Source organism: Neoroseomonas oryzicola, assembly GCF_012163135.1.
Taxonomy (GTDB): Bacteria; Pseudomonadota; Alphaproteobacteria; order Acetobacterales; family Acetobacteraceae; genus Neoroseomonas; species Neoroseomonas oryzicola.
Genome location: NZ_JAAVUP010000001.1, coordinates 331,869 through 389,539, shown reverse-complemented (window position 1 = coordinate 389,539; position 57,671 = coordinate 331,869). Strand labels below are relative to the sequence as shown.

The 57,671-nt window shown below is 69.9% G+C and carries 47 protein-coding genes (2 of these 47 cut by a window edge); 15 read left to right on the top strand and 32 right to left on the bottom strand.

From position 1 onward, the window contains the following. On the bottom strand, positions 1–1,738 hold the 5' portion of the coding sequence (locus tag GWK15_RS01880) for a molybdopterin-containing oxidoreductase family protein (protein WP_168038511.1). 290 nt of this gene lie to the left of the window's left edge; 1,738 of the gene's 2,028 nt are visible here — the first part of the coding sequence; the start codon lies at positions 1,736–1,738; its stop codon lies beyond the left edge, outside the window. A 129-nt stretch (positions 1,739–1,867) separates the two neighbouring features. Between GWK15_RS01880 and mazG the strand changes: the two genes are divergently transcribed. Both mazG and GWK15_RS01870 read left to right on the top strand, forming a co-directional pair. Further along, the gene (gene mazG / locus GWK15_RS01875) at positions 1,868–2,680 is read left to right on the top strand and encodes a nucleoside triphosphate pyrophosphohydrolase (RefSeq protein WP_168038509.1); all 813 of its coding nucleotides are present in this window, start codon (positions 1,868–1,870) and stop codon (positions 2,678–2,680) included. A gap of 21 nt (positions 2,681–2,701) precedes the next feature. Then, positions 2,702–3,637 carry a hypothetical protein gene (locus tag GWK15_RS01870; protein WP_168038507.1) on the top strand — a complete coding sequence of 312 codons (936 nt, stop codon included), beginning with the start codon at positions 2,702–2,704 and terminating at the stop codon, positions 3,635–3,637. 66 nt (positions 3,638–3,703) lie between these two features. Here the strand turns inward: GWK15_RS01870 and GWK15_RS01865 are convergent, their stop codons facing one another. The 5 genes from GWK15_RS01865 to GWK15_RS01845 all read right to left on the bottom strand — a co-directional run bounded on the left by GWK15_RS01865 (position 3,704) and on the right by GWK15_RS01845 (position 8,555). Then, a complete protein-coding gene (locus GWK15_RS01865) occupies positions 3,704–4,654 on the bottom strand; it encodes a pirin family protein (RefSeq protein WP_168038504.1) in 951 nt (316 codons plus the stop codon). A 95-nt stretch (positions 4,655–4,749) separates the two neighbouring features. Next, entirely contained in the window at positions 4,750–5,403 is a 654-nt protein-coding gene (locus GWK15_RS01860) for a PIG-L deacetylase family protein (protein WP_168038502.1), read from the bottom strand. Next, on the bottom strand, positions 5,400–6,212 hold the full coding sequence (locus tag GWK15_RS01855; RefSeq protein ID WP_168038500.1) for a sugar phosphate nucleotidyltransferase: 813 nt from the start codon (positions 6,210–6,212) through the stop codon (positions 5,400–5,402). Before GWK15_RS01855 ends, GWK15_RS01860 begins: the two co-directional genes overlap by 4 nt. Further along, a complete protein-coding gene (locus GWK15_RS01850; RefSeq protein WP_168038498.1) occupies positions 6,209–7,501 on the bottom strand; it encodes a class I SAM-dependent methyltransferase in 1,293 nt (430 codons plus the stop codon). Before GWK15_RS01850 ends, GWK15_RS01855 begins: the two co-directional genes overlap by 4 nt. Before the next feature lie 115 nt (positions 7,502–7,616). Continuing rightward, a complete protein-coding gene (locus GWK15_RS01845; protein ID WP_168038496.1) occupies positions 7,617–8,555 on the bottom strand; it encodes a hypothetical protein in 939 nt (312 codons plus the stop codon). A gap of 158 nt (positions 8,556–8,713) precedes the next feature. Between GWK15_RS01845 and rfbC the strand changes: the two genes are divergently transcribed. Beyond that, entirely contained in the window at positions 8,714–9,244 is a 531-nt protein-coding gene (rfbC, locus tag GWK15_RS01840) for a dTDP-4-dehydrorhamnose 3,5-epimerase (protein WP_168038494.1), read from the top strand. On the opposite strand, the gene GWK15_RS01835 is transcribed toward rfbC, so the two are convergent. From GWK15_RS01835 to GWK15_RS01805, 7 genes are read right to left on the bottom strand one after another with little or no spacing between them, the layout of a single operon-like run. After that, the gene (locus tag GWK15_RS01835) at positions 9,234–10,304 is read right to left on the bottom strand and encodes a glycosyltransferase (protein ID WP_168038492.1); all 1,071 of its coding nucleotides are present in this window, start codon (positions 10,302–10,304) and stop codon (positions 9,234–9,236) included. The two genes, rfbC and GWK15_RS01835, sit on opposite strands and share 11 nt — an antisense overlap. A 59-nt stretch (positions 10,305–10,363) precedes the next feature. Then, positions 10,364–11,824, bottom strand: a complete 1,461-nt coding sequence (locus GWK15_RS01830; protein ID WP_168038490.1) for an oligosaccharide flippase family protein — start codon at positions 11,822–11,824, stop codon at positions 10,364–10,366. A gap of 34 nt (positions 11,825–11,858) precedes the next feature. Next, entirely contained in the window at positions 11,859–12,875 is a 1,017-nt protein-coding gene (locus GWK15_RS01825) for a glycosyltransferase (protein ID WP_168038488.1), read from the bottom strand. Beyond that, on the bottom strand, positions 12,872–14,134 hold the full coding sequence (locus GWK15_RS01820; RefSeq protein WP_168038486.1) for a polysaccharide pyruvyl transferase family protein: 1,263 nt from the start codon (positions 14,132–14,134) through the stop codon (positions 12,872–12,874). Before GWK15_RS01820 ends, GWK15_RS01825 begins: the two co-directional genes overlap by 4 nt. Next, positions 14,124–15,482, bottom strand: a complete 1,359-nt coding sequence (locus GWK15_RS01815) for an apiosidase-like domain-containing protein (protein WP_168038484.1) — start codon at positions 15,480–15,482, stop codon at positions 14,124–14,126. The genes GWK15_RS01820 and GWK15_RS01815 overlap by 11 nt, the downstream gene beginning before the upstream one ends. Next, positions 15,479–16,828 carry a glutamate-1-semialdehyde 2,1-aminomutase gene (locus GWK15_RS01810; protein ID WP_168038482.1) on the bottom strand — a complete coding sequence of 450 codons (1,350 nt, stop codon included), beginning with the start codon at positions 16,826–16,828 and terminating at the stop codon, positions 15,479–15,481. Before GWK15_RS01810 ends, GWK15_RS01815 begins: the two co-directional genes overlap by 4 nt. Positions 16,829–16,840: 12 nt before the next feature. Continuing rightward, the gene (locus tag GWK15_RS01805; protein WP_168038480.1) at positions 16,841–17,785 is read right to left on the bottom strand and encodes a hypothetical protein; all 945 of its coding nucleotides are present in this window, start codon (positions 17,783–17,785) and stop codon (positions 16,841–16,843) included. Between the two features lie 311 nt (positions 17,786–18,096). Here GWK15_RS01805 and GWK15_RS01800 point away from each other — a divergent pair, with 311 nt between their 5' ends. Further along, a complete protein-coding gene (locus GWK15_RS01800) occupies positions 18,097–19,152 on the top strand; it encodes an NAD-dependent epimerase/dehydratase family protein (protein WP_168038478.1) in 1,056 nt (351 codons plus the stop codon). Positions 19,153–19,161: 9 nt separating this feature from the next. Continuing rightward, positions 19,162–20,472, top strand: coding sequence for a DUF4910 domain-containing protein (locus GWK15_RS01795; RefSeq protein ID WP_168038476.1), 1,311 nt, complete (start codon positions 19,162–19,164; stop codon positions 20,470–20,472). Positions 20,473–20,475: 3 nt separating this feature from the next. On the opposite strand, the gene GWK15_RS01790 is transcribed toward GWK15_RS01795, so the two are convergent. Further along, entirely contained in the window at positions 20,476–21,201 is a 726-nt protein-coding gene (locus GWK15_RS01790; RefSeq protein WP_168038474.1) for a sugar transferase, read from the bottom strand. Between the two features lie 116 nt (positions 21,202–21,317). Beyond that, entirely contained in the window at positions 21,318–21,887 is a 570-nt protein-coding gene (locus tag GWK15_RS01785) for a polysaccharide biosynthesis/export family protein (RefSeq protein WP_338147171.1), read from the bottom strand. Positions 21,888–22,158: 271 nt separating this feature from the next. On the opposite strand from GWK15_RS01785, the gene GWK15_RS01780 reads away from it, so the two are divergent. The 4 genes from GWK15_RS01780 to GWK15_RS01765 are packed head-to-tail and all read left to right on the top strand — an operon-like array spanning position 22,159 to position 28,140. Continuing rightward, on the top strand, positions 22,159–23,409 hold the full coding sequence (locus GWK15_RS01780; protein WP_168038470.1) for a glycosyltransferase: 1,251 nt from the start codon (positions 22,159–22,161) through the stop codon (positions 23,407–23,409). Next, entirely contained in the window at positions 23,406–24,455 is a 1,050-nt protein-coding gene (locus GWK15_RS01775; RefSeq protein ID WP_168038468.1) for a glycosyltransferase family 2 protein, read from the top strand. Before GWK15_RS01780 ends, GWK15_RS01775 begins: the two co-directional genes overlap by 4 nt. Beyond that, positions 24,452–26,692 (top strand): GumC family protein, encoded by a 2,241-nt coding sequence (locus GWK15_RS01770; RefSeq protein ID WP_168038466.1) that lies wholly within the window; start codon positions 24,452–24,454, stop codon positions 26,690–26,692. Before GWK15_RS01775 ends, GWK15_RS01770 begins: the two co-directional genes overlap by 4 nt. Next, a complete protein-coding gene (locus GWK15_RS01765; RefSeq protein WP_168038464.1) occupies positions 26,689–28,140 on the top strand; it encodes a hypothetical protein in 1,452 nt (483 codons plus the stop codon). Before GWK15_RS01770 ends, GWK15_RS01765 begins: the two co-directional genes overlap by 4 nt. Here the strand turns inward: GWK15_RS01765 and GWK15_RS26495 are convergent. Next, a complete protein-coding gene (locus GWK15_RS26495) occupies positions 28,127–28,624 on the bottom strand; it encodes a helix-turn-helix domain-containing protein (protein ID WP_168038462.1) in 498 nt (165 codons plus the stop codon). The two genes, GWK15_RS01765 and GWK15_RS26495, sit on opposite strands and share 14 nt — an antisense overlap. 246 nt (positions 28,625–28,870) lie before the next feature. Next, positions 28,871–29,554 carry a response regulator gene (locus GWK15_RS01755; RefSeq protein WP_168038460.1) on the bottom strand — a complete coding sequence of 228 codons (684 nt, stop codon included), beginning with the start codon at positions 29,552–29,554 and terminating at the stop codon, positions 28,871–28,873. A 346-nt stretch (positions 29,555–29,900) separates the two neighbouring features. Here GWK15_RS01755 and GWK15_RS26490 point away from each other — a divergent pair, with 346 nt between their 5' ends. The 4 genes from GWK15_RS26490 to GWK15_RS01735 all read left to right on the top strand — a co-directional run bounded on the left by GWK15_RS26490 (position 29,901) and on the right by GWK15_RS01735 (position 38,539). Further along, entirely contained in the window at positions 29,901–31,523 is a 1,623-nt protein-coding gene (locus GWK15_RS26490) for an ATP-binding protein (protein ID WP_168038458.1), read from the top strand. 7 nt (positions 31,524–31,530) lie between these two features. Beyond that, on the top strand, positions 31,531–32,802 hold the full coding sequence (locus tag GWK15_RS01745; protein WP_168038457.1) for an outer membrane beta-barrel protein: 1,272 nt from the start codon (positions 31,531–31,533) through the stop codon (positions 32,800–32,802). A 138-nt stretch (positions 32,803–32,940) separates the two neighbouring features. Next, positions 32,941–34,110, top strand: coding sequence for an acyltransferase family protein (locus GWK15_RS01740; protein ID WP_168038456.1), 1,170 nt, complete (start codon positions 32,941–32,943; stop codon positions 34,108–34,110). Positions 34,111–34,714: 604 nt separating this feature from the next. Further along, complete coding sequence (locus GWK15_RS01735; RefSeq protein WP_168038454.1) at positions 34,715–38,539, top strand: beta strand repeat-containing protein; 3,825 nt, start codon at positions 34,715–34,717, stop codon at positions 38,537–38,539. Positions 38,540–38,588: 49 nt separating this feature from the next. On the opposite strand, the gene greB is transcribed toward GWK15_RS01735, so the two are convergent. From greB to dusB, 12 genes are all read right to left on the bottom strand, one after another. Then, positions 38,589–39,122: a transcription elongation factor GreB gene (gene greB / locus GWK15_RS01730; RefSeq protein WP_168038452.1), complete on the bottom strand. Its 534-nt coding sequence runs from the start codon at positions 39,120–39,122 to the stop codon at positions 38,589–38,591. Beyond that, a complete protein-coding gene (locus tag GWK15_RS01725) occupies positions 39,119–39,946 on the bottom strand; it encodes an inositol monophosphatase family protein (RefSeq protein WP_168038450.1) in 828 nt (275 codons plus the stop codon). Before GWK15_RS01725 ends, greB begins: the two co-directional genes overlap by 4 nt. Continuing rightward, positions 39,943–41,259: a GTPase HflX gene (hflX, locus tag GWK15_RS01720; protein WP_168040195.1), complete on the bottom strand. Its 1,317-nt coding sequence runs from the start codon at positions 41,257–41,259 to the stop codon at positions 39,943–39,945. Before hflX ends, GWK15_RS01725 begins: the two co-directional genes overlap by 4 nt. Continuing rightward, positions 41,243–41,578 (bottom strand): RNA chaperone Hfq, encoded by a 336-nt coding sequence (gene hfq, locus GWK15_RS01715; protein WP_168038448.1) that lies wholly within the window; start codon positions 41,576–41,578, stop codon positions 41,243–41,245. The genes hflX and hfq overlap by 17 nt, the downstream gene beginning before the upstream one ends. Before the next feature lie 92 nt (positions 41,579–41,670). Next, on the bottom strand, positions 41,671–42,321 hold the full coding sequence (locus GWK15_RS01710) for an HAD family hydrolase (RefSeq protein WP_168038446.1): 651 nt from the start codon (positions 42,319–42,321) through the stop codon (positions 41,671–41,673). Then, positions 42,318–42,722: an ester cyclase gene (locus tag GWK15_RS01705; RefSeq protein WP_168038444.1), complete on the bottom strand. Its 405-nt coding sequence runs from the start codon at positions 42,720–42,722 to the stop codon at positions 42,318–42,320. Before GWK15_RS01705 ends, GWK15_RS01710 begins: the two co-directional genes overlap by 4 nt. Beyond that, positions 42,719–43,591, bottom strand: a complete 873-nt coding sequence (locus GWK15_RS01700) for a D-amino-acid transaminase (protein ID WP_168038442.1) — start codon at positions 43,589–43,591, stop codon at positions 42,719–42,721. Before GWK15_RS01700 ends, GWK15_RS01705 begins: the two co-directional genes overlap by 4 nt. A 10-nt stretch (positions 43,592–43,601) precedes the next feature. Continuing rightward, positions 43,602–45,020 carry a nitrogen assimilation response regulator NtrX gene (ntrX, locus tag GWK15_RS01695; protein ID WP_168038440.1) on the bottom strand — a complete coding sequence of 473 codons (1,419 nt, stop codon included), beginning with the start codon at positions 45,018–45,020 and terminating at the stop codon, positions 43,602–43,604. Continuing rightward, complete coding sequence (locus tag GWK15_RS01690) at positions 45,010–47,328, bottom strand: sensor histidine kinase NtrY-like (RefSeq protein WP_168038438.1); 2,319 nt, start codon at positions 47,326–47,328, stop codon at positions 45,010–45,012. Before GWK15_RS01690 ends, ntrX begins: the two co-directional genes overlap by 11 nt. Positions 47,329–47,347: 19 nt before the next feature. Beyond that, positions 47,348–48,790 (bottom strand): nitrogen regulation protein NR(I), encoded by a 1,443-nt coding sequence (gene ntrC / locus GWK15_RS01685; protein WP_168038436.1) that lies wholly within the window; start codon positions 48,788–48,790, stop codon positions 47,348–47,350. Further along, positions 48,787–49,926 carry a two-component system sensor histidine kinase NtrB gene (locus tag GWK15_RS01680; RefSeq protein ID WP_168038433.1) on the bottom strand — a complete coding sequence of 380 codons (1,140 nt, stop codon included), beginning with the start codon at positions 49,924–49,926 and terminating at the stop codon, positions 48,787–48,789. The genes ntrC and GWK15_RS01680 overlap by 4 nt, the downstream gene beginning before the upstream one ends. After that, positions 49,923–51,023: a tRNA dihydrouridine synthase DusB gene (dusB, locus tag GWK15_RS01675; RefSeq protein WP_168038431.1), complete on the bottom strand. Its 1,101-nt coding sequence runs from the start codon at positions 51,021–51,023 to the stop codon at positions 49,923–49,925. The genes GWK15_RS01680 and dusB overlap by 4 nt, the downstream gene beginning before the upstream one ends. A 152-nt stretch (positions 51,024–51,175) precedes the next feature. Here dusB and GWK15_RS01670 point away from each other — a divergent pair, with 152 nt between their 5' ends. After that, positions 51,176–52,777, top strand: coding sequence for an AMP-binding protein (locus tag GWK15_RS01670; protein WP_168038429.1), 1,602 nt, complete (start codon positions 51,176–51,178; stop codon positions 52,775–52,777). 39 nt (positions 52,778–52,816) lie between these two features. Continuing rightward, positions 52,817–53,962, top strand: coding sequence for a bifunctional 2-C-methyl-D-erythritol 4-phosphate cytidylyltransferase/2-C-methyl-D-erythritol 2,4-cyclodiphosphate synthase (locus GWK15_RS01665; RefSeq protein WP_168038427.1), 1,146 nt, complete (start codon positions 52,817–52,819; stop codon positions 53,960–53,962). Between the two features lie 3 nt (positions 53,963–53,965). Here the strand turns inward: GWK15_RS01665 and GWK15_RS01660 are convergent, their stop codons facing one another. The 3 genes from GWK15_RS01660 to GWK15_RS01650 form a co-directional block, all read right to left on the bottom strand. Continuing rightward, entirely contained in the window at positions 53,966–55,642 is a 1,677-nt protein-coding gene (locus GWK15_RS01660; RefSeq protein ID WP_168038425.1) for a putative bifunctional diguanylate cyclase/phosphodiesterase, read from the bottom strand. A gap of 276 nt (positions 55,643–55,918) precedes the next feature. Beyond that, positions 55,919–57,091: an acetyl-CoA acetyltransferase gene (locus tag GWK15_RS01655; RefSeq protein ID WP_168038423.1), complete on the bottom strand. Its 1,173-nt coding sequence runs from the start codon at positions 57,089–57,091 to the stop codon at positions 55,919–55,921. A 53-nt stretch (positions 57,092–57,144) separates the two neighbouring features. Then, positions 57,145–57,671, bottom strand: the 3' portion of a protein-coding gene (locus tag GWK15_RS01650; protein WP_168038421.1) for a Hint domain-containing protein. The gene runs 112 nt beyond the window's last position; 527 of the gene's 639 nt are visible here — the last part of the coding sequence; its start codon lies off the right edge, out of view; the stop codon is at positions 57,145–57,147.

The following is a 57,671-nucleotide window of genomic DNA, read 5'->3' as shown; positions in this document are numbered from 1 at the left end:
GCTTCCGCAGGAAGGGCGAGGCGGCATAGGCGGTGTGCGCCTGGAAATAGCCCGGCGCTGTCAGCAGGCGCAGCGGCCAGCGGGCGGCGTCGGCCGCCTCGATCGGGTCTTCCTCCCAGACCGGCATGGGCGGGACACCCTGCTGCGCGAGGGCCTCGGAGTAGATCTCGAGCTTGCCGGAGGGCGTTCGGAATTCCTGGGCCGCCGGCGGGGCGACCTTCACCGGCCCCTCGAACACCCGGGCGGGATCGACCTCGGCGATAATCCCGGTCGCGCCCTTGAAGAACAGCGGCATGATCTCCTTGGGCGTCATGGAGAAGACGGCATCCGTCAGCCCCATCCGCCGGCCAAGGTCCTGCGCCAGGCGGAAGTTCGACCGTGCCTCGTGCTGCGGCGGCACGGCCGCCGGCCCCCACTGCATCCGGTAGGAACCGTAGGAGCGGTAGAAATCCTCGGTCTCGAGATAGGTCGTCGCCGGCAGGACGATGTCCGCGTAGCGCGCCGTGTCGGTCATGAAGGGGTCGTGGACGACGGTGAAGAGGTCCTCCCGCGACAGCGCCCGGCGCAGGCGGTTCACGTCCGGGTTGGTCACCGCGGGGTTGTTCGCGGCGATGAACAGGGCGCGGATCGGCGGGTCGCGCATCTCCTCGAGCGCCTCGCCCAGCGCCAGGTGGTTCACCATCCGGGCCGAGGCCGGGCCCGACGGCTTGGCCACGACGCCGAACTGGAAATCCATCGACCCGGCGGCGAGCAGCAGCGCCCCGCCCCCTTCCCGCCCATAGGCGCCGGTCAGCGCCGGCAGGGTCGCCACCGCGCGCAGCGCCTGGCCGCCCTTGGCGAGCCGCGTCATGCCCTCACCGAGGCGGATCAGGGACCGTTTCGCCGCGCCGAACATGGCGGCCAGCCGCTCGACGTCGTCGACCGACAGGCCAGTGATCCGCGCGACGCGCTCCGGCGGGAAGCCAGGCAGGACCTCGGCCGCCCAGCGATCGAAGCCGAGGGTGTTTGCCGCGACGTAGTCCCGGTCGATCTTGCCGTCCCGCAGCAGGATATGGGCGATGCCGCAGGCGAGCGCCGCATCCGTCCCGATCCGGATCGGCAGGTGCCAGTCCGCCCGGGCCGCCGTCTGGCTGCGCCGCGGGTCGATCACCACCAGCTTCACCCCGGTCGCGCGCACCTTCTCCAGCAGCGTCCAGAAATGGACGTTCACCGCCATCAGGTCGCAGCCCCAGGCGATCACCAGGTCGGAATGGACGACGCTCTGCGGGTCGGTGCCGCCCACGGGCCCCAGGGTCATGTCCCAGGCCGTCTCGCAACACGTATCGCAGACCGTCCCGGCCATCAGCCGCGTGGTGCCGAGCGCATGGAACAGCCCGGCCGGCAGCCGCCGGTTCATGTGCCCCTGATGGGCGGAATAGGCGTAGCCGAGGATCCCCAGCGGCCCGTCCTCGGCGATGATGGCCTTCCAGCGGGCGGTGATCTCGTCCAGCGCCGCGTCCCAGGTGATGGGCGCGAACTGGCCGCTGCCCTTGGGCCCGGTGCGGCGCATCGGGGTGCGGAGGCGGTCCGGGGAATGAAGCGTCTCCATGTCCCGGTTCACCTTCGCGCAGGCGAATCCGGCCGTGTAGGCCTCGTCCGGATCGCCCTGGATGCGGACCACCCGGCCGTCCTCGACCTCGGCCAGGAGGGAGCACATGTCGGGGCAGTCATGGGCGCAGACGACGCGGACCTTGGGCATGGGGCGGGATGAGTCCTTGTGGTGTGGGGTCAGTCTCCGGCGGCGCCGGCCGCTTCGCAACCCGCCACGGCCCTTGCCAAGCCGGCGCCGTCGCGGGACGAGAATGCCCTGCCCGTTTCCGGACCTGCCATGACCGACCCGAAGGCCGCCATCACCCACCTGATCGACGTCATGGCGCGGCTGCGCGACCCCGAGACCGGCTGCCCCTGGGACCAGGTGCAGGATTTTCCGACCATCGCCCCCTACACGATCGAGGAAGCCTACGAGGTCGAGGACGCGATCGCGCGGGGCACGCCTGCCACCCTGCTGGACGAGCTCGGGGACCTGCTGTTCCAGGTCGTCTACCACGCCCGCATGGCCGAGGAGCGCGGCTGGTTCGCCTTCGCCGATGTCGCAAAGGCGATCGCCGACAAGATGGTCCGCCGGCATCCCCACGTTTTCGGCGAAGAGGACGCCCGGACCGCCGAACAGCAGACCGCCGCCTGGGAGGCCCAGAAGGCCGCCGAGCGCGCGACCCGGCAGGAGCACGGGACGCTCGCCGGCCTGCCGCCCGGCCTGCCCGCCCTCACCCGCGCCGCCAAGCTGACGCGCCGCGCCGGACGGGTGGGCTTCGACTGGCCGGACGCGGCTGCGGTGCTCGACAAGCTCGAGGAGGAGGCGGCCGAGCTGCGCGCGGAGCTGAAGGTGCCGGGCCAGGCACCTGATACTGCGGCTTTGCGCGACGAGGTCGGGGACCTGCTCTTCGTGTTGGCGAACCTCGCCCGGAAGCTCGACCTCGACCCGGAGGACTGCCTGCGCGGGGCCAACCGCAAGTTCGAGCGACGCTTCGGCCATATCGAGGAAATGCTTCGCCTTGAAGGAAAAATACCTGCCGATGTGACGCTCGATCGCATGGAGGAATTGTGGCTCGATGCGAAGCGGCGAGAGCGAGATACGGGCTAAGACATGAAGATCATTGGCACCTTGGGCCTTCTGATCCTGCTGCTTTTCCCGTGCAATGAGGCATCCGCCCAACCACGGCGGACGCTGCTGGACGCCGGCGCCAGCGGGAAGGTCGAAGCCGTGCCGCAAGGGCGTGGCGAGGCGCTTCGCCTGGTCCGCGGCAATCGGACGCTGTGGGAGGCCCGCGATCAGCGCTTCGCCGCCTTCCGGAATGGCGCGGCGATCCCGCTCGGCAACGGGGGGCAGGCGATCGGCATCACGGGATGGACCGGCGGCGCCTATTGCTGCTGGACGCTGCACCTGTTCCGCCGGACGCCGCAGGGGGTGGCGCATGTCGCCTCCCTGCCGCTCGGCAAGCGGGAACCGGATGTGATCCGGCTGGCGGTGCCCGGCGGGCCGGCGGTCCAGGTGGCCGATGCCGCCTTCGACTTCTGGGAAGCGCCGGCCAGCCTGGCGACCGACCTGCATCCGACGGTGCCCTTCCGATGGACGGGCCAGGCGCTGGAACCGGATGTCGCGGCGATGCGCCGGCCGATCGCCGCCGCGCTGGGCACGGCCTGCATCGAGATGGCGGCGCCGGCGGACATGCCGCCGCCCGAGCGGCGCGTGGCGACCTACCCGGATACCGAGGCGGCGATCGCGGACCTCGGTGGACGGGAGTGGTCGAGGGGCCCTGGGGCGACGGGCCCGCATCCGGGGGTGGAGGCCGCCCGCCTGGCCACCTGCCTGATCTATTCCGGCCAGGCAGCCGAGGCGCGGCGGCTGTTGCGCACGGTCTGGCCCGAGGGCGTCCCCGGCCTCGCCGAGACCGAGCGTCAGATCACCGCCCGCCTCGCCTGCAGCCCCTTCGTCGCGGCGGTGCGGGCCGCCAATCCAAACGGCGCGCCTTACGTCGGCGGCCGCTGCACCCCGAATTCCCCCGCCCAGACGGCCCTCTACGCCCTGAACTGGCGCTGAGGATCGGTTTCCAAAGGCCTTTCGGCCTTTGGCGGGGAGGTTTGGAGGGGCGGCGCCCCTCCATGATCAAGCCGGCCGCGCTTCCGCCCGCACCGTCACCCGCCCCTCCGGCAGTGGGATGAACTCCTTCTCATCCCCCGGCACCTTGGTGAAGCGCCCGGCCTTCCAGTCCTCCTTGGCCTGCTCGAGCCGTTCGCGGGAGGAGGCGACGAAGTTCCAGAACAGGTAGCGCGGCCCGTCCATGGTCGCCCCGCCGAGCATCAGCAGCCGCGCCCCGTCCGGTCCCGCGGTCAGGGCGAGCGCGTCGCCTGGCCGGAAGACGAGCATCCGCCCTGCGTCGAAGCGCGTTCCGGCGACCTCGACGCTGCCCTGGACGACATAGGCCCCACGCTCCTCATGCTGGTCGGGCAGCGGCAGCCTTGCGCCGGGCGCGAGGATGGCGTCCGCGTAGAAGAGCGGCGAGGAGACGGCGACCGGCGAGCGGAGCCCCCACCCCTCCCCGGCAATGAGGCGCATGCGGACGCCCTGGTCGTCCACCAGCGGCAGGTCCCCTGCCCCGTGATGGACGAAGCCGGGCGTGGTGCCCTCCGCGTCCTTGGGCAGGGCCACCCAGGACTGGATGCCGAACATCCGTCGCGGGCGGTCGCGCTGGGCGGGATCGGTGCGCTCGGAATGGACGATGCCGCTGCCGGCGGTCATCCAGTTCAGTTCTCCGGGGCGGATCGGCTGCGCGCTGCCCAAGCTGTCGCGGTGGAAGATCTCGCCCTCGAACAGGTAGGTGACGGTCGACAGGCCGATATGCGGATGCGGACGCACGTCGAGGCCCTTGCCGGTGAGGAACTCGCCCGGGCCCATCTGGTCGAAGAAGATGAAGGGGCCGACCATCTGGCGCTCCTGCGCCGGCAGGGCGCGGCGCACCTCGAAGCCGCCGACGTCGTGGGCGCGGGGAATGATGACGTGCTCGAGGCCCGGCGGGGGCGCGGGGCAGGTCGGGTCGGCTTCGTCGAGGGTGCTCATCGGGGATCTCCTGCGTCGGGCAGGAGTATCGTGATCGCCGCCGCGTCACGCCATCGCCGCGTGACGATGGCCTTCATCATCGCGGTGGATCGCGCTCAGGCGAGCAGGATCTTGCGCGCGACGAAGCCTTCCGCGTAGCGCTCCGGCGCGCGGCATTCCATGCCCCGCAGGCGGGCGAGGCCCTGGAAGGTCTCCGGGTCGAACCAATCCTTGCCGTGCTGGGTCGCGAAATGCAGTTCGAGCAGTTCGAGCTTCTTCGCCAGCGTCGCCGCGGTGAGCGGGACATAGACGTTGGGCCGGCCGAGGTCCCCGTCCCATTTCGGGATCTCGTATTCCAGCACGACCTGGTCGCGGAAGGCGTTCCAGGTGAGCTCCGAGACCAGGCGATGGTCCTGGTGGGCGTCGTCGGATTTGTGCGTCAGCACCACGTCCGGCGTGAAGCGGCGCGAGAGATCCTGCATCCATTCCTTGATCGGCTCCCGCTCAACCGGGAAGTAGCCGTCGCGAAACTGCTGGAGCTCGATCCGCGCGCTGGCAGCGCCCTGGAGGAAGGAGCGCGCCGAGGTCTCGGCCTCCTCGCCCCGCTGGCCGGGGGCGCTGAAGACGCACCAGGTCGCCTCGACCTTCACCCCGCGCGCGATCCATTCGAGCAGGGCACCGCCGGCGCCGATCTCGATGTCGTCGGAATGGGCGCCGAGGCAGAGGACGTTCAGCCTCTCCCCCGGCGTCGCAAGGCTCAGCCCCTTCATTCCGCCGCGACGAGGCGCGGGCGCCGCTTGCCGGCATGGTCGCCGGGCAGCCAGGGCATCTCCCCGCGCTCGACCATGTCCTCGAGGACCTGGCGGTCGCGCAGCGTGTCCATGGATCGCCAGAAGCCCTCATGCTTCCAGGCCATGAGCTTGCCGTCCCGGATCAGGCGGTCGAAGGGCTCGAGGACGAGTTCGTCCCCTTCGCGCATGTAGTCGAAAATCTGCGGGCGGAAGATGAAGTAGCCGCCGTTGATCCAGATGTCCGACCGGTCGGAACTGCGGAAGGCCTGCACCTTCCCGTCGGGGGCGATGTCCGCGAGGTGGTAGGTCAGCGGCGGACGCACGGCGACGAAGCAGCCGACCTTGTCGCTCGCCTTGAACTGGCGGATCACCTCGGTGAGGTCGAGGTCGGTCAGGCCGTCGCTGTAGTTGGCGAGGAACATCTCCTCGTCCTTGACCTGGTCGCGCACGGCCCAGAGCCGTTCGCCGATGTTCCGCCAGATGCCGGTGTCGATCATCGTGACGCGCCAGTCCTGGCGCTTCTCGCCCAGCATCTCGACCTGGGTGCCGCCGGCGGTCACGACGCAGTCCCCGAAGGCCTCGTGGCGGTGGTTGACGAAGAAGTCCTTCACCACGTTCGCCTTGTAGCCCAGGCAGAGCACGAAATCCTTGTGGCCGTGATGGCTGTAGTACTGCATCACGTGCCACATGATCGGTTGCTGGCCGATCGGGATCATCGGCTTGGGGATATTCTCGGAGTACTCGCGGATGCGCGTGCCGAGGCCACCGCAGAAGAGAACGACTTTCATGTCGGCATCTCCTTCGGATCGATGATGGTCGCTTCGGGGATGGGAACGATGAACTTGCCGCCCCAGTCGCCGATGTGGCGCATCTGCTGGACGATCTCGTCCTTCAGGTTCCAGGGCAGGATCAGGACGTAGTCGGGCTTTGCCTCGTCGATCGCCTCGACGGGATGGATCGGGATATGCATCCCGGGGGTGAAGAGACCGTGCTTGTACGGGTTGCGGTCGACGGTGAAGTCCAGGAAGTCGGTACCGATGCCGCAGTAGTTGAGCAGCGTGTTGCCCTTGCCCGGCGCGCCGTAGCCGCAGATCTTCAGGCCTTCGTCCTTCGCGCCGATGAGGAAGGAGAGCAGGCGTCGCTTGGTGCGCTTCACCTTCTCGGCGAAGGCCTCGTAGGTGCGCATGTCGCGCACGCCGGCGGCTTCCTCGCGCGCCTGGAGGGCGGGCACGGAGGGTGCGACGAGCCTCGAGGATTCGACGCGCGCCAGGTGGACGCGCAGCGAACCGCCGTGGGTACGGAGCTCCTCCACGTCGATCACCTTGAGACGGTGCTTCTCCGCCATGCGCAGAATGGTGTGGAAGGAGAAGTAGGAGAAATGCTCGTGGTAGATCGTGTCGAACTGGTTCTCCGCGATCAGCCGCTCGAGATGCGGGAATTCGAGGGTGCAGACGCCCTCGGGTTTGAGCAGGATGCGGATGCCGCCGACGAAGTCGTTGAGGTCGGGCACCTGCGCCAGCACGTTGTTGCCGGCGATGAGGTCGGCGGCCTGCCCCTCGGCGACCATGCGCTCGGCGAGCGCGACGCCAAAGAATTCGACCAGTGTCGGGATCCCCTTCCCTTTCGCCACCGCCGCGACATTGGCCGCGGGCTCGACGCCGAGTACGGGGATGCCCATCGGCAGGAAGTGCTGCAGCAGGTAGCCGTCGTTGCTCGCGAGCTCGACCACCAGGCTGTTCGCGTCGAGGCCGAGGCGCTCCGCGATGCCATGGCAATAGGCCTTGGCGTGGGCCACCCAGCTCGTCGAATAGGAGGAGAAATAGGCGTATTCGGTGAAGATATGATCCGGCGTCACGTATTCCTTGAGCTGCACCAGCAGGCAGTGCTCGCAGACCAGGGCATGGAGCGGGAAGAAGGGCTCCATGCTGTCGCGTTCCTCCGGCCGGCGGAAGCTCTCGCAGAGCGGCGACATGCCGAGGTCGACCATGGTGCGGTGGATCGGCATGTTGCACAGCCGACAGCTGCCCTGGGTGCGGCTGCCGTCGTCGATCGTGAAGCGGCGGGCTTCGATGTTCATGCGGGGGCCTCGGTGGCTGGGCCGGCGCGACCGGCGTCATGGTCATCTGACCGGAAGCGCGCGACGGATGCGCGCCCGCTGGGCCAAAACTTCTCGGGCTTTCCGGCTCCGGAGGTCACGACGCCGCGGCTGCCTCGACGAGCGCGGGGCGGTAGCGCAGCACCTGGCCGCGCCGCGCCGTGTCGTCGTCATGCAGCAGGATCACGTCCTCAGGCACCGGGCTGAGATCGGAGGCGCGCAGGTAGTCGCGCATCGTCGTGCCGGTGCAGCGGGAATCGACATTGGGCGCGCCGCGGTTCATTGCCGCGTCGCCGAGATCGACCGTGCGGAAGTCGATGCTGTAGCGCGCGACGCCGGTGCTGTTCGGCACGGTTTCGTGCAGCTGCGCGCCGGCGAAGAGGATGATGCCCCCCGGCGGCGGCAGGTAGCACAGGCTCGGACCCTCGAGAGCCTGCTGCGGCTTCGGCTGTTCCCGCGTGTCGGACTTCACGTGCTGCGCGGCAGAAGCGCGGCTGCGCGTGTTCCAGTCGTAGTAGTTGTAGATCTCGGAGTTGTTGGCGACCGGCTTGTCGAAGTACTGCGGGTAGAAGGCCATCGCGTTGCCGGCTTCGATCGGGAAGACCGGCATCCACCAGTTCAACTGGCACATCGGCGCCGAGTACCAGGTGTCGCGATGCGGGTGGAACGCATAGGCGATGCCGGACGACAGGAAATCCGACGGATAGGCCGATCGCAGCCGTGGCACGTCGAAATACAGGCTGTCGAGGTCCACGCCATGCTCGGCCATGAGCGCCGGGATCAGGCGCTTGCAGTCCGGGTGATGGATGAAGCGCGGCTTCAGCGTCCCGAGGACCGACGCCACCTCCTCGGCCGACAGGTGCTCGTGGATCGTACGCGGGTCATGCGGCGCGAAGGCGCTGGCGAGCATGTCCTGCGCGAGGCTGACCATCGCGCTGCTCGCCCGCGTGGGCGAGAGGATGATGATGTCGCCGGCGTAGAGCGCCTCCCGCCGTTCGGCATCCGTCATCGCGGGATCGAAGTGGACGGTGGCCATGACAGTTCTCTCCCCGGCCCGCGGAATGCGGTGTCGGAGCCAGAGTGTCCCGCGACGGGTGCGCGACGCTGCGCGCCCCGTCGAAAACTTTTCGGACGTCCGACGTGATGCGGCCCGCAGTCTCCCTAGTCTCGGCCGCCGAAACCGGAGGCTTCGGCATGCGCTTCTTCCCGGCCGGCATCGCCGGCATCTTCATGATCGAGCCCGAGCCGATCCGCGACGACCGCGGCTTCTTCGCGCGCACCTTCTGCATCCGGGAATTCGCGGCGCATGGCCTGGAGACGCAGTTCGTCCAGCACAGCCTGTCCTACAACGCGGCGCGCGGGACCCTGCGCGGAATGCACTTCCAGCGGGAGCCGCATGGCGAGGTGAAGGTCGTCACCTGCGTCAAGGGCGCGATCCGCGACGTGCTGCTCGACCTGCGGGAAGGATCCCCGACGCTGGGGCGGTGGGAGGCCTTCGACCTGACGGCCGAGAACCGGCGATCGCTCTATATCCCGAAGGGCATCGCCCACGGCTTCCAGACGCTGGAGCCTGAGACCGAGGTCTTCTACCTCATCTCCGCCTTCCACGAACCGCAGGCGTCCGCGGGCGTGCGGCATGACGACCCGGCCTTCGGCATCGACTGGCCGCTGCCCGTGTCGGTGATGTCCGAGAAGGATCGCGCCTGGCCGGACTTCAACGGCTGACCTGTAGCCCGCCCTCGCTCAGGAGGAGCCGGCGCCATGCGGCCGCGAAGGCTTCGCGGGACAAGCGGGCGGCATGGTCACGGGCCAGGGCGACGCGCGATGCGCGATCCTCTGGCGGCAGCGTCGTCAGGTGACGGAGGCCATCGGCGATCGCCTCGACCGACAGCGGATCGGCGTGCAGCGCGCCCTCGCCCACCGCCTCACGTTGCGCGCCGCCATCGCCGACGAGGGAGACCAGCCCGCGCTGCGCCGCCTCCAGCGCTGGAATGCCGAAGCCTTCCAGCAGGCTGACAAGAACGAAACCGCCTGCGTTGCGGTAGAGCCACTGCAATTCGGCATCGCTCACGTAGCCGAGCTGGACAACACCCTGGGTGCGGCGCGCGCGCGCCGTGATCTCGTCCGCCGCATTGCCGCGCGGGCCGCAGAAGACATACGTCCAGCCCTGCGCGGCAAGCCCGCTGCGCTCGAAGGCCTCCATCGTGCGAAGGTAGTTCTTGCGGCGTTCCAGCGCGCCGACGGTCAGCAGGAAGGGACCGGTGACGCCCACGGGTTGCGTTCCCTCCCCCTCCGCGGTCATGGCGCGGACGAACAACGGGATGACCTCGAGATAGCGGTAGTCGGTGCCGTAGACGGCGACGAAGGCATCGCGCGATGCCTCGCTCACGAAGACCATCCCGGGCCGTCCCTGGCGGATCAGGTCGTAGGCTTCGCGGTAGGTCGCTTCCGTGTCAGGGCCGAAGAGGTCGGGGTGCGTGACCGGACCCATGTCGTGGCACAGCACGATATCCTCGCGGCGCGGAATCGATCCCATCACATAGAGCGGGTCCATGTAGAGAAAGCGCTCGTCCGTGCGTCGCCGGCCCGGCAGCAGGGCCCGGATGGCCGGATGCGCGATCTCGGCCAGCATGAGCCGCGCGAGGATCCTCCGGACGTTGCGGCTGTCGGGCAAGGCGCCTCGCAGGCGCCAGTGGATCGTCCCGGCCAGCAGATCCCCGCAGGTCTCGGTGATCTCGCGGCAGACATGGTAGGCGCCGGTGCGGTTGAGCAGCGCGAGCGACATGTCCGCGACGATGCCGCCGCCTGCGGGCGCGGCCGGGATGTGGTGGCGCGAGATCTGGTTCACGATCCGACCCTCAGCCGGGGTTGGGCCCAGCGCCAGGCCAGGAGTGCGATGCTGCGCAGCTCCGGGCAGAGCCTGTGGCCGGATGCGACGACGGCGGCGGCCCAGCCGGCACCCGCGGTGAGGATGACCGCGGTGGCGGCACCGAGCGGCAGGTCGAAGCGGAAGCCGTTCGCCGCGAGGACGGCCAGCGGACCGACGGCGCTGCCGAGCGCGACCAGGGCGCTCCGGCTCAATGCGCCGGCGATCTCCGCCAGGCGGAGGCCGAGCTCGCGCCGGATGATCATGTAGCCGACCACCGTGTTGAGCGGGATGAGTGCGAGATAGGCGCCTGCGACCGCGAGCGCGCCGAACGGCGCCATGGCGAAGATCACGGGCGTGTAGAGGCAAGCCGGGATTGCCGCCGAAAGCAGTAGGCGGCCGGTCGCGCGCGCCGAGAGGAGCAGCGGGTAGACCATCAGCTCGAGCGGCGCGAACAGCCGTGCGATCGCGAGCAGCTGCACCAGCGGCACGACCTCAAGCCAGCGCGGGCCCAGCAGCAGCAGCACCAGCGGGTGCGCAAGGCAGGCCACGAGCAGGAAGGCCGGCCATTGCAGCGCGCTGATGATGGCGATGGATTCGAGGACGGCGGCCTTCAGCTCGCGCCCGTCGCGTCGCTGCGCGGCCAGCGCCGGCAGCGCGACCTGGCTGACGACGACGAACAGCAGCTTGCCCGGGAGTTCTACGATCGTCTGTGCGCGGCTGTAGGTGCCTGCCGCGGCGGGCTGCGCCAGGGCGCCGAAGGCGATCTGCGGGAGGGAGTCCGTGTATCGCCAGATCAGCCCCCAGAGCCCCGAGCTACCCCCGAGAAGCATGACCTTCCGCCACTCGCTGATCGCGAGGCCGAGCATCCGCCGGTAGGGACTGAGCGCCCAGGCCGCCGCCACCGCGGCGAGGTTGCCGGCGAGCAATGCCCAGGCGAAGGAAACCTCCTCGAAGCCCACCAGGGCGAGTCCGACGACAACGATCGCGTTGCAGGCGCCGCTCGCGATGTTCACCAGGGCCACGCGGTCGAAGGCCAGGTCGCGCCGCATGAGGGCGACGAGCGGCCTTTCGAAGGGGCCGAGCAGCAGGGCGGCGGCGACGATCCGGAAGAAGGGATACATGTCGTCGTTGCCGATCACATGCGCCAGCGTCGGCGCCGCCAGGAAGAGCGCCACCGCGAAGACGACCGAGATCGCGGCCATGACCGTGAACGCCGATCGCACCGCCGGCACGGAGGCATCCGGCTGCTGGACCAGGTAGGCCGTCGGCACGTCCCGGATGATCTCGATCAGCGCATAGGCGGTCAGGCCCAGCACGGCCATGCCGACCTCGGCCGGGCCGAGGATGCGCCCCGTCGCCGCGAAGACGGCGAGCGAGATCATCATGGCCGCGTAGCGGTCCACCGCCGACAATGCGAGAGCGCGCCTGACCGCCATGCCTATGCCCCGATGCGTGCGGGAAGGCCTGCCGTCACGACAGGGCATCTCGGGCCAGCGCCGCGCCGCCCGGAGCGACGGCCGGACGCGGCAGGAACTGGCGCATCAACCGATCGATCCGGCCGCCGCGGCGGAACGCCCGCCCGAGCGGGGGCCGCCAGAAGACGGAAGGATCGACAGAGGCGGCGAAGGAGAGCAGGTCCATGCATTCCCGCCGGCGCCCTCCGGCCAGGGCCGAGCCCGCCCAGAGCAGCGCCGTGGCCGCGAAGTTGCGGTCGGACAGGGCGCGCAGTTCCACGGCATCCGGCCGCCGCCGCGCATCGATCGCGAGGAAGCTCCGGAAGGCCTCCAGCCGATGCTCGAGATCCTCGCGCCGCGAACCGTTGTAGAGGTTGGACATGTTGCATCCATGGATGCGGCGGATGCCCTGGACGGCGTCTGTGGACGCGACACCCCCGAGATTCGCGAGGCGCAGCATCATCTCGTGGTCGTCGTAGTAGCGCAGCGTCTCGCGGTAATGGCCCGCCCGCTTCTGGATGTCAGTGCGCACGAGGACCATGCCCATGCTGTGATTGGCCATGGGGTCGAGGCAGCGGCGCCGGAGATAGCCGGTGCCGTCCTCATGGCTCCAGCCGAGGTGCTCCTGCGTCGGGAGGCGCGGCGGCTCGGCGTCGGCGGCGTTCCACTCGACCTCGGCGCCATAGGCGAAGGCGGCGCCAGGGTGCCGGTCGAGAATCTCCGCCGCGCGCCGCAGCGACCCCGGCGCGAGCAGGTCGTCGGCACACAGGATCATCATGTAGGTCCCGCTCGCCCAATCCACGCCGGTGTTGAAGGAGGCGTGCGGCCCGAGATTGGCCGGGCGTGCGAGGACGGAAACGCGGGAGTCTCGCGCGGCGATCCGGCGCGCGACCTCGACGCTGTCGTCCGTCGATGCGTTGTCGATGACGTGGACGCGGATGTCGTCGACGTCCTGCGACAGCACGCTCTCGATGCAGGCCGGCAGGTAGCGCGCGTAGTTGAAGGACGGGATCGCGACGTCGATGCGGCTCATTGATGGGCCTCCTGGCTGAGGATGGCGTCCGCCTCGGCTGCGTGCGCGCCGGTGGCGCCCAGCAATCCGGCGATCTCGCGCCCCTGCCGGGCGAGCGCAGCGCGGTAGGCTGTCACGCGTCCGCGGAGATCCCCGGCGATCCGGTCCCGCTGCGCGCCGAGGGACGCGACGCGCGCGGCGAGCCATGCAGGGTCGAAGGTCTCGACATGGGCGGTGAAGTCGCCAAGACCCATGTCGGCCAGCAGCACGTCGTTCTTGCTGCCGTAGCTCAGCGAGACCACGGGGGTCCCGACCATCAGGGCGGCGACGACGTTGTGGAACCGTGTGGCGACGGCGAGCTCGGCGCTTGCCATCTGACGCATGACGCCCGCGATGTCGCGCACGGGTTCATACAGCAGGCGCGCGGCGAGCAGGTCGCCCGATCGCGCGGCGACCGCCGCGCGGAGGACGGCAACGGCTTCCTCATCCGCCGTTTCCCCGATCACGAGCCGTATGCTGCGGCCCGAGGCGAGGTACGCCGCGGCGAAGGTCGCCAGCCTGTCGATGTAGACCTGGAAGGTGCCGCCGTCGGTATTGGTCCAGCCGCGGTAGCGCATGACGCCCAGGGCGAGGTCCGCGCGCGGTCCTGCCGGCGCCTGAGGCACCGGCAGGGCGAAGGCGAGGTCCGGGAAGATTTCGCTGCGCAAGCCGGTCCCGCCGGCATGGCGGATGACGAAGTCGCGCGAAGGGGCGTCACGGAAGGACAGGAAGTTCGACAGCCGCGCCGCGGACATCATGAAGAACCGGCTGACACGCCCATGGATCGGGCCGGCGCCGATGCTCGCCATCGCCACGCGGCAGCCGGCCAGCCGTGCCGCCGCCACCCATTTCAGCACGATGTAGGGAACGCCGCCGGCCCTTTCCCCGAAGTCGTCGAGCATGCCGGTTCCCGGCACCAGCAGCATGTCGAAGCCGCGCATGATCCGCGCGGCGCGGACGGGCCCGGTCATCCTGTAGGGAAGGCGGAACAGGGCTTCGTTGGCCTGTCGCACCCACCCCTCCCGCAGGGGCGGCCGCAGCCAGCCGATCGCCGGCAGGCCGAACCGCTCCGACACGATGTCGGGACGGCTGCAGATCACCGCCAGATCGGCATCCGGCGCGACCTGGCGCAGGGTCAGGATCATCGCCTCGAGCGAGGCATCGTTGCCGATGTTGCCCATGCCGAACTGGCCGAACAGCGCGACGCGCGGGCGGCGCGGGAGGAGGGTGTCAGCTGCCACGGACCCGCACCTCCAGCACCCAGTCCGCGAAGCCGCTCGCGTTGGCGCCCGGCGAGGTCAGTCGCCAGCGGCGACCCCGAGCCGGTTCGACCTCCGGCGCGATGAGGACGTTTCCTACGGACGGATCGATCCAGCGCACGGCCACGTCAGCGCTGCGCAGCGCCGACAGGTCCACGGTGACGGAGTGACCGCTCGCGACGTAGCCGACGGCGCAGGAGCCGTCGCGTGCGATGGCGGCAACGGAGCGCTCATGCCCCTCCCCCCGCGACCCGATGAGAAAACGCTCCTCGGTATCGGGCTGCAACGTGGTCCAGGGCAGATCCTCCATGATCCGCCGCAATTGCGTCATGCTCTGTGCGCCACGGCTGCCGAGCGCAGCCTGCCAGCGCATCGGCCGCGGATGGATCGGCGACGTGCCGTAGTGCCAGATCGGGCTGTTTCCGAAGACGTGGCCACAGGCCCCATTGAGCAGCGCCTGGTAGGCCTGCGACCGGATGCGCTGTTCCGAGGCGTGGTGTTCGTTCTCGTAGGCGGATTCGATCATCATGAAGGGCATGCGGTCTCGCCGCTGGTCCTGGCGACGCGCCATCGGATCGACCGGCCGGTAGGTGTAGACGTTGTTGACGTTGAGCCACGCCGCCCCGCGGAAGAGGTCCGCCGGCGCTGTCTCCGGCGCGCAATGCGCGGTATGCAGGGCGCCAGGGTCGGCCGCGGCGATTTCCTCGGCAACGGCCAGCACGACGCTGCGGTCCGGCGGATTGTAGTCGCCGGCATGCACCCAGAGGATATTGTCGAAGCCGCGGTAGCGCCGCCCGACATAGGCGCCGTACCGGCGCAGCGCGGCATTGCCGGCCGCCAGCATCGGCTGGTACCAGCCGTCCTCGCCGCCATCGCCGCCGATATAGGCCGGCGCCAGCAGGACAAGGAAACCAAGTTCGCGGGCGCGCCGCAGGATGCGGTCCGCGTAGGCGAAATAGGCTTCGTTCGGCGTGGTGAAGTCGTTGGCGCGCGTGAACGGCGCATCGCCGCGGATGTTCGCGGGTGCCCGGGACGCGTAGCGGTGCTCGATGAGGTTGACCAGCAGCGTGTTGAACCCTCGCGCCTGCCGATCCCGCAGGTAGAGCTCCGCCTCCTCCGGGTTCAGCTGCGCGATCAGCGACCAGGCGGTATCCCCATGGAGCAGGAAAGGCTGCCCCGCGCTGTCCTCGAGGTACCTTCCGCCCTGCGCGATCCGGAGAGGAAAGCGGGGCGAGGCGCGCCCCTGCTGCGCATCGGCTGCAGCGCCGGACGCGGCGGCGGCGACGGCCCCGCCAATGACAACCCGCCTTCCGATCGCGCTGCCCCTCATGCGATGTGCGCCGGCTCCGCGGCGTTGTATCGCCGGTAGACGACCTGTGACGGACGCCCCACCAGGTAGCGGTCGACCCCGTCCTGCAGCGCACGCGCATAAACGCCGAGCGCGCCGTCGATCGCATCGACCGTCCGCGCGATATCCTCGTCCAGATGCGCGTAGCTGACGACCAGCGAAGGCATCAGCACGCCGCGCCGGATCGTCTCCTGCAGCAGCAGGGAGCGGAATTCCTGGGAAGGCCGCCCCTCGCCGTCCTGCGTCGCATAGGTCAGGCACGAACTGCGTCCGACGATCCGGACGTGATCCTGCAAGCCGTGCCGCTGGATCGCCTGCTCCGCCTGAGCCCGCAGTGAGGCGCCTTGGCGATGCAGGTGCTCGATCACCGGTTCGCGCCGGTAGATCTGCATGTTCGCGATGGCCGCCGCCATGGCGTGCGTCTCCGCGCCATGGGTCGTCGAGAGCAGGAAGACGCGCGGCCGTTCGGTCTGCTCGAGGCCACCCAGGCTCATGATCTCGCGCTTGCCGGCCAGGGCCGATAGCGAGAAGCCGTTGGCGAGCGCCTTGCCGAAGGTGCTGAGGTCGGGTTCGACGCCATAGAGTTGCTGCGCGCCGTTCAGGTGCCAGCGGAAGCCTGTGATCATCTCGTCGAGCACGAGCAGCGCGCCGTTCTCGGTGCAGAGTCGGCGTACCTCGTGCAGGAAGCCGCCCGCCGGATCCTCCCCGCGCGAGGGCTCGAGGATCAGGGCGGCGATCTGGCCGGGATGCTCCTCGAACAGGCGGCGCACGCTGCCGATGTCGTTGTACCGGAAGCCGAGCGTCAGCCGCTTGACCGCCTCGGGGATGCCGGCGTCGACCGGCGTCGTGCCGATGAACCAGTCGTCGGTGGAGAAGAACGGATGGTCGCTGCAGATCGCGATCAGGTCCCGCCCCGTCCAAGCGCGCGCGAGGCGCATCGCGCCGGAGGTCGCGTCGGATCCATCCTTGCAGAACTTCACCATCTCGGCGCCGTCGATCAGTTCGAGGAACTGCTCGGCGCACTCGACCTCGATCGCCGCGGGCCGGGTGAAGTTCGTGCCGTGCGTCATGCATTCGCGCGCGGCGGCCACCACCTCGGGCCAGGCGTGGCCGAGGCCGACGGCGCGGTTGCCCATGCCGAACTCGATGTACTCGTTGCCGTCCACGTCCCAGACGCGGCAGCCTGACCCGCGTGCGATGAAGCCGGGCGAGAGCACCGGATACTGGTCGTCGCCCTTGGCATAGGTGTGGCAGCCGCCGGGGATCAGGCGGTGCGCCACGCCGCGGAGGCGCTCAGAGGTCGCGAAGCCGCGCTGCTGGATCAGCATCCTGCTCCTCCTTCAGCCGGCCCAGCCGGGCATGCGATGGGCCAGGAACGGACGGCGGCGCATCGGGCGGGGATCGCCCGTGCGCGGCGGTTCCGCCACGGTCGGCAGGACCTCGGCAACCAGCGCCTCGAAGGCCTCCATTCCGGCATGGATGCGGCGACGGCCCTGCTGGCTCAGCGACAGCATCCGCCGGTCGCGTTGCAGCCAGTCCCGCTCCTCAGCGCGGCGGAGCAGATTGCGGATCGTGACGCAGGTCACATGCAGCCGGTCGGCCTCGCGACGGATAAGGTCGGTGGTCGCGAGCGGGCTGTGCAGGTGCAGGTCCAGCATCGCCAGCATGAAGCTGAGGCTGCCGACGCCGCGGTCGCCCAGGTCAAGCCCGCCGAGGAAGCGAAGCACGGCATCGATGAAGAGGAGCTGCTGCGCGCGCCGCTCCCGTCCCGCCCGCGCCAGGCTGACCGGCGTGCGCTCCAGCAGCGCCGGCGCATCGGCGTGGAAATCGTCGACCAGCCTTTCGAACAGCGCGATGGCGCGCTCGCTCGGCTCGAAGATGTACTGCCGCGCGTCGCGCGGGTCCCGCTGTCGGCGGAAGTCGCCGGTCGCATGGGCCATCTCCAGCAGCTGCGACAGGCGCGCGAGGGAGAGCTGCGTCCGCATCGCGACGAGCGCGAAGGGAAACCGCCCCGACGTGCCGCGCATCCAGGCCGATTCACGCATCAGGTAGAGAAAGAGATAGAAGCGGCGCAGGTCCGACAGCCAGAACCGCTCCATCGCGGACTGGCGCAGGAAGCTCGCGACGAAGGCGCCCTCACGGAAGCTCCGGAAGCGTGCGTCGCGCTCGTGCGGCCGGTGCGTGGCAGCGGGGATCTGGTCGGCATCCATGCTCGACAAGGCGCGGTCGATCATCGTGCCACTCCCCTGCCCGATTGCGATGTTCGTCTGGATCTGCGTCGTCATGGCGCGAACCATCTGCGCCATGCGTCACCGCAGCACTGACATCCGTCATTGCCCGCAGGTTGAACAGCGTTGCGTCTCTGCATCCATTGACTGCGACGCGATCCCGGCCTGCGCATCGCAGGCGCAAATCGTAACGCGACGCCGGGAATCCGCCCTTTGATTCAACCAAGGGCTGCGACCAATGGTGTCGAACGCCGCATTCCGACCCCTGTGCACACTGTGATCCACATACAATTTTGTCGGTGCGGTTCGTTCTCCGCGCCCGTCCGCGGGCGCCACTGTCGGGGCCTCTCGAGCCCCGGAGTACTGCCATGAAGGTCCTGCTCACCGGTCACCTCGGCTACATCGGCACGGTGATGGCGCCGATGCTGGTCGCCGCCGGCCATGACGTCACGGGGCTCGACAGCGAGCTCTATGCACGCTGCACCTTTGCCGAAGGCGGACGTATCGCGGACCTTCCCGTCATCAGGAAGGATGTTCGCGACATCGAGGCGGACGAGCTCGCCGGCTTCGACGCCATCATCCACCTGGCTGCCCTGTCGAACGATCCGCTCGGCAACCTGGACGAGGATTGCACCTACGCGATCAACCATCGCGCCAGCGTGCGGCTTGCCGAACTCGCGAAGCGGGCCGGCGTGAAGCGCTTCCTGCTGGCTTCGTCCTGCTCCAACTACGGCAAGGCGGGCGAAGGCATGCTGGACGAGACCGGCGCGCTCAATCCGGTCACCGCCTATGGCCGTTCCAAGGTCCTCGCGGAACAGGGCATCGCCGCGCTGGCCGGCGACGGCTTCTGCCCGACCTACCTGCGGCCCGCGACGGCCTATGGCCTTTCCCCGCGCATCCGCTTCGATATCGTGCTCAACAACCTGGTCGCCTGGGCGGTGACGACCGGGCGCATCATGCTGAAGTCCGACGGCTCGCCCTGGCGGCCGATCGTGCATATCGAGGACATCTCGCGCGCCTTCATCGCCGCGCTGGAAGCGCCGGAGGAGGCCGTCTTCAATGAGGCCTTCAACGTCGGCCAGACCGCGCACAACTACCGGATCCGCGAGATCGCGCAGGTCGTCGCCGATGTCGTGCCGGGATGCGAGCTCGAGATCGCCGCCGATGCCGGACCCGACCTGCGCTCCTACCGCGTCGACTTCTCCAAGATCGCCCAGCGTCTCCCGGCCTTCCGGCCGCAATGGGACGTTCGGCGCGGTGCGGAGCAGCTCTATGCGGCCTATCGCGCCTCGGACCTCGATCTCGAATCCTTCGAGGGGCCGCGCTACCAGCGCATCGGGCATATCCGCATGCTGATGGCCGAAGGCGTCCTCGCGCCCGACCTGCGCCGGCGCGCCGAAGGCCCCGCGGCGAAGGCCGCCTAGGACGGGGCGATGAGCGCGGCCGCGCGCGAGGGTCCGCATCCGGCAGAGGAGACGGGCGCGGCATTGCACGCGCTCGTCGCCGAACTCTACCCGATCTGCCGCAGCATCACCGGGGATGGCGTCCGGCGCACTCTCGCCATCCTCGACCGCTACCTGCCGCTCACACTGCACGAGGTGCCGACCGGCACACAGGTCTTCGATTGGACCGTGCCGCGGGAGTGGCGCATCCGCGAGGCGTTCATCGAGGCCGCGGACGGCACGCGCGTCGTCGACTTCGGCGTGCACAACCTGCATGTCGTGAACTACAGCACGGCCGTGGATGCTGTCCTGCCGCTGCAGGAACTGAGACGCCACATCCACACGCTACCGGCACAGCCCGACCTGATCCCCTACCGCACCTCCTACTACGAGGATCGCTGGGGCTTCTGCATGTCGCACACGGCGCTCGCGGCGCTGCCCGAAGGCACCTATCGCGCGCGCATCGACGCCGAGCATTTCGAAGGCAGCCTCACCTATGGCGAGTGCCTGTTGCGCGGCGAGACGGAGGAGGAGGTCCTCCTCTCCGCCCATGCGTGCCATCCCTCGCTCGCGAACGACAACTGCTCGGGCATGGCCGTGCTGGCGCTTCTGGCCGCGCGCATGGCCGGCCGCCGCACACGATTGTCCTACCGCTTCGTCTTCGCCCCCGGGACCATCGGCGCCATCACTTGGCTTGCCCGCAACCAGGCGCACACCCATCGCATCCGGCACGGCCTGATCGTCGCCGGCGTGGGTGACGCCGGGGCACCGACCTACAAGCGCAGCCGTCGTGGCGATGCGCCGATCGACCGCATCATGGCCCATGTGCTGCGGCACCAGACGCCGGGCGCACGGCTCCGCGACTTCTCGCCCTACGGCTATGACGAGCGGCAATACTGCTCGCCCGGCTTCGACCTGCCCGTCGGCCTGCTCCAGCGCAGCCCCTTCGGCGAGTTTCCCGAGTATCACACCTCGGCCGACGACCTGGCCTTGGTGCGGCCGGAACAACTCGCCGGCGCCCTGGCCCTCATCGAGGCCGCGATCGAGGTCATCGAGCAGGACCGTCGTCTCCGCAACACCCTTCCCTTCTGCGAGCCGCAGCTCGGTCGGCGCGGGCTCTACGGCGCGCTGGGCGGCGATGCGAATGCGGCGAAGCGGAACATGGCGATGCTCTGGCTGCTCAACCAGTCGGACGGCACCCGCAGCCTGCTCGACATCGCCGAGCGCGCCGACATGCCCTTCGCGACGATCGCTGCCACGGCGGCGGTGCTGGAACGCGAAGGCTTGCTGGTCCCCGCCTGACCGTCAGCAGGCGCCGCGGGCGCGCAGCACCGCCCAGGGCGTGCGGCAGAGGATCGCCACGTCCAGCATCAGGGATCCCGTGCGGACATACTCGGTATCGAGCCGCACGCGCTCGCGGTAGCTGACGCCGCTGCGGCCGCTCACCTGCCACAGCCCCGTCACGCCTGGCCGGACGCGGCAGTAGAGGCTGCCCGCCTCGCCGGCGTAGTGCTCCTCGAGCTCCACGCGAACGACCGGGCGCGGGCCGACCAGGCTCATCTCGCCCCGCAGCACGTTGAACAGCTGCGGCAGCTCATCCAGCGACGATCGCCGCAGGAGGTTGCCGATCGCCGTCACGCGCGGATCGCGCGCAAGCTTCCGCTGCGCCTGCCACTCCGCGCGCGCGGCGGGATCGCGCGCGAGATGCTCCTCGAGCACGCGATCCGCGTCGCGCACCATCGTGCGGAACTTCAGGCAGGGAAACGGTACGCCGTCGCGACCGATGCGTTCATGCCGCACCAGTATCTGGCGGCCGCTGCGCAGGCGTATCAGCAGTGCGACGACCGCCATGACCGGCGCGAGTGGAACGAGCATGAGGAGCGTCAGCGCGATGTCCATGGCCCGCTTCGTGGCCTCGGATCGCTGTGCCGGCGCCGCCGCCGGGAAGGTCTCGACCAGGCCGGGCGCCGCGATCGCGAGGCCCCTGCCATCCATGTCCGCCGAGGCGGCGGTGGTGTGCATGCCGTCCATGATCTGGATGCTGCTGCGGCATGCTGTCGGGCTTCAAAGTGGCCCTGCAAAAACTCTTCACTGCACCAGGGCGACCCGTGATGGATCGCCCTCGTGCAGTGGTTGTCCGCGTCGTCTCAGAAGAAGCGCTCGAACACCGTCACCACGTCGCCGGGCTGCAGCTGCGATGCGCGGTCGGCGCGGAATTCGCGGCTGCGCCCGTCGGGATCGGCACGCGTAACCGACACGCGATCCTGCACGGCGCGATAGTTGAAGCCACCCGCCAGCGCGACGGCCGAGAGCACCGTCATGCCCGGCTGGTAGGGGAACTGGCCGCCGCGTTCGACCATGCCGAGGACGAAGATCGGGCGATAGGCTATGACCTGCACCGCGACGCCGGGATCCTGGAGCAGCTGCCGGCGCTGGAACTCGCGCCGGATCCGCGCCTCCGCCTCGGAGACGGTAAGGCCGCCGACTTGCACGGGACCAAGCAGCGGGATCGCCACCGCCCCTGAATCCGCGACGCGGACCTCGCCCGATAGGCGGTTGTCCTCGAAGACGGTGATGCGGAGCTGGTCCTCCGCGGCCAGGCGATACGGCCCGGGCGTCGTCTCGGGCAGCGGCGGCAGGTTGGTGCCGGGCCCGGCACAGGCGCCGAGCGCCATGGCTGCGACGAGGACAATGACATTGAGGAACCTGAAGGTCACGATCTGATGCCTCCCCCTTCCCGTTCGGCGGATCGCGCCGATGTGAAGGCCGAAGCATAGGACCTTCCCGAGCGCGCGCGCCACGACGCGATGCGCAACGATGTGCGATATCATCGTCAACCTCCGGATGATCACGGAAATGCGCCTCGCCCGCATCGAGGGAAGAGTTTTCAGCACCCCGGTTTGAAGGAGATGCCCGACCGTCGCCATCAATGCGCATGCTCGCTGCGCAGGCACCGGCGATGGTCATCGCAACCGTACAGGCGTCACCATGAACGCCTGGCACACCTCGCTCAAGCCGATGCTTGCGCAGGCCTATTCGCGGACCTGCGCGGCGGCGCTCGATCTCGCGATCGCACGTCAGGCGGCGACGCGCTCCTTCCATCGCGTTGCTGTCGTCGCAGCCCTCGGGCGACGCAATGGCATCTCGAGCGGCGCCGTGCTGCAGTTCGAGATGCTCCGCCGCCTCGGCTTCGAGGCGGAACTGATCGATGCTGGCCCCGCGCTGCGCAATCCGCTCTTTCGCGTGCGCCACGCTCCGGCGAGCACCTATGTCGTGCATTGCGGCGCCCCGCAGACGCCGCAGTTGCTCGCCGCCGTCATGCCCGCCGCCGCCAGCGCCTGGCGCATCGGCTATTGGGCGTGGGAGCTGCCTGATCCGCCCGATGACTGGTTCGGCTACGACCGCCTGGTCAACGAGGTCTGGACGCCGAGCCGCTTCGCCCAGGCGAGCCTGCGTCGCCTGACCGACCGGCAGATCGGCGTCGTGCCGCATGTCGTGCCCGCGCGGGAACGCCGCCGGCGCGATCCGTCGCAGCCCTTCACCGTGCTCTGCTTCGGCGACAGCCGCTCGAGCTTTGCGCGGAAGAACCCGGCTGGCGCGATCGCTGCCTTCCAGGCGGCCTTCGGCGAGAGCGGCGCGGCGCGCCTCATCGTCAAGCTGAACGGCGCTGCCGACCCCGACTGCGCCGTCGAGCGGGCCGCGGCAGGCCTGCCGAACGTGACCATCCTGCGCGACTTCCTCGACGAGGCGGCGCTCGACGCGCTGTACCGCTCGGCGGACGTGCTGCTCTCGCTGCACCGCGCCGAGGGCTTCGGCCTGCCGATGCTCGAGGCGATGGCGCGCGGCGTACCGGTCGTCGGCACCGGCTGGTCCGGCAATGTCGACTTCATGGATTCGTCCAACGCCGTGCTGGTGCCGGCGCGCCTCGTTCCCGTCGAGGACGATGCTGGGATCTACCGCGACAGCGTCTGGGCGGAGCCCGACTTGCTGACGGCGAGCGCGGCGCTGCGCGGCCTCGCCGAGGATGCGTCGCGCTGGGAACGCCTGTCCTGCGCAGCCCACGCGGCCGCGGCGAGCCTGGCACGCCATGTGCCGGCCGCCCTCGCCCAGCAGGCGGAACGCCGCGGCCAGATACGCGCCATGGTCGCCGCACGGATCGCCGGCACCGCGTGGCCGCGCGGGCGCGACGCGCGCGGCGCCGCCAATGCACGCGACGTCGTTCAGGGAGAGCACGGATGAGGATCGCCATCGGGATCCCGACCTATGGACGACAGGCGATCGTGCTCGAGACGGTGGCGGAACTCGCCCGACTCTCGCGCCCGGCCGACCGCATCATCGTCTGCTACGCGCGGGACGAGGATCTTCCACCGCCCGACCGGCGGCCCGCTTCCGTCGAGTGGCTCCGATCGGAGGCGGGGCTCTGCCGCCAGCGCAACCGCATCCTCGCCGAGGTCGGCGATTGCGACGTCATCCTCTTCCTCGACGACGACTTCCTGCCAAAGCCCGACTACCTCTCGGTGATGGAGCGGTTGTTCCTCGCGCGCCCCGAGGTCGTCGTCGCGACGGGCACCGTGCTGGCGGACGGCGTCACCGGCGTCGGTCTGTCCTTCGCGGAAGGGCGCCGGATCCTCGCGGACGACCCCGGCAGCGCGGACCCGCTGCATGTGCGCCCGGTCGCGAACGGATATGGCTGCAACATGGCGATGCGCCTTTCCGTGCTGCGCAGGACAGGGCTGCGCTTCGACGAACAGCTGCCGCTCTATGCCTGGCAGGAGGATGTCGAATTGTCCTGCCGCCTCGCCGCGCATGGGTCGATCTTCCGCGTGGATGGCGCCCGGGGCGTGCATCTCGGCGTCAAGGCCGGGCGCTCGCCCGGGCTGCAACTCGGCTATTCGCAGGTGATCAACCCGCTCTACATCGCCACGCGCGTGCCGGCGTACACGATGCGCCGCGCGGTCCGACAGATCGGCCGGAACCTCGCGGCGAACATGCTGTTCGCGATGCGCCCGGAACCCTGGGTCGACCGGCGCGGACGACTGCATGGAAATCTTATCGGGCTGGTCGATGCTTTGCGCGGCCGGCTCGCGCCCGAACGGATCCTGGCGCTCGGCGCGGCGGCGCGCCGGGCCGCCAGGACGCAGCAGGATCGTGCGCCGGCAGGACCTGAGCACGCCACCGGACTTCGCCTGTCGCCCTCTGCACCGGGCCCGCGCGGCAGCTACGGCGCCCAGGGGCATGCGCGTGAGAACCGGCCGATCACCTATCAGAGAGTGCCTCCGTCATGACCGTGCCAGCCCTTCACCTACCCCCGCTTCGGCACGGGCCGGAGGTCCTGCGCGAGGAGGAGCCGATCGGCGTCCCGGTTCGGCGCCTCTTTGCCGTGCTGCGCCGGCGCGGCTGGCTTGTCGTGCTCGTGGTGCTCCTTGGTGTCGGCGGCATGCTCGCCTGGCTCAACCGCGCGACGCCGGAATACCGGGCCGAGGCCGCGGTGCTGATCGAACCGCGCAACACCCAGGTCAGCGACCTGCAGGCAATCTCGCCCGATGCCGGCAACGCCAACCTGATCCGTACGCAGATCGACATCCTGCGTTCACCGGCCATGGCGCGCCGCGTGGTCGACCGGCTGAATCTCGCCGGCACCCCGGGGTTCAGCGGGGGGCCGGGATTGCTGACGCGCCTCACCATCATGCTGCACGATGCCTTCGGCTTCTTCCCCGAAGCAGCGCACTGGCCGAGTTCGGGGGATCCGCGCGAAACCGCCGCGGCGATCCTGAGTTCGCGCATCGGCGTTCAGAACGAGCCGCGGTCGCATGTCCTGATCATCTGGATCGAAACGCCCTCGGCGGAGCTCAGCGCGCAGATCGTGAACGCCCTGGCCAATGAGCTGCTCGAATTCCGCCGCCGACAGAAGGGCGCGGCGATGGAGCGCGCCCATGCCTGGTTCAGCGCGCGCCTGGATGAACTGGCCGAGCGGATGCGTGCTTCGGAGCGCTCCATCGAGGATTATCGCATCGAGCACGGGCTGACCGAGCTCATCGGTACGCGCAACGGCAGCGCGCCGATCGTCACGATCAATCGCCAGCAGCTCGATGACATCGCACGGCAGCTGGTGGCAGCGGAGACCGAGCGCCTGCGCAAGGAAGGTCAGCTCGCCGAGGCCGAGACTGCCTTGCGGAACGGCGGCCGCGTCGATGCCCTGCCGGAGGTCATGAATTCCCCGATCATCCGCACCCTTCGCGACCAGGAATCGCAGGCCGGCGCGCGCGAGGCGCAGCTCGCGGCGACGCTCGGCGCCAGGGCGCCCGACCTGCAGGCGGCCCGCTCCCAGCGGGCCGGCTTCCAGCGCCGCCTGCGGGAGGAGATGGCCAATGCGCTGAACGGGCTGCGCAGCGAAGTCGCCGCGGCCCGCGCGCAGGAGGCATCGCTGCGCGACCGCCTGGCCGCGCTGCGCCGCGTCGTCGCCCAGGACAACGTCGCCGAGGTCCGCCTGCAGAGCCTACAGGCCGAGGCGCAGGCCAACCGCGCGATCTATGAGAGCTTCCTGACCCGCGCGACGCAGCTCGCCAATGCCTCGGGCATCCAGGAGGCCGATGCCGAGCTGGTGTCCGAGGCCGTGCCGGCGGAAGGCCCCAGCAGCCCCAAGCGCGGAAGGCTGCTGCTCGTCGCGTTCGGTGCCTCGCTCGTCTCGGGCATCGCGCTGGTGTTTGGCCTCGAGCGGCTGCGCGAGGGCTTCTCGACGCCGGACTCGCTGGAATCGGCGCTCGGCCTCGCCTCGATTGGCGTGCTGCCGCAGACGAGCAACCGCGCCCGACAGGGAGGCACGAGCGTCGCCGCAGCGCAGTATTCGGCCTCCATTGCACGATTGCGCGGCGTGCTCCAGGTGATGGGCACGGAACGTCGCACCCGCACCATCGTCGTGACCTCCGCCCTGCCGCGGGAAGGCAAGTCTGCCCTGGCGCTGGGGCTTGCCCGCAGCGCGGCGCGCGGCGGATCCCGCGTGCTGCTGATCTGCGCCGACCTCCGCAGCCCGCCCGACGTGCCGGAGTTCGGCCCCCCCGGTGCGCCGGGCCTCGCCGAGATCCTTGCGGGCAACCTGGTCGGTGACGGCCGCGACGTGCTGCGCGAAGCCGAGAAGGGCCTGCACGTCCTGCCGAGCGGGTCCATCGCCGGCGATGCGCAGGAACTGCTCGGCTCGCCGCGCCTCGGCAAGCTGCTGGACTGGGCGTCGAAGAACTTCGACCTGGTCCTGATCGACACCCCCCCGGTCCTGCCTGCGGCCGATGCCCTGCTGGTGGCGCGCCAGGCGGATGCGACGGTCTTCGCGGTGCGGTGGGAACGCACGCCGCGCGCCGCGGCGCGGGACGCGCTGCGCCTGCTCAATGCGACCGGCGCACGCGTGGTCGGCGCGGTGATGACGCAGGTGAAGCTGCGCCACTTCGCGCGCCAGGCCAGCGACGGCCTCGCCTATCTCTATCGTGACCACCGTGGCTACTACGGCCATCCTGGAGATGGCCGCGGGTGAGCGTGACCGCGATCGGCGTCGTCGTCCTTGCGCTCTGCCTGCGCTATTGCGGTTCTGCGCCGCGCCTGCTGCAGCTCGTTTTCCTGGCGGGCGTCTTCGACGCCGCCGCGGCGCTCATCTTAGGCGGCTTCGGCATGCCGCCGGCCTTCCCGCCGGCGATCATGCTGGTCGGCCTGCTGGCCATGCAGTACCTCGCCGGGCGGCGGAGCATCGCCGAGGTGCCTGCGCTGCACCTGATGACGCCGCTGCTGCTCTTCTTCGCCTATGCGGCCGTGACGGCCGTGATGCTTCCCGAGGCCTTCGCCGGGCGCATCATCGTCTGGCCCCAGAAGTTCGCCGACATCGAGCCGCAGCCCGTGCCGATCGCGCCGGGCCAGGGCAACATGAACCAGGTGGCCTACCTCGCGGCCAATGTGGGCCTGGCGCTGGCGACGGCGCTGGCCGCCGGCCGCGCGGGGACGCCATGGCGCGCCATCGTGAAGGCCTACCTGCTTTCGGGCTATCTCGTGATGGTCCTGGTCGCCTGGGACTTCGCAAGCCGCACCGTCGGCCTGCCCTTCCCTTCGGACATCGTCTACTCGAACCCAAGCTGGAGCATCGTCGAGCAGAACATCGGCAGCCTGCCGCGCCTGCAGGGGCCCTTCGCGGAGCCCTCCGCCCTCGCCTTCTACCTGGCCGGGCTGGCCTTCGCCTGCATGGGACTGTGCCTTCGCGGGCACCGGGTGATGCGACCCGACCTGCTGCTGGTGATGGCCTGCTTTGCGACCTTCCTGTCGACCTCGACCACCGGTATCGCGGCGCTCGTGGTCGGATTGCCGGCGCAACTCGCCTTCGCGGCCGCGGCCGGCCGGGGCATGGCCGTCCGGCGCATGATCCGCGTGCTGGCCGTGCCCGGTACGATCGCGCTGCTTCTCGCCGCCGGCCTGCTGGTCATGCGACCGGAACTGCTCGACGTCGTCGCGGAGGTCATCGACACTACGATCGAGAAGCGGGAGTCCGACTCCTTCACCGAGCGCAGCCTGATGAACACCGTCGCCTGGAATGCGTTCCTGTCGAGCGGCGGGCTTGGCGTCGGGTGGGGCAGCACCCGTGCCTCTAGCATCCTCCCCGGCCTGCTCGCCGGCGCCGGCCTTGTCGGCGCGGTGACGACGGCGTGGTTCGGGCTGCGGATGATCCGGCTGGTCCGTCGTGCCCGGGCTGTCGCGAACGCCGGCAACCCGGCCCTGATCGCCATCGACTGCTTCGGGGCCGCGCTCGCCGGCCAATTGCTGGCCGCGGCCTTCTCGGCGCCGGTCATCACGACACCGGTCTTCTTCGCTCAGCTGGGTATCGTGGGAGCTGCCGCGATCCGCGTCCTGATCGACGCATCGGCGCGGGCGCGGATGGTGGTGCAGGCGGCGGCGGCGCCCAACGCGCCACCGCCGCTGCTGCAGATCAGCGGCCGATGAATTCCAGCGGCGCGCGGTGGAGGATCTGCACGGTCTGAGAGTCCGGCAGCGCGATGAGCCCATCCGAGATCATCTGCGTGAAGTTCCGGCAGACCGTCTCGGGCGACAGGCACAGGTAGTCGGCGATGTCGTAGCGCGACATCGGCAGGCGGAAATCCGCCTCGCCGGGTGCGATGCGGTCCGCCATCTCGAGCAGGAAGGCGGCGAGCTTCTCGCGCGCGTTCTTGTGGCCGAGCATGAACAGCCGCGCCTGCATCGCGCCGATCCGCGCCTGGGCAAGGTCGGGCTCGCCCTCGACCTCGGCCGCATCGGTGGCCAGCAGCGCGACGTGCGCGGGCGTCACCGCCTCGATGCTGCCATTGTGCCGGCGTACCTCGTTCAAACCGATGCCGTCGCCGGGCATCAGGAAGTCGGTAATCTGCCGGCGGCCGTCATGCAGGGGGTGGCAGACGCGCAGGCAGCCCTCCGCGACGCGAAGCGCCACCAAGTCACCGCGATCTGGGGAACGGAACACCTCGCCCCTGCGCATGCGGCGCTCGGGCAAACGTGTGGACACACGCAGTTCCAATGGAACTGCGCCTACTTGATGCCTGATCAACATGGCATTCTCCGCGCTGGGGGGTGGCGTGGATGGCCTCGAACACAGAGACGTTACGAGTCGATTTTGTGCACTGCCATACGGAAAACCCCTAACCCGGAAGCAACGTGATCGCGCTCACAGTCGCCGTGATCATGCTTGCGGCGGTTGGGCCGCCTGATCGACGACGCCGGCCTCGATCGCGATGCGCACCAGCTCCGTCACGCAGGTCGCGCCGGACTTCCTGAAGATGCGCGTGCGGTGCACCTCCACCGTGCGCGGGCTCATGTGAAGTGCATTCGCGACGGCCTTGTTCGACCCGCGCGCGACGAAAGCCGCGAGCACCTCGCGCTCGCGCGGCGTCAGGGCGTTCAGGCGCGCACGCGCGGCCGCATCCTGCGGCGCTGGCGTGAACTGCCGGCAAGCGGCGGCGACCGTATCGAGCAGGGTGTCGGCATCGACCGGCTTCTCGAGGAAATGGACCGCACCCGCGCGCATGGCCTCGACGGCGAGCGGAACCGTCGCGTGGCCGGAGAGGAGGATCACGGCGAGGGACGCGCCGCTCGCCGCGGCGCGCTCACGCAGGATCCGCAGCATGCCCACGCCGCTGCGGCCGGGCATGCGGACGTCGCTGATGACGAGCATGGGCTCGGCGCGCGCCGGGGTGCTCTCGGGCGCGGCCAGGAACTCGTCCGCCGATGCGTAGCGATGGACCTCATACCCGTTTTGCGCGAGCAGGCAGGCCATCGACTCGCAGATCTCAGAGTCATCGTCGACTATATGTATTCGAGTAGTTGTATTCATGTCGAATGCCTCACTTCTCGAACTTTGGATCACCCGATTTCACTGAATGGCACCAAGTTTCGGACCAGGCTTTGCTTTGGATAAGTTATCTGGCAACCCAATAAGCGTGAAGACTTGTCAATAGCAAGTCCGGCGTGCCATTTTTTGGGCGGGGGCAAGGGGACTTGCCAAAATGATTGATAAATCCGCGTCTTTATCAACCATGACGCGATAACTGGACACTCTCCGTGCCGTTCGGAGCGATGACCAGGCCCACCGACCTGCCCGACGGACGCGATGCATCCGGCGCGGGATCGCGCGACCGCGCGCGACCGGCGCCATGATCCGCCGCCCGAGAGCCCCGCGCCACGGTCACGGCTGGGCGTGGCATGCTGCCTGTGTGGCAGCGGCGCTGATCGCGGCGGCGGCCGTGCCGGTCATGGCCCGCCTGGCCTTCGGCGACCCCGCGCAGGCCGCCCGCGGCGCGGCGCTGCTCCAGGCGGAACGCCTCTCGGCCAGGGCCGTGCTCTCCGTTTCCATAACCCTCGACAATGCCCGCGCTGCCCTGCGCGCAGCGGCGGCGCAGGGCGGCGACCCGGCGCGGACGGGCGCCGAGGGTTCTGAGGCAGAGCTCGTGATGCGACGCGTCTCTCCCGAGGGGCCGACTGCGGCGCCCCGCGGCGTCACGGCCGAACGCGCCCGGGGCGGCCTGCGGCTCGTGGTCGAGGAACGCGTTCCGGAACCCCCCTCCCCCGACGCCGGTCAGTTCGTCGGCACCGTCCGCATGCCGCTGCGCGCCATCGATGGCATGCCGCAGGCGGCTGTCGGTCTTGCGGATCCAGCGTCGTCGCGCCTGCTGCCCATAGGCGGCGCCGAGCCCGACCTGCGCGCCGCCGAGCGCGCCCTTGCGTCCCGGGCGAAAGGCCCCGGCGCAGCCCACGCCCTGGTCGAGGCGGAGCAGGGCGGGACGATGACGGCCGTGGCCTGGACGCCGGTGCCCGGGACGCGCCTCGTCGCCTTCGCCGCCGTGCCGGTCGACCCTGCCCCCGGGCCACGCGCCTGGCCCTGGCTCGTCGGGCTGCTCTCGGCCGGCATCGGCGCGGCCGTCGTGCTGATAGCGCACGGGGCCCATGAGCGGCGCCGCATCGCCGACGCCCTCGAACGCGCGAAGCGCGACCACGAGGCGGCCATCCATGCGTTGGCCGAGCGCCAGAACCTGGAGACCCTGGGGCGCCTGACCGCCGGCGTCGCGCATGACATGGGCAACGTGCTGCAGGCGGTGGAGCTCTATCTCCGCTCCATTCCGGGATCCCTCGACGACCGGGCCGCCACGCTGCGCCTGGTCGAACGCGCGAGGGCCGCGGCGCGGCGCGGGGCCGTCGGCGCACGGGACCTCCTTGCCCTCGCCCGCGGCGCCGAGCAGCCGCCGGAGCCGACCGACATCCGGCCGCTGCTCGGCGAACTGGCCGACGTCATGCAGGAATTGCTGGGCGAGGCCTACACCGTCCGGGTGGACGTATCGCCGCAACTGCCGCGGGTGCTTGCCGAGCCCGGCGACCTCGAGGCGATGCTGATCAACCTCGCGACCAATTCGCGCGACGCGATGGCCGAAGCCGGCCACGGCGTGCTCTCCATCTCGGCGACGATGGTCGGCGCGCCAGAGGCGTCGACCGCCGCCCCGGACCTGCCCGGCGGCGAGTGGGTCCGAATCGTCGTCGCCGATACCGGCGTGGGGATGGACCCCGAGGTGCTGGAGCGGGCCATGGAGCCGTTCTTCACCACCAAGCCCCGCGGGCGCGGGACGGGCCTCGGCCTCGCCATGGCGCGCGAGTTCGCGGAGCGTTCCGGCGGCCTGCTGCGCATCGAGAGCGTGCCCGGAAGCGGCACTCGCGCGAGTCTTTTTCTGCACCCCGCATCGGAGGCTGGTCCTGCCGCTGCTACGGATGCCAATGTTGCGCCAATGGTGAAGAACACCCTGTCCCACCGGGCGGGGCCAGCGGGAAACATTCATGCACCAGGGTAGGACGAAGATGCAGGCGCCCCGACCGTTCAAGCGCGCCGCCGGGGGGATCGGCATCTCGATGGCGATGCTCCCGGTCTGCGCCGGCGGGGCCCTGGCGCAGGAGGACATCCGGGTCGTGCCCGACCGCGGCCAGACCGTGATGGACCGCTCCCGGCCGGAAGTGGACCCGGTTGGCGTGCGGATCGGCAGTTTCCGGCTCGATGCCGCGGCCTTCGCGGGTGTCGGCTACGACGACAACCTGCTCGGCACCTCGACCAACAAGCTGGGCGACGGCTTCGTCGAGGAAGGCGCGCGCGCCAGCCTGGTCAGCGACTGGACCGTGCATCAGTTGGGCGTGCGCGCGGGCATCGTGAACCGCACCTACTTCAACGAGGGCAATTTCGATTGGACGGACTGGAACGCCTCCGCCTTCGGCCGCTACGACTTCGGCGGCGACACCTCGGTGAACGCGGCCTACACGCATTCGCGCCTCCACCTTGCCCCGCAGAGCGTCGACGTACAGCAGGCCGGCCTCGCCGAGCCTGTTCCCTACAACGTCGACCAGTTCGACGTCGGCGGGACGACGCGCTTCAACCGCGTCACGCTCGGCATGTCGGCGACCTATGCCATGTACCGCTACGACAATGTCCCCGGCCCCGGGGGCAACGTCTCGGTCTACGACTATGACGCGCTCACCCTGCGGCTCGATACGGGCTACGAGTTCGTCCAGGGGCGCAGCATCACGCTCGGCATCCGGTACCAGGACCTGAAGTACCAGGATTCCGCCTCGAGCGACCGCGACAGCCAGACATGGGCGGCGCTCGCCGGCTTCCGCTACGATTTCGACGGCGTCTGGGCCGCGCGGATCGCCATCGGCTACGCTTGGCGAGATTACGACGGGCCGCAGTTCAAGTCGCTCGGCACACCGGCGGTCGAGGCGAACGTGACCTGGAACGCGACAGCGCTGACGACGCTGAACTTCACCGCAAGCCGTTCGATCCAGGAGTCGATCCGCAACACAACGGCCAGCTACGTCAGCAACTACGCGCAGATCCGCGCCGACCACGAATTGCTGCGGAACGTCATCATCTCGGGCTGGGCGGGCATCGGCGGACAGGAGTACCAGCAGCCGACGCAGCGCGCGACGGACCTGATCTTCGGCGCCCAGGCCACTTGGCTGATGAACCGCAACCTCGCTCTGTCGCTCGAGTACCGCTACGTCGACCGCGTCTCGGCAACCGGGGGCCTGCAGGAATACGACGAGAACGTCGTGATGCTCCGACTGCGCGCCGCCCTCTGACGCGCATCGCCATCCGCGCGAGTCTGCGCGGGCGGCCTGCAATCGGATGCGTCGACATGTTTTCCCGGCCTGCGACCGGACAAGGCTTCGTGATCGCTTATGATGACGGGGTCTCGCAGGCCGAGGATGCTCCGGAACGTGCCGAAGGAATGGAACGCGAGCGCGGCCGTTTCGCCGCAGCGTCTGACCTCGCTCGATGCGCTGCGCGGCTTCGCCAGCCTGCTCGTGCTCTTCTATCACCTCGACGACGTGCTCGTCGCACGCGGCGCCGAGCCGCCGTTCTGGGGGCTCGGGCATGGCGGCGCGCGCGGCGTCGACCTTCTCTTCGTGCTCAGCGGCTACGTCATGGGGCGGCTCTACCTGCGTGACGGCGCCCGGAAGGTCTCCCCTGCGGATTTCCTGAAGCAACGGGCGCGGCGGCTGCTGCCCGCCTTCTGGATCGTCTCCGTCGTCGCGCTATCGCTCTACCTGCTGGGGTTTGGCGGGGCCGACAAGGCGGCGAAGCTCGAGCCCTGGCGCCTGGTGGCCAGTTTCCTGCTGCTGCCGCAGGACATGCCGCCGCTGGTCAACGTCAGCTGGTTCCTCGTCTACGAGGCGCTCTTCTACGCGCTCGTCGCGCTCGCGCTGTTCAAACGGCGCCTCGGCATCGGGGCCATCGTGGCGTGGCAGGGACTGATCCTGGTGCTGTGGATCGCAGGCCATCCCGTCGGCCCGTCGAAGGCTCCCGGCTATCTTCATCCGCGCAGCCTCGGCCTCGGCATCGGCGTCGTTTTTGCACTGTTGGGCGAGAGGTTGGAGCGCGGAGGGCCGCTCGGCCTCCTGCGCGCGGCCTTCGTGGCTTCGGCGGGTCTGTTCCTCGCGAATATCATCTGGGAAGGGATCGGCGAGCGCGACACCCATGGCGTGCCGATCGGGCTGCTCGACATCGCTGCCGGCACCATGCTGCTGGCCTCGACATCGCTGGAGCGCCGCTGCGGCAGCAGGGCGCCCGGCTTCCTCGTGGGTGTCGGCAACATGTCGTACTCGGTCTACCTGACCCATTTCGCGACCATGACGCTGATCGCCGCGTTCGTCGCGCGTGTCGGGATGCCTCTCGGCATGGCGGGCGCGGTGTTGTGCCTGGCGGGCGCCATGCTCATCGGCGCAGGAATGCATTTCGGGATCGATAGGCCGTTGCAGGCTGCGTTCCGACGACGGTCGGCGGGCAGCGGGGCGTCGCCGCGAAAACGGGGCGACGGGCGACGGGCGGTCTCCGTGCCGACAGCCGTGGCGGCGGACCGCCGGACAGAGCGGCATTTGCCCGCCTAGAACCAAGCGTTCGCGGACGGGCGTTGGGCCCAGCGGGCATGTTCTCGCGATTTCGTCAGAGGATCCCTCGGCACGTCCCGTGGAAGGCCACGCTCGATGCCCGATCACGCGCGCGCCGGGCGCGAGGCGCCGGCAAGACGGATCGCGCAATTCTCCCTGAAATAGAAAGATATACGTTGATCACAGCCGATAGGTTTAGATTTGAATGCGCTGGCATTCGATATTCCAAATCGGGGAGACCACCCTTCGTCTTTTTCAGATTCTGGATCAGACATAGATTTTGATAAAACCTGTTAGTTGTACGCGTGGGGATAAAATTCGCATTGCGCGTTCCATAATGCATTCTGACAATCCTGACGCGTGCACGAATTCCAGTTTCGTCCTTTCTGAGAAGTTCAATCACATCCATGTAACGAATGGCTGTGGCGCCACTATCATTTCGAGTGTCACGACAGTCACCATTACGTGACTCTCGCGGGCATCCATGGCGCCCTTGCCCCGCGACATTGCCTCATCCCGTCACGCAGCCTTGAGCGAACCGGCGAGAAGTTCACGGCGCGTCATGGGCAAGCGCCAAGAACACGAAGCGGACGGAGCCCCCCCGATGTCCGGAACCACCTTTCGCCTCCTCACCGACCAGAACGACTACGCGCCGGGTTCGACGGCGATCATCACTGCCGACGGCCTGACGATCGGCACGACGCTGACGATGAACGTCCAGCACGTCGCGGGCGCGGGTCTGGACGGGCTCTATGGCACATCGGATGACGAAGTTCTGGATCTTGGCGGCGCCGGGCATGAGACCTGGACCGTCACCGATGGCGGCGAGGGTGATCTCGACGGGTTGGCGAACGGGACGATCGTCACGTCCTGGTATGTGAACCCCGATGATTCCGCGAACCAGACATTCGTTCTGACAGCCACGGAAACGGCCAGTGGTCAGGATGGCATTCTCGGGACGTCGGACGACGTCTTTGGCGCATCGACGGCGGCGGTCTTCACCGATGCGGTGATCGACCTTACGACGGACGGCTCATCGGGGACCGCGAACGGTGCGTATTTCGTGCAGTCCGGCGCCGTGTCTTCGGCTGGGACGGGGCTGATCGAGGCTTTCGTCAGGTTGCAGAACGGTGGAACCGAGGACGGCTTCAACACCGATGACCGTCCGATCGAGGACAGCAACGGCAATACGCTGTCCGACATCAACACGTCGCCGAGCTTCACCAAGTCGCTTGAACTCAGCGCCGTGCCGATCGTCGATCCCGACGCCATCGCCGGGACGGGCAAGTTCTTCGAGTTCCGCCTCGACATCAATCAGCTGAGCAACAGCCCGCTCCTGTCGCTGGACCGCCTTCAATTGTACCTTGGCAATTCCGCCACGCTGAACAACTTCAACACCGACCCGCTACATGCGGGAGATGCCTTCGGGAGCGCCGCGCAACTCGTCTACAATCTCGACGCCGGCGCGAACAACACGATCTACCTCAACTACAATCTCGAGCCGGGCAGCGGCAAGTCTGACATGTACTTCTATGTCCCGGTGGAACTGGTCTACGGCGCCGATGGCGTCGCGGGCGGCGCCGGGGCGAACGTCGATCTGATCAATACGTCGATCTTCAACTACGTCTATCTCTACTCGGAGTTCGGTTCGACCGGCGGCGCGTACGCCACGAACGATGGCTTCGAGGAGTGGTCGGTTTCGAAAACTGCGGACGTTGTCATCTCGGGCTATAAGTGGGAGGACAGCAACGGCAACGGTGCCTGGGACGCGGGCGAGCACGGGCTCGAGGGTTGGGAAATCCTTGTCGACTACGACAACGACGGAACCTGGGACGGCGCCGTCTACACCGATGCGACGGGCTACTACGAGATCCCGATCTTCGTGCTTCCCGAGGACAAGAATTCTGTCACGATCACTGTCGGGGAGACGGTTCAGCTGGGCTGGACGAACACCTACGACGGTCCCGATGTAGGGACTGACGGCAAGACGCAGGTGACGATCACGAACCCCGCGGGTCAGGGCCTCAACAATCTTCAACTGCCGATCGGGGACTTTGGCGTTACCGAGGTGATGAACTTCGGCAACTTCAAGAATATCTCGATCTCCGGCCTGAAGTACACCGACACCAACGGTGACGGCTCGCTCAGCGGCGACAGCCCGGGCACGCCAGGCCAGACCTTCACCATCAACCTCTACACCTTCACCGATGCCGACGATGACGGCGTGCGCGACGCTGGCGAGGCGCTGACCTTCGTCAGCACCACCGAGACCGACGCCACCACCGGCGCCTGGGCCTTCGGCAACCTCGGCCCGCTCGCCGGCCTGCAGAAGTACTACGTCGCCGAGGCCGGTGAGACCGGCTGGACCCAGACCGTCGGCACCGACGGCTACGTCACCGACCCGACCTCGGGCGTCAACGACACCAACAACGACTTCGGCAACTTCAAGAACATCTCGATCTCCGGCCTGAAGTACACCGACACCAACGGTGACGGCTCGCTCAGCGGCGACAGCCCGGGCACGCCAGGCCAGACCTTCACCATCAACCTCTACACCTTCACCGATGCCGACGATGACGGCGTGCGCGACGCTGGCGAGGCGCTGACCTTCGTCAGCACCACCGAGACCGACGCCACCACCGGCGCCTGGGCCTTCGGCAACCTCGGCCCGCTCGCCGGCCTGCAGAAGTACTACGTCGCCGAGGCCGGTGAGACCGGCTGGACCCAGACCGTCGGCACCGACGGCTACGTCACCGACCCGACCTCGGGCGTCAACGACACCAACAACGACTTCGGCAACTTCAAGAACATCTCGATCTCCGGCCTGAAGTACACCGACACCAACGGCGACGGCTCGATCAGCGGCGATCCCGCCGGCACCCCGGGGCAGACCTTCACCATCGGCCTGTACTCCTGGATCGACACCGATCTCGGCGGCGACGTCGACGAGAGCGAACTCTCCCTGCTCGACAGCACCGAGACCGACGAGACGACCGGTGCCTGGTCCTTCGAGGGCCTCGGCCCGCTCGCCGGCAGCGCCAAGTACTTCGTCCGCGAGGAGGGCGAAGGCGGCTGGACCCAGACCTATGGCGGGGACGGCTACCTGATCAACGCCACCTCCGGCAACGACAGCACCGGCAACAACTTCGCCAACTTCGAGCTCTTCGACATCTCCGGCACCAAGTACACCGACGTGACCGGCGACGGCTCGATCAGCGGCGATCCCGCCGGCACCCCGGGGCAGACCTTCACCATCGGCCTGTACTCCTGGATCGACACCGATCTCGGCGGCGACGTCGACGAGAGCGAACTCTCCCTGCTCGACAGCACCGAGACCGACGAGACGACCGGTGCCTGGTCCTTCGAGGGCCTCGGCCCGCTCGCCGGCAGCGCCAAGTACTTCGTCCGCGAGGAGGGCGAAGGCGGCTGGACCCAGACCTATGGCGGGGACGGCTACCTGATCAACGCCACCTCCGGCAACGACAGCACCGGCAACAACTTCGCCAACTTCGAGCTCTTCGACATCTCCGGCACCAAGTACACCGATGCCAACGGCGATGGGCTGACAACTGGCGACAGCGGCCTTGGCGGCATCACGATCTACATCGACCTGAACAACAACAGCCTGCTCGACTCAGGAGAGTTGCAGACCGTCACGGCGAGTGACGGAAGTTGGTCCTTCACCGACCTCGACTGGACGTACGACGGAGCGACGGTTCGCGAGATCGTTCCTGACGGTTACGTCGCGACGCTCGGCAGCAACGGTTACGTGATCGACGCAACGTCGGGCAACGACCAGACGGGCCTCGACTTCGCGAACCACCCGGAAACCTGCTTCGAGGGTCTCACCCCCGGCTTCTGGAAACAGCCGCAGAACTGGTCCAAGGTCGAGATGGACAGCGACTTCCTCAGCTGGATCAGCCAGTTCGCCGACGGCGGCTGGGACAAGAAGCCCGGCATCAGCTTCGCGGACATCATGAACACCGTGACCTTCGCCGAGGCCTTCAGCGGCATCAATGGCACCAAGGACACCTTCGATTTCGTCTACACGCAGAAGGGCGCCACCAAGACCATCGACTCCGACATCACGCTGCTCCAGGCGCTGAGCACCAACGGGAATGCGGACAGCGTCCAGGCTCTCTATCGGCATGCTACCGCCGCGCTGCTCAACTCCGGCGTGGCCGAGGACCAGGCGGACGCCTTCCATTATTTCCTGACGACGGATGAGGTGATCAACGCGGTCCGTGACGTGTTCGGCGCAGACACGAGCAACGCCAATCGCCCGGCTGCTGCGCTGGAGCTCAAGGACGACCTAGCCTTCCTGAACGAGCTCGAGACCGAGAACACCTGGAGCGACGATCACGTCTGCCCGACGATCGACCAGCTCACCCAGATGTTCGAGAACCAGTACTCCGACCCGTTCCACTGAATCCGGCAACAGCACCACGACCTGTCGGGGCCGCCCATCGGGGCAGCCCTCAGGCTGCGGGGTAGCGGACCTCGACAACCTCGACTTCGTCGCTCCCCGCCGGCGTCCTCACCTTCCGCACATCCCCCACCCGCGCGCCCAGCAGCGCGCGCGCCACCGGCGCGACCCAGGAGATATCCCCCTTCTCCGCATCCGCCTCATCCACGCCGACGATGCGGATCGTCACCTCGGCATCGTCGGACAGCCGCGCATAGGTCACGGTCGCGCCAAAGAACACCTGATCGCGCCGCGCCTGCGCCGCTGGGTCGACCACCTGCACCCGCTCGAGCCGCTTGCGCAGGAACCGCACCCGCCCGTCGATCTGCCGCAGCCTGCGCTTGCCGTACTGGTAGTCGGCATTCTCCGACCGGTCGCCGAGCGATGCCGCCCAGGAGACGATCTCCACCACCTTCGGCCGCTCATCCTCCCACAGCGCGCGCAGTTCCTCGCGCAGCGCCGCGGCGCCGGCCGGCGTCATGTAGAAGGGCGTGCCCGGGGGAAGGCCCGGCGGACCTTCCTCGCCATCCTCGTCCTCGTCGCTCACGGCGCGAGCAGGGCCTCGTGTGCGGCTTCCCAGGATGCGCGGTCGGGCGCGCAGATCAGCCCGCCGTCGCGATGCGTCGGCAGGTAGGCGCTGCCGTCGAAGCGCGCGGAGTAGCCACCGGCCTCGCGGTGGATCAGCCAGCCCGGCAGGTGATCCCAGGGCATCAGCCGGTTGTAGAGTTGCAGATGTGCATGTCCGCCCGCCGTCAGGCGGTATTCGTGCGCCGCGCAGCGGAACCCGACGATGCCTGCGAAGCGCGCCAGGCGCGACGCGACGCGGGACCGCAGCGGCTCCTTCAGGTAGGACCAGGAAATCGCGCCCACCATGCGATCGACCGAGACCGGCGCGGCGACGCGCAGGTCAGTCATGTGCCGCCCCTCGGCATCCGCGATCCACGCCCCCTCCCCGCGCAGCGCCATCGCGGTGTCGTCGCCGAGCGGATCATGGATCCAGGCCGCAACCACTTCCCCGCGATGCACCGCCGCCGCCATCGACCCGAACAGCGGCGTGCCGGAGGCGAAGTTCGCCGTCCCATCCACCGGATCGACCACGAAGGCTAGGTCCGCCCCAGCCAGGCGGTCGAGCACCCCCTCATCCGCCGCCGCCGCCTCCTCGCCGACGATGGCCGCGCCGGGGAACATGCGCGCGAGGCCGGCGGCGATGACCTTCTCTGCTGCCTCGTCCGCGTCGGTCACCAGGTCGAGCGGCCCCGACTTCGCCCGCACCTGGCCCTGCGCCAGCCGGCGGAAACGCGGCAGGATCTCCGCCCGCGCCGCGGTGCGCAGCAGGGTGGCGACCTCGGTCGCCTGGGTGGCGGTGATCACGACCGGTCCTCGAACCGCGCGCGGTCGGCGGGGGACAGGCGCACGGTCAGCCGGATCTGCTCCTCCCCGTCGGTGCGGGCGAGCACCTCCCCGTGCTGGTACAGCCAAGCCAGGCGCGCACCGTCGCTGGTCGGTACCTTTACCTCGATCGTCTCCATGCCGGCCGAGATGCGCACATCGATCGCCCGGCGCAGATCCTCGAGCCCCTCGCCCGTCAGCGCCGAGACCGGCACCGCATCCGGCACGCGCCGCTGCACCGCCTCGATGCCGCCGAGCAGATCGGCCTTGTTCAGCACCTCGACCACGCGGCCTTCCCAGCCTTCCTCGAGCGTCGCGTGCGGACCCTCGGCCATCTCCTGCATCACGCCGAGCACGTCGGCGCGCTGCGCCGCACTGTCCGGATGCGCGATGTCGCGCACATGCAGGATGATGTCGGCGGCCGCCACTTCCTCGAGCGTCGCGCGGAAGGCCTCGACCAGTTGCGTCGGCAGGTCGGAGATGAAGCCGACGGTGTCCGACAGGATGACCGTCCGCCCCGAGGGCAGCCGGATCGCCCGCATGGTCGGGTCGAGCGTCGCGAACAACTGGTCCTGCGCGTAGACGCCTGCGCCGGTCAGCGCGTTGAACAGCGTCGACTTGCCGGCATTGGTGTAGCCGACCAGCGCGACGACCGGGAACGGCACGCGCTCGCGCGCCTTGCGGTGCAGGCCGCGGGTGCGCCGCACCTGGTCCAGCTCCCGCTTCAGCTTGACGATGCGGTCGCCGATCAGGCGCCGGTCGATCTCGATCTGGGATTCGCCCGGGCCGCCGAGGAAGCCGAAGCCGCCCCGCTGCCGCTCGAGGTGGGTCCAGGACCGGACGAGGCGGGTGCGCTGGTATTCCAGATGCGCGAGTTCGACCTGCAGCGCGCCTTCCTTGGTGCGCGCACGCTCGCCGAAGATCTCGAGGATCAGGCCCGTGCGGTCGATGACCTTGCAGCCCCAGGCGCGTTCGAGGTTGCGCTGCTGCACCGGCGTCAGCGACGCGTCTACGACGACGAGGCCGGCATCCTGGTCCTTCAGCGCCCGGCCGACGATCTCGACCTGCCCCTCGCCAAGCAACGTCGCCGGGCGGCGCTCCCGCAGGGGGTGTACCGCCTCATGGACGATCGTGACGCCGATCGAGGCGGCGAGGCCTACCGCTTCCGCGAGTCGCGCCTCGGCCGCACGCTGGCCGCCCGCGTCGCCGATGGCGACGCGGTTGCTCCGCTCATAGGGCAGGATGACGGCCGCGCGGGTGGGGCGGCCGTCGCGGGCCTCAGCTTCCGCCGCCAGGGGTCACCTCACGCGTCAGCGTCATGCGGGTCTCGGACACCGGGGCGCCGGCGGTCGGGGCGCCGGCCGGCTGGGCACCGGCCTGGGCGGTCGCGTCGAACAGCATGATCGGCGCGCCGGGCATGACGGTGCTGATCGCATGCTTGTAGACCAGCTGGGTGTGGCCGTCCCGGCGCAGCAGCACCGAGAAGTTGTCGAACCACGTAATGATCCCCTGCAGCTTCACGCCATTCACCAGGAAGATCGTGACGGGGGTCTTGGATTTGCGAACGTGGTTCAGGAACACGTCCTGCACGTTCTGGGACTTCTCGGCGGCCATTGGACCGGTCCTTCTTCTTGCCGGTCACCGACCGGTCTGCGGACCGGCGAAAACCATTTCCGGCCGCCGGCGGGCGGAGTGTTGTCCGGGCGTCAGGGAATGGCAAGGGAAAGGAGGTGCGCTTCGAGCGCATGGCCGTCTGCGAAGACCGCATCCGGCCGCGCGGCTGCGACGCCGCCATCGTGCGAGGCATCGCCCAGCAGCACCGCCCGGCACCCCGCTGCGCGCGCCGCCTGCATGTCGAGCGCGGTGTCGCCCACGTACCAGACCGCGGGCGAGGCCTGCACGCCGAGGGCGTCCAGCGCCATCAGGATCGGCGCCGCGTCGGGCTTGTCGCGCGCTGCATCCCCGGCGCCGACCAGCGTGCCGAAATGCACGGCCCAGCCGAGATGCGCCGCCTCGGCGCGCAGCAGCGGCCCCTGCTTGTTGGACACAACGCCCTGCGGCGCGACCCGCCCTGCAGCGAGGATGGCCGCCGCCGCGCCGGGCATCGGGGCCACGACCTCGAGGTGCCGGGCCCGGACCTCGGCATAGAAGATGTCCCGCGCGCGTTCCCAGTCCGGGCCGAACAGCGGCGGGAAGGATTCGCGCAGCGATTTGCGGACATTGCCGAGGACCTGCGCCCGGTCCCACTCCGGCAGGCCGAAGGCCCGGAAGGCCGCGTTCAGCCCGGCCTCGATCGCCGCCCATCCGTCGACCAGCGTGTTGTCCCAGTCCCACAGGATCGCCGCAGGCCGGGTCATGCCTGCAACTGGCCCGTCAGCCCGAGCATGTCGCCCATCACCCAGAGGTGCCGGATCCGCCCGTCCTCCAGCGTGAAGAAGCCCACGCCCTCCCAGGCGAGGTGCCGCCCGCTCGGCGGGTGGCCGAGGAAGGGCCCGGCATCGTGCGTGCCCGAGAAGCCGACCCGCGCGGCGACCTTGCCCTCCTCGGCGACCAGGTCGCGAACCTCGCAGCGATAGACCGAGAAGGCCTCGCGCACGCTGCGGACATAGGCCTCGAAGGCATCGAGGCCGCGCATCACCTGCCCGAAGGTCCCCTGGAAGGCGACGTCCTCGTGCATCAGAACGGGCAACTGCCCGATGTCGCCCTTTTCCCAGAGCTCGGCATAGAAGGCGCGGACGATGGCGGCCGGTTCGCTCACGCGGCGTTCTTCAGCCCGCCCTTCACGTGCCGCGCGAAGATCTCGAAGAGCTGCCTGACGACGGGCCCGACCTGGCCGTCGCCGACCGGCGCGCCGTCGATCTTCACGATCGGCTTCACGAAGGAGGTTGCCGAGGTCAGGAAGGCCTCCCGCGCACGGCGCATCTCCTCGAGCGAGAAGGCCCGCGTCTCGAAAGGGATCCCGGCCTGCTGCAGTTCCGCGATCAGCGCCGCGCGCGTGCAGCCCGGCAGGATCGCGTGGTCGAGGTGCCGCACGCGGATCGTGCCGTGCTCGTCCACGATCCAGAAGGACGTCGCGGCCCCTTCGGTGACCATGCCGGTCTCGGGGTCGAACAGCACCGCCTCGATCGCCCCCTGCTCCTTCGCCGCCTGGCGGGCGAGGCAGTTCGGCAGCAGGTTCACGGTCTTGATGTCGCAGCGCGCCCAGCGCAGGTCGGGCTGGGTGATCGCCGCGGCTCCCCAGCGGTCGACGGTGGCCGGATAGGGCGGGATGCGCTTGATCGTGACCACCAGCGCCGGCGGCACGGGCTTCGCCGGGAAGGCGTGTTCCCGCCGCGCGACGCCGCGCGTCACCTGCATGTAGAGCAGCCCCTCGGTGACGCGGTTCCGCCGCGCCACTTCCCGCAGCACCTGGCGCAGCGCGGCCCGGGCCATCGGCATGGGCAGCGCGATCTCGCGCAGCGAGCGTTCCAGCCGGTCGAGGTGCAGGTCCTCGTCGACGAAGCGGCCATCGTAGAGGTGCACCACCTCGTAGATGCCGTCGCCGAACTGGTAGCCGCGGTCCTCGATGTTCACCGCCGCCTCGGGCTGCGGCAGGTAGCGGCCGTTCACATAGGCGATGCGGGACATGTGTCGTCCTTCAGGCGTTGCCGACGGAACCCGGCGGGTTCGCCCGGTCCTCGGCCTGGACGCCGAGGAACTTGAGCTTGCGGTGCAGCGCGCTGCGCTCCATGCCGACGAAGTTCGCGGTACGGCTGATGTTGCCGCCGAAGCGCAGCAGCTGCGCCTCGAGGTACTGGCGTTCGAACAGTTCCCGCGCCTCGCGCAGCGGCAGGGTCATGATCTCACTCGACCGGTCGAGCTTCAGCACCGCCGGCGCCGCCGCGCCCACCTGGGGCGGCAGCATGTCCGGGCGGATCGTTTCCTTCGCCTCGCCCGGCGCCATGATCAGCAGCCAGTCGATCAGGTTGCGCAGCTCACGCACATTGCCCGGCCAGTCATAGGCCTGCATGGCGGCCAGCGCGTCCTCGGACAGGTCGCGCGATGCCATGCCCGTCGTCTCGGCCGAGCGCCTCATGAAGTGCCGCGCGAGCACCGGCACGTCCTCGCGCCGCTCGCGCAGGGACGGCACGCGCAGCGGCACGACGGCGAGGCGGTAGAACAGGTCCTCCCGGAAGCGCCCGGCGGCGATCTCGGCCTGCAGGTCCCGGTTGGTGGTGGACAGCACGCGCACATCGACCTTGACTCGCGTGCCGCCGCCGATGCGCTCGAAGCCCTGTTCCTGCAGCGCGCGCACGATCTTGCCCTGGGTCTCGAGCGGCATGTCGGCGATCTCGTCGAGCAGCAGCGTGCCGCCATGGGCGCGCTCCAGCACGCCGGCGCGGCGCGGCTGGGCGAGCGGATCCTGGCCCGCCTCGATGCCGAACAGCTCCTCCTCGAAGCGCGCGGGGTTCAGCGTCGCGCAGTTGAGCACCACGAAGGGCCCGTCCGCGCGGCGGGATCGGGCATGGATCATGCGCGCGGCGACTTCCTTGCCCGCGCCGGCCGGCCCGGTGATCAGCACGCGCGATCCGGTGGGCGCGACCTTCTCGATCGCCCCGCGCAGCTGCGCAAGCGGAGAGGAGCTTCCCACCAGGTCCGTCTCGGGCCCGGCGCGCAGGCGCAGCTCGCTGTTCTCCCGCCGCAGCCGCGCGGCTTCCAGCGCGCGCGCGACGATCAGCAGCAGCCGGTCGGACTTGAAGGGCTTCTCGATGAAGTCGTAGGCGCCTTCCTGGATCGCCTGGACCGCGGTCTCGATCGTGCCGTGCCCGGAGATCATCACGACCGGCACCTGCGGTTCCTCGACATGCAGCGCCTGCAGGATGCCGAGGCCGTCGAGGCGGGAATTCTGCAGCCAGATGTCGAGGATGACGAGCGACGGCCGACGCTGCCGGAACGCCGCGATGGCGGTGTCCGAGTTGTGCGCCTGGCGCGTCTCGTAGCCCTCGTCCGAGAGGATGCCCTCGATCAGCGCCCGGATGTCCGGCTCGTCGTCGACGATCAGGATCTCATGCGCCATGCGCAACCTTCGCTCCCTCGGCGGTCCTGGTCGAATCGGACGCGCCCTCGCCGGCCTCCCGAACCGGCAGGATCAGGGTGACCCGCGCGCCGGGGCCGTCTTCACGGTCCTCCAGCACCAGCCGCCCCCCATGGTCCTCCATGATCTTCTTCACGATGGCAAGGCCAAGCCCCGTGCCCTTCGGCTTATGAGTGACATAGGGCTCGGTCAGCCGGTCCCGGTCCTCCTCCGTCGGCAGGCCGACTCCGTCGTCGGTGACGGAGATGGTGACATGATCCGCGGTGGCGTCGATGGCCGCCTCGATCCGGCAGGCCCCCTCGGCGGCACGCATGGCGACGGCGTCGGCGGCGTTCTGCAGCAGGTTGGTCAGCGCCTGGCCGATCAGCCGGCGGTCGCAGGGCACCCGCGGCGCCGGGTCGGCGAAGCGCGTGACGTAGTCGATCTCGGGATGCGCGTCGCGTTGCAGCACCAGCGCCTCCCGCAGCAACTGGTTCACGTCCTCCGGCCGGATCACGGGCTGGGGCATGCGCGCGAAGGCCGAGAACTCGTCCACCATCCGCCCGATGTCGCCGACCTGGCGGACGATGGTGTCGGTGCATTGCCGGAAGGTGTCGGGATCGTCCTGGATCTGCTTGAGGTAGCGGCGCTTAAGCCGTTCCGCGCTCAGCTGGATGGGCGTGAGCGGGTTCTTGATCTCATGCGCGATGCGCCGCGCGACATCGGCCCAGGCCGCCTTGCGCTGCGCCGAGAGCAGTTCGGTGATGTCGTCGAAGGTCAGGACATAGCCCTCGACGCGGCCGCCCTGCATCTCGGCGCCGAGGCGCGCGATCAGCGTCCGCCGGGCCGACGGCGGACCGCTGCGGATCTCGTCCGTATGGGCGCGCTCCGGCTGGGCGCGGGCGGCCTCGATCAGCGGGGCGAATTCCGGCGCGACGCCGGCGAGCGGCAGCCCGATCGCGGCATCCAGGTCGACGCCGAGCAGCCCCGAGGCCGAGCGGTTCGGCAGGTTCACCCGCCCTTCGGCATCGAGGCCGATGACGCCCGCGGTGACACCCGAGAGCACCGTCTCGGTGAAGCGCCGCCGCTCGTCGATCTGGCGATAGGCCTCCATCAGTTCCGAACGCTGGGCCGAGAGCTGGCTCGTCATGCGGTTGAAGGCGCGCGAGAGGCTCGCGACCTCGTCATCCGCCTTGCCCTCATGCACGCGCGTCGACAGGTCGCCCGTGCGCACCCGTTCCGCCGCCGTGATCAGGCGCGAGATCGGACGCGCGATGCGGTTCGCGATCAGCAGGCCGAGCAGCACCGCGCCCAGCAGAACCAGCAGCGTCGCGATCGCGAAGATCACCACGAAGGTGATCTGCAGGTCGCCCCGGTTCTGATCAAGCCGGTCGTATTCCTGGAAGGCGAGCTCGGTCTTGCGCATGTGCTCGAGCACGCCGGGATCGACCGGGCGGCTGATCACCAGCAACAGGCCGGGCGGGATGTTCAGTTGCACCATCGCCCGGACGCGGCCTTCCCCGCCTTCCCCGGGCAGGACGACGACTTCCCCGGCGCGCGCCTGTTCCAGCGCCCAGGAGGGCGGGGCATCGATGACCGAGCCGGTGGTCAGCCCGGCCGAGGCCACCACCTGCCCCAGCGTCGGTTCCACCACCAGGGATTCGGTCAGCCCGCGGATCGCGGTATGGGTCGCGAGCAGCCGCGCGAAGGCGAGCCCGTTGTCGGGCAGCAGCACCGGCGCCGCGCGGTTGAGGTCGTTCGCGATGGCGAGGATATCGGCCCGGATGGTGTTGCGGTGTTCCTCGAGATAGGCGCGCGAGGCGACCAGCGAGGCCTCCAGCGTGTCCCGCACCCGGTCGCTGAACCAGGCCTGGATGCCGAGGTTGAAGAACACGGCGGCGAAGCCGGCCACCAGGATCGACGGTCCGACCGCGACAACGCCGAACAGCAAGACCAGGCGCACATGCAGGCGCGATCCGGCGGACCCTTCCCGCCGTTCCGCCCACATCCGCACGAAGCGCGCGATGACCGAGGCGGCAAGCAGCAGCAGCACCACCAGGTTCGCCAGTACGATGCCGACGACCTGCCCCGGGCTGGTCGGCCCCAGCGGCGTGCCGCCCGACAGCACGGCGAAGGTCGCAATGCCAAGCCCGAGGGCGACCAGCGCCAGTGCGATCGTCGCGGCACCGCCCAGCAGCGCATCCGTAATGCGCCGCGACAGCTTGCGGGGGGCCGGCGCCTCGCCGGCCGCCTCGGCCTGGGGGGGAACCGTGCGGCGGGGACCGCCGCTCCGGCGGAACAGGCCCGCCATGTCAGGGCCCGCGCATCGGTCAGGTCAGGCCGCGCACGACCGGCAGCTCGAGCTCGCGGATCTTCTTGCGCAGCGTGTTGCGGTTCAGCCCGAGCATGGCAGCGGCCTTGATCTGGTTGCCCCTTGTAGCACCGAGTGCGAGTCGGAGCAGAGGGCGCTCCACTTCCGCCAGGACCCGCTCATAAAGGTCGCGGACCGGCAGCCCGTCCTTGTGGGCCGCCATGAAGGTCTGCAGGTGACGCTCGACCGCCTGTTCCAGGGTGGCAGGCTGGGCGCTGCCGTCCGGGCCGGCCGGCTGGACGGCCTCGGCCAGTTCGGCCGCGACCGCGTCGGCGCCGATGACCTCCTGCGGGTACAGCGCAGCGAGCCGGCGCATCAGGTTCTCGAGCTCGCGGGCATTGCCGGGCCAGGAATGGGCCTTCAGGGCGTCGAGCGCCTCGCTGCTCAACTGCTTGCCCGGCAGCCCGGCCGCCTTGGCGCGGTCGAGGAAGTGGCGCGCCAGCAGCGGGATGTCCTCCATCCGCTCGCGCAGCGGCGGCAGGCGGATGGGCACGACGTTCAGCCGGTAGAACAGGTCCTCGCGGAACAGGCCCTGGCGGATCAGCTGCCGCAGGTCGCGATGCGTCGCGGCGACGATGCGGACATTGGCCTTGATCGGCTGGCGGCCACCGACCGTTGTGAACTCGCCTTCCTGCAGCACGCGCAGCAGGCGGGTCTGGGCCTCCGGCGGCATGTCGCCGATTTCGTCGAGGAACAACGTGCCGCCGGCCGCCTGCTCGAAGCGGCCGATGCCGCGGTTGAGCGCGCCGGTGAAGGCGCCGCGTTCATGGCCGAACAGCTCGGCCTCGATCAGTTCGCGCGGGATCGCCGCCATGTTGATGGCGATGAAGGGCCCCGAGCGGCGCTTGCCGTAGTCGTGCAGCGCGCGGGAGATCAATTCCTTGCCGGTGCCGCTCTCGCCCGTGATCATCACGGTGAGGTCGGTGGTCGTGAGGCGCGCGACCGTCCGGTAGATCTCCTGCATCGCCTGCGACCGGCCGACGAGCGGGAGCTTCTCGGTCTCGCCTTCCTCGGTCGCCACGGCCGCCGTCGCCGGCGCGGCGAGCGCGCGCTCGACCACCGCGAGAAGTTCCTTCAGGTCGAAGGGCTTGGGCAGGTATTCGAAGGCGCCGCGCTGGGTCGCCTTCACCGCGGTCGCGAAGGTCGACTGCGCGCTCATCACCACCACGCGCAGTTCGGGACGCACCCGCTTGATGCGCGGGACGAGGTCGAGCCCGTTCTCGTCCGGCATCACCACGTCGGTGATGACGAGGTCCCCCTCCCCGTCCTCGACCCAACGCCACAGCGTGGAGGCCGAGGAGGTCGCGCGCACCTGGTAGCCGGAGCGGGCGAGCGCCTGGCTCAGCACCGTCCGGATGGCGCGGTCGTCATCGGCGACGAGGATGGTTCGGGCATCGGTCATTGCGCAGTCCCAGTGGTTCCCGGCGGAGGCGTCGGCATGGACAGCCGGAAGACGGTCCGCCCGGGACGGCTGTCGCATTCGATCAGCCCGCCCTGGTCCGCGACCAGCTTCGCGACAAGAGCGAGGCCGAGCCCCTGACCCCCCCGCTTCGTGCTGACGAAGGGTTCAAAAAGCGTGCCGCGAATTTCCTCCGGGATTCCAGGGCCGTTGTCCCGCACGCTGATCTGCAGCGGCAGGTGCACGCGGTCCGAAGATCCAGGCACGGCGATGCGCACGCCGTGGTGGTAGGCCGTGGTGAGGACGATTTCCCCGCCCAAGGGATCGACAGCCTCTGCCGCATTCTTCACCAGATTGAGCAGAATCTGCACAAGCAGGTCCCGGTTGCCCCAGACCGGCGGCAAGGAGGGGTCGTATTCCTCCACCACCCGCAGATGGGATGCGAAGCCGCTCTCGGCGATCCGCTTCACGTGGTCGAGGACGCGGTGGATGTTCACCGGACCCAGTTCGACCGGCCGTTCGGAGAACATGTCGAAGCGGTCGACCAGGCCGCGGATGCGGTCGGCCTCGTCCTGGATGAGCTGACAAAGCTCGCGGTCGCCCTCCGAGGCGGCGCTCTGCTCGATCAGCTGGGCGGCACCGCGGATGCCCGACAGCGGGTTCTTCACCTCATGCGCCAGCATCGCCGCCATGGCCGAGGCGCCGCGCGCCGCGCCGCGGAAATTCAGTTGCCGGTCCAGCATCTGCGCCGTCGACCCGTCCTGCAGCGTCAGGACCACCGCGCCCGGCATTTCGGGCAGCGGCGCAGCGTGGACCGAGACGCCCCGGCGCGACAGACGCGGGCTTTCGAGCGTCAGGTCGTGGTCGGACACCCGCGCATCGACGTAGCGGACCTGCGCGATGACCGCGAAAAGCCGGCTGTCCTCGGGCAGCAGGTCGGTCAGGCGCAGCTGCGCGAGCGAGGCCGCCGAGGTCTGGAAGAACTGCTCCGCCGCCGCATTGACCGAGACGAAGCGGTTGTCGGCATCGAGCACCACGACCGGCACCGCGATGGCCGAGAGCACGGCCCCGGGCTCCGGGCCTGTTCGCCCCGGCCGGGCCGCGACCGCCGTCACGCGGCGCAGCAGCCCGCCCTTCATGCCGCGATCCGGTCCTCACCGGCCTCCCGGAAGGCGTCGCGCACCGCCTCGACGCCGCGTTCGATCAGCGGATCGTAGAAGGCGTGGACCAGCTCGCGCACCGCCTCGGGCGTGTCGCAGCGGTTCACCTGCACGCGGAATTCGGCGGAACCGGGCAGGCCCTTCGAGTACCAGGCGACATGCTTGCGCGCGAGCCGCACGCCGGGGTCACGCCCGTGATGCGTCAGCATGTCCTCGTAGTGTTCGAGGAGGATGCGCTTCTGCTCCACCAGCGCCGGCTCGGCCGCGTCGCCGCCGGTCAGGCGCCGCGCGACGGTGGCGGGGAACCAGGGGCGGCCGTAGCAGCCGCGTCCGATCATCACGCCGTCGGCACCCGACCGGCGCAGCGCCTCCTCGGCATTCTCGACCGTGACGATGTCGCCATTGGCGATGACGGGGATGGAGACCGCGTCCTTCACCCCGCGGATGAAGTCCCAGTCCGCGATGCCGGTGTAGAACATCTGCCGGGTGCGGCCATGCACCGTGACCATGCGGATCCCGCATTCCTCGGCGATGCGCGCGAGGCGCGGCGCGTTGAGGTTGTTGTGGTCCCAGCCCATGCGCATCTTCAGCGTCACCGGCACGGACACGGCCTTCACCGTCGCTTCCAGGATGCGCGCGGCGGCGATCTCGTCGCGCATCAGCGCCGAACCCGCGCTCTGCCCGACCGCGACCTTCTTCACCGGGCAGCCGAAATTGATGTCGACGATGGCGGCACCGCGATCGACGACGAGGCGCGCGGCCTCGGCCATGGTCTGCGGGTCGCAGCCGGCGAGTTGCACCGAAGCCGGGCCGCCGAAGCCGTCGACCTCGGCCATCTTCAGCGTCTGACGGTTCTCCCGCACCATGGCCTGGGAGGCGATCATCTCGCTGACCACCATCGGCGCGCCGAGAGCGCGGGCCAGCCTGCGATAGGGCAGGTCCGTCACACCCGACATGGGAGCGAGGATCACCGGCGTCTCGATCCGGACGGCGCCGAGCTCGATCGGCGCGACCCTCGGCCCGGCGCCCGCGTCGCCCGGCTGGGGCGTCGTGCCGCTGTCGAATGCAATGCTCATGATTTAGGCAGACTACCCTGGTTGGGCCGCGCCCGCAACGCGGCGTGATGCATATGGGTGCAGCCGGCCGGCTGGCGAGCCCCTGGGCCGCCGGGTGGCGTCCCCGCGCGGCGCCGCCTTAGCATGGCGCGAGGACCGGGGGAGGATCCGTGATGCCAGCGCCCGCCACCATCGGCGACGCCTTCGCGGCGGCGGTTGCGACGCATGGCGCGCGCCCCTTCCTCGCCGTGCCGGCCGACCCCGCCCGCGACTACCTGCCCGACGGCGTCGAGATCACCTACGCCGAGGCGGGCGCGGCGGTCGCGCGCCTCGCCGCGGCCTATGCCGCCGCCGGCTTCGGACCGGGCCATCGCGTTGCGACCCTTCTCGAGAACCGCCCCGAGGCGGTGCTGCACCGCCTGGCGCTGAACGGGCTCGGCGCGTGCGTGGTGCCGATCAACCCGGAATACCGTCCCGCCGAGATCGCCTACCTGGTCGACCACAGCCGCCCCGAGCTGCTCCTGGTCATCGCGGCGCGGCACGGGCGGGTGCGGGACGCCATCGCCGGCTGCGCCCACCGCCCGCCGGTCGTCACGGCCGAGGCCTTCCCGGCCGGCCTCCCCTCACCCGCCGTCGCGGCGGCGAACGGCCCGGTCGGGGCCGGGACAGCCTCGAGCATCCTCTACACTTCGGGCACCACAGGCCGGCCCAAGGGCTGCATCCTGTCGCACGGCTACGAGATCGCCTCGGGCACGCGCTACGCCGAGCTCGGCGGCATCGCGACGCTGCGCCCGGCCGGCGAGCGCATCTACAACCCGCTGCCGCTCTATCACGTGAATGCCGGCGTGTTGTCGCTGATGGGCGCGATCCTCACCGGCAACTGCCAGGTCCAGCCCGAACGCTTCCATCCCCGCCGCTGGTGGCGCGAGGTCGCGGCGACCCGTGCGACGATCGTCCACTACCTCGGCGTCGTCGCTGCCATGGTGATGAACGAACCGCCCGGCGAGGAGCCGCTGGCCGCCGGCGTGCGCTGCGGCATCGGCGCCGGCATCGAGCCCACCCTGCACGCCGCCTTCGAAGCCCGCTTCGGATTCCCCATGATCGAGATCTGGGGCATGACCGAAATGGTCCGCATCACCGCCGCCAGCACCGAGCCGCGCCAGGTCGGCACCCGCGCCTTCGGCCGCGCCTTTCCGGGCCTCGAGATCCGCGTCGCCGGCGATGACGGGGCGGAACTGCCCGACGGCACGCCGGGCGAGATGCTGATCCGACATTCCGCCGCGACGCCGCGGCGGGACTTCTTCTCGGGCTATCTGGACGATCCCGAGGCGACCGAGGTCGCCTGGCGCGGCGGCTGGTTCCACACCGGAGACGTGGTCCGCCGCGATCCGGACGGCATGGTTCATTTCGTCGACCGCCGGAAGAACATCATCCGTCGCTCCGGCGAGAACATCGCCGCCGCCGAAGTGGAAGCGGTGCTGCTCGCGCATCCCGAGGTGACGCAGGCCGCCGTGATGGCCGTGCCGGACGAACTGCGCGAGGAAGAGGTCCTCGCCTGCGTCGTCCTCGCCAGCGACGTGCCGGCCCAGGCGCTGTTCGAGCACTGCAACCGACATCTCGCCTACTACAAGGCGCCCGGCTGGCTGCTGGTGGTCGACAGCCTGCCCACCACCGCGACGCAGAAGATCCAGAAGCACGCGATCTTCCCGGGCCTCGCCGATCCGCGCACGGCACCTGGCATCGTCGACCTGCGGGCGCTGAAACGGCGCGGCTGAGCCCTCGCCCCGCCGCGCGTGGCGGGATAGAAGCGCCCCATGACGGTCACCGCGCTGCTGATGGCCGCCGGGCGGGGCACCCGCTTCGGCGCCGAGGCCCCCAAGCAATACCTGCCCCTGCTCGACCGCCCTGTGATGCGTCATGCGGCCGAGGCGCTGCTGCGCGAGGGTCTGGTGGATCGCATCCAGCCGGTCGTCGCGCCCGGCGAGGAAGCGCAGGTCGCCGCGCTGCTCGCCGGCCTGCCGGTGCTGCCGCCTGTGCCGGGCGGCGCGACGCGCGCCGACAGCGTGCGCGCGGGGCTCGAGGCGCTGGCCGCCGATCCGCCCGCGGTCGTGCTGGTGCACGACGCCGCCCGCCCCGTCATCCCGCCCGGCACCATCGCCGCGCTGCTCGCGGCGCTGGAGACGATGCCGGGCGCGATCCCCGCCCAGCCTGTCGCCGACACGCTCAAGCGCGGCGCCCTGGATCGCATCGTCGAGACGGTGCCGCGTGACTCCCTGTTCCGCGCCCAGACGCCGCAGGCCTTCCGCTACACCGTCCTGCGCGACGCGCATCGCGGCGGCGACGGCAGCGCCACCGACGATGCCGCCCTGCTCGAGGCCGCCCGCCTGCCGGTGGCCCTGGTGCCGGGCGGCGAGAGCAACGTGAAGATCACTTGGCCCGAGGACCTCGCCCGCGTGGAAGCCCATCTTGCCGCCCGCATGATCCCCCGCATGGGCACCGGCTTCGACGTGCATCGCCTGGTGGAGGGTCGCCCGCTGATCCTCTGCGGCATCACCGTGCCGCATCACCTCGGGCTGTCGGGACACTCGGACGCCGATGTCGGCATCCACGCGCTGTGCGACGCGATCTACGGCGCGCTGGCGGAAGGCGACATCGGCCGCTGGTTCCCGCCCTCCGAGGCGCAGTGGAAGGATGCGGACAGCGCGCGCTTCCTGCGCCACGCCGCCGAACGCATCGCCGCGCGCGGAGGCATGCTGGCGAATGCGGACGTCACGCTGATCTGCGAACGCCCGAAGATCGCGCCCCATGCCGCGGCGATGCGCGCGCGGCTGGCGGAACTTCTCGGCGTGTCGATCGACGCGATCTCGGTGAAGGCGACGACGACCGAACGGCTCGGCTTCCCCGGCCGCGGCGAGGGCATCGCCGCCCAGGCCGCGGCCGTGGTGCTGGTCCCGGCCTGAGGCTCAGGCCGCCGCCAGCGCGCCGATCACCGCCGGGACATCGCTGCCCGGCACCGGCCGGCCGAACAGGAAGCCCTGCGCCGCGTCGCAGCCTTCGCGCAGCAATTCCTGCACCTGCGCCTGGGTTTCCACGCCCTCGGCCGTGACGGCGATGCCGAGGCTGCGCCCGAGCCCTGTCACCGCCCGCACGATCGCGAGCGCATCCCCACCCGCCGGCAGGTCCTTCACGAAGGACCGGTCGATCTTCAGCCGGTCGAAGGGAAAGGCGCGCAACTGGGTCAGGGAGGAATGCCCGGTCCCGAAATCGTCCATGGCGATGCCCACCCCGCGTCCCCGCAACGCGAGCAACTGCGCGAGGGCGGCGTCGCCGGTGGCGAGCAGCACCGTCTCCGTCACCTCGAGTTCCAGCCGCTCCGGCGGCAGGCCGCTGTCGGCCAGCGCCGCGTCCACCGCCGCCGGCAGGGAGTCCTCCTCGAACTGGGCGGGGGAGATGTTCACCGCGACGCGCAGCGGCGCCGGCCAGGCGGCAGCGGCGCGGCAGGCCTCCCGCAGCACCCAGGTCCCGATCCGCCGCATCAGGCCAAGCCGCTCGGCCATCGGCAGGAAGCAGGCCGGAGTCAGCAGGCCGCGCTCGGGGTGGCGCCAGCGGATCAGCGCCTCAAATCCCGTCAGGTGGCCGCCCGGCAGCGCGACCTGGGGCTGGTAATGGAGTTCGAACTGCTCCTCGGCCACCGCGATGCGCAGCGCGGCCTCGAGCAGCCGGCTCTCCTGCCAGCGGACATCCATCTCGGGGCTGAAGCGGCGCCAGGATCCGGCGCCGGCGGCCGGCGCTTCGTGCTGCGCCATGGCGGCGCGGCGCAACAGCAGCGGGGCGTCGGCGCCGTCGGCCGGCGCGATGGCAACGCCGATGCGCGGCGTGACGACGATGGTCTCGCCCGAGATCAGGTAGGGCCGGCCCAGCAGGTCCACGAGGCGCGCGGCGAGGGCCGAGGCATGCGCCGGCTCGCCCACGTCGGATTGCAGGACGGCGAATTCCTCCCCGGCCAGGCGCGCGACCAGATCGGCATCCCGCACCGCGGCCTGCAGGCGGCGCGCAGCGGCGCGCAGCAGGTCCTCCCCGATCGCGTGGCCCAGGACCTGGTTCACCGCGCGGATGCCCTCCAGTTCGCAGAGCAGCACCGCCGCGCCGCAGCGACGCCGCGCCGGGCGGTCCAGCGCCGCGGCCAGGCGTGCCTGGAACATGGCGCGGTCGGCGAGCCCGGTCAGCGGATCGATGCCGCCGCCGGCGACCAGCACCGGGTCCGGCGCGATGCCGAGGATGAAGGTGCCGCGCGATGCCCTGCGGATGGCGAAGCGCAGCCCCGGCGCGCCGGAAAGGCGCAGGTCGGCCTCCGCCTCGCCCCCCGGCGTGGTGGCTGACAGGCAGGCGGCCAGAAGGGTCGCGCTCGCGTCGCGGTCGAGGCGCGGGCTGGCTTCCAGCAGTTCGGCCAGCCCCTGCGCCCGCCGCGCCTGGCGCGACAGGCCGAGCAGGATGCCCGCCCGGCCGCTGACCAGCCCGACGCGCAGGTCGCCGTCGAAGCTCAGCACGCCTTCCGGGCTGCCGCCGGGCGTGGCCGGCGGTGCCGGGTCCCGCCCTGCCTCCGGCCGCGTCGCGCTGCCGGCATCCGCAACCCCGTCCATCGCGCTCCGTCCGTTGCCGCTGCCGCGGGCCTTGGTGGGACTCCCGCTAGCGACCGGCAGAATGCGGGAGGGACGTGAAGAAAGAGTGGACGGGCCAGGCGACGAGGCGCCGCATGAGGCGTCGCGGAATGCTTTGCGAAATGCGAATCCGCGCGGGCAAAAAAAGAGGCCGTCCGGCAGGACGGCCTCAAGGTCAGGTTTGAGGAAGGCTAAGCTGCCGGGCCCGGGACGGGCCCGCAACCAGACACCCAGGGCATTGCACCCGGCGTGCCAGCCTCAGCGCGCGCGCTCCAGGATCGAGACGTAGTTCGCCACCGCCGCCCCGCCCATGTTGAACACCCCGCCGAGGTCGGCCTTGGGCAACTGCATCGCGCCCGCCGTGCCGGTCAGCTGCATCGCGGCGAGGACATGCATCGACACCCCCGTCGCGCCGATCGGATGCCCCTTGGCCTTCAGCCCGCCAGAGCGGTTCACCGGCAGCCGACCATCGGCCGCCGTCCAGCCCTCGAGCGCCGCCCGCGCCCCCTGCCCTTCCGGCGCCAGGCCCATCGCCTCGTATTCGATGAGCTCGGCGACGGTGAAGCAGTCATGCGTCTCGGCGAAGGAGAGGTCCGCGACGGTGACCCCGGCCTCGGCATAGGCGCGCTTCCAGGCCTCGCGCGCCCCTTCGAAGCGGGTGATGTCGCGCGCGGCGATGGGCAGGAAGTCGTTGACCTGCACCGCGGCGCGGAACCGCACGGCCTTGTTCATCGCCTTCGCCGTCTCGCCATCCGTCAGCACCAGCGCTGCCGCACCGTCGGACACCAGCGAGCAATCGGTGCGCTTCAGCGGGCGCGCGACGAAGGGGTTCTTCTCGCTCTCGGTGCGGCAGAAGGCGTAGCCGAGGTCCTTGCGCATCTGCGCCCAGGGATTGTCGACACCGTTGCGGTGGTTCTTCGCCGCGATGGCCGCGAGCGCATCCGACTGGTCCCCGTGGCGCTGGAAATAGGCTTCCGCAATGCGCCCGAAGACGCCGGCAAAGCCGCCTTCGATGTCCTGCTCGGTCTTGCGGTAGGAGGCCGTGAGCAGGATGTCCCCGACCTTGGGGCCTGGCGTGGAGGTCATCTTCTCCGCCCCGACGACGAGGGCGAAGCGGCCCCGCCCGGCGGCGAGGAAGTCCCGCGCCGCATGGATCGCGGCGGATCCCGTCGCGCAGGCGTTCTCGTACCGGGTGATCGGCTTGAAGCGCAGTTCGGGCACGCTCTGCAGCACCAGCGAGGACGGGAAGCCCTGCGGCGTGAAGCCCTCGCCGAAGACGCCGACGAAGCCGGCGTCGATGTCGGCCGGCGCGATGCCCGCATCCTCGATCGCGGCGCGGGCGACGCCGGCCATCAGCGTCTCGAGGTCGGGCGCGTCCTCGCGCTTGCCGAAGGGGCTGTGGGCCCAGCCGACGATGCAGGCCTCGGTCATGGCGGTTCCTCCGTCGATATGTCATCAGGCTAGCACGGCGGCGCGCCGGGTGCTCAGGCCCCGGGGCCGGCGAAGGGCGATGGCGGCAGGGCCGGCGCGAGGGCCGAGGAGGCGAGTTCCTCCGCGAGGTCGAGCCCCGGCGTCGCGGCTTCGTCCGGCAAGGCCTCGGCCCAGCCCATCGTCTCCGCCCGCCAGGCGAGGCGCGCGCGCAGCCAGGCCTCCGCGCCCGCGCGCGGGGCGAGGGCCGGGAGGTCCAGGCCAGGCGGCGCCGTCTCGACCGGCGTGCCGGCGGCCAGCACCGCGTCATGGCCGGCGAGGACGATGCAGAACACCTCGCACAGCCCGGCCTGCTGCTCGAGCACGGCGCCCGGTCCGCCCAGCAATGTTCCCGCCTGCAGCAGCACCCCGTCGATGAACAGCGCCTGGCCGGTCGGCAGCAGAAGGTCCTCCCGCGGCGCGCCCTCCGCCAGGGCCCCGGCGCGCAGGCGCACCAGCGCGGCCGGCACGACGGCGCGGCGGATCTCGAGGATGCGCTGGAACGGCGCGCCCTGCCCCGAGACGGCGATCACCAGGCCACCGG

Excerpts from the sequence above, each read along its gene's own strand:
- mazG (WP_168038509.1), top strand. The coding sequence starts at position 1,868 with ATGACCGACCCGAAGGCCGCCATCACCCACCTGATCGACGTCATGGCG.
- GWK15_RS01865 (WP_168038504.1), bottom strand. The coding sequence starts at position 4,654 with ATGAGCACCCTCGACGAAGCCGACCCGACCTGCCCCGCGCCCCCGCCG.
- GWK15_RS01860 (WP_168038502.1), bottom strand. The coding sequence starts at position 5,403 with ATGAAGGGGCTGAGCCTTGCGACGCCGGGGGAGAGGCTGAACGTCCTC.
- GWK15_RS01855 (WP_168038500.1), bottom strand. The coding sequence starts at position 6,212 with ATGAAAGTCGTTCTCTTCTGCGGTGGCCTCGGCACGCGCATCCGCGAG.
- GWK15_RS01850 (WP_168038498.1), bottom strand. The coding sequence starts at position 7,501 with ATGAACATCGAAGCCCGCCGCTTCACGATCGACGACGGCAGCCGCACC.
- GWK15_RS01845 (WP_168038496.1), bottom strand. The coding sequence starts at position 8,555 with ATGGCCACCGTCCACTTCGATCCCGCGATGACGGATGCCGAACGGCGG.
- rfbC (WP_168038494.1), top strand. The coding sequence starts at position 8,714 with ATGCGCTTCTTCCCGGCCGGCATCGCCGGCATCTTCATGATCGAGCCC.
- GWK15_RS01835 (WP_168038492.1), bottom strand. The coding sequence starts at position 10,304 with ATGTCGCTCGCGCTGCTCAACCGCACCGGCGCCTACCATGTCTGCCGC.
- GWK15_RS01830 (WP_168038490.1), bottom strand. The coding sequence starts at position 11,824 with ATGGCGGTCAGGCGCGCTCTCGCATTGTCGGCGGTGGACCGCTACGCG.
- GWK15_RS01825 (WP_168038488.1), bottom strand. The coding sequence starts at position 12,875 with ATGAGCCGCATCGACGTCGCGATCCCGTCCTTCAACTACGCGCGCTAC.
- GWK15_RS01815 (WP_168038484.1), bottom strand. The coding sequence starts at position 15,482 with ATGAGGGGCAGCGCGATCGGAAGGCGGGTTGTCATTGGCGGGGCCGTC.
- GWK15_RS01810 (WP_168038482.1), bottom strand. The coding sequence starts at position 16,828 with ATGCTGATCCAGCAGCGCGGCTTCGCGACCTCTGAGCGCCTCCGCGGC.
- GWK15_RS01805 (WP_168038480.1), bottom strand. The coding sequence starts at position 17,785 with ATGACGACGCAGATCCAGACGAACATCGCAATCGGGCAGGGGAGTGGC.
- GWK15_RS01800 (WP_168038478.1), top strand. The coding sequence starts at position 18,097 with ATGAAGGTCCTGCTCACCGGTCACCTCGGCTACATCGGCACGGTGATG.
- GWK15_RS01795 (WP_168038476.1), top strand. The coding sequence starts at position 19,162 with ATGAGCGCGGCCGCGCGCGAGGGTCCGCATCCGGCAGAGGAGACGGGC.
- GWK15_RS01790 (WP_168038474.1), bottom strand. The coding sequence starts at position 21,201 with ATGGACGGCATGCACACCACCGCCGCCTCGGCGGACATGGATGGCAGG.
- GWK15_RS01780 (WP_168038470.1), top strand. The coding sequence starts at position 22,159 with ATGAACGCCTGGCACACCTCGCTCAAGCCGATGCTTGCGCAGGCCTAT.
- GWK15_RS01775 (WP_168038468.1), top strand. The coding sequence starts at position 23,406 with ATGAGGATCGCCATCGGGATCCCGACCTATGGACGACAGGCGATCGTG.
- GWK15_RS01770 (WP_168038466.1), top strand. The coding sequence starts at position 24,452 with ATGACCGTGCCAGCCCTTCACCTACCCCCGCTTCGGCACGGGCCGGAG.
- GWK15_RS01745 (WP_168038457.1), top strand. The coding sequence starts at position 31,531 with ATGCAGGCGCCCCGACCGTTCAAGCGCGCCGCCGGGGGGATCGGCATC.
- GWK15_RS01735 (WP_168038454.1), top strand. The coding sequence starts at position 34,715 with ATGTCCGGAACCACCTTTCGCCTCCTCACCGACCAGAACGACTACGCG.
- hfq (WP_168038448.1), bottom strand. The coding sequence starts at position 41,578 with ATGGCCGCCGAGAAGTCCCAGAACGTGCAGGACGTGTTCCTGAACCAC.
- GWK15_RS01710 (WP_168038446.1), bottom strand. The coding sequence starts at position 42,321 with ATGACCCGGCCTGCGGCGATCCTGTGGGACTGGGACAACACGCTGGTC.
- GWK15_RS01700 (WP_168038442.1), bottom strand. The coding sequence starts at position 43,591 with ATGTCCCGCATCGCCTATGTGAACGGCCGCTACCTGCCGCAGCCCGAG.
- ntrX (WP_168038440.1), bottom strand. The coding sequence starts at position 45,020 with ATGGCGCATGAGATCCTGATCGTCGACGACGAGCCGGACATCCGGGCG.
- GWK15_RS01690 (WP_168038438.1), bottom strand. The coding sequence starts at position 47,328 with ATGGCGGGCCTGTTCCGCCGGAGCGGCGGTCCCCGCCGCACGGTTCCC.
- ntrC (WP_168038436.1), bottom strand. The coding sequence starts at position 48,790 with ATGACCGATGCCCGAACCATCCTCGTCGCCGATGACGACCGCGCCATC.
- GWK15_RS01680 (WP_168038433.1), bottom strand. The coding sequence starts at position 49,926 with ATGAAGGGCGGGCTGCTGCGCCGCGTGACGGCGGTCGCGGCCCGGCCG.
- dusB (WP_168038431.1), bottom strand. The coding sequence starts at position 51,023 with ATGAGCATTGCATTCGACAGCGGCACGACGCCCCAGCCGGGCGACGCG.
- GWK15_RS01670 (WP_168038429.1), top strand. The coding sequence starts at position 51,176 with ATGCCAGCGCCCGCCACCATCGGCGACGCCTTCGCGGCGGCGGTTGCG.
- GWK15_RS01665 (WP_168038427.1), top strand. The coding sequence starts at position 52,817 with ATGACGGTCACCGCGCTGCTGATGGCCGCCGGGCGGGGCACCCGCTTC.
- GWK15_RS01660 (WP_168038425.1), bottom strand. The coding sequence starts at position 55,642 with ATGGACGGGGTTGCGGATGCCGGCAGCGCGACGCGGCCGGAGGCAGGG.
- GWK15_RS01655 (WP_168038423.1), bottom strand. The coding sequence starts at position 57,091 with ATGACCGAGGCCTGCATCGTCGGCTGGGCCCACAGCCCCTTCGGCAAG.